Origin of the sequence: Cognatilysobacter terrigena (genome assembly GCF_004361065.1) — a bacterium.
GTDB lineage: Bacteria > Pseudomonadota > Gammaproteobacteria > Xanthomonadales > Xanthomonadaceae > Cognatilysobacter > Cognatilysobacter terrigena.
Genome location: NZ_SELT01000008.1, coordinates 1 through 55,615 on the forward strand (window position 1 = coordinate 1; position 55,615 = coordinate 55,615).

Consider the following 55,615-nt stretch of genomic DNA (forward strand, 5'->3'; position numbering starts at 1 on the left):
TTGTGGTGACGAGGTTCTCGCTGGGATCCAGCGACACCGTCACGTTGGTTTCCGACGAACCGATCAGGTCGATCGACAGGCCGTGCTTCTTGAAACGTTCGAACACGTCGGCGAGGAAGCCGACCTGCTGCCACATGCCGACCGACTCCATCGACACCAGCACGATGCCGTTGCGACGGCTGATCGCCTTGACGCCCGGCACCGTCGCGGCGGTCGCGTCGATACGCGTGCCCGGCAGGTCCGTGCGTTCGGTGTCGAGGATCGCCATCGGTACGTTGGCGTCGCGGCAGGGACCGATCGAACGCGGATGCAGCACTTTCGCGCCGGTGGTGGCGATTTCCTGCGCTTCGGCGTAGTCGAGGCGCGCGAGCAGGCGGGCGTCGGGCACCTCGCGCGGATTCGCGCTGAACATGCCGGGCACGTCGGTCCAGATCTCGACGCGCGCGGCGCCGAGCAGTGCACCGAAGTACGCGGCCGACGTGTCGGAACCGCCGCGACCGAGGATCGCGGTGCCGCCGTCGCCATGACGCGCGATGAAGCCCTGCGTCAGGACGATCGTCGTTGGTTGCGTGGTGAAGCGCTGCGCGAAGTCGCGATCGGTGCGGTGGTGGCAGTTGACCGACAGACGACCGGCCCAATCGCTCTGGTTCGGCAGCGCGACGGCGTTCAACCACTCGCGTGCATCGCACCAACCGATGTCGAGGCCCTGCGACTTCAGATACGCAACGCCGAGCGTCGACGACAGCAGTTCGCCCTGCCCCAGCACGTCGGCCTGCCAGTCGAGCGTGCGCTGAGTCGCGCGCGAATCGGTCGCGAGCGCCTGCAACGCGGCGAGGCGTTCGGCGAGCACGACGTCGGCATCCAGACCGAGTTCCGCCGCGAATTCGCGATGACGCGCCACGAGCGCGGCGACCTTCGCATCCGTCGCCTCGCCCGCGCCGCTGTTCGCGATCGCCTGAAGTTCGTTGGTCACGCCCGACAGCGCCGACACCACCACCAGCACGCGCGCGTTCTCGTCTTTCGCACGTTTGCCCGCGAGTCGTCCGATGGTGTCCCAACGGGTCCGGCGCGACACGGAAGTGCCACCGAACTTGAGTACGACCCAGCGCGTCGAAGCGGTCACGAGGTTTCCTGGAGGTGCGGCGGCTGCCGCGGGAGGCGAATCGGAGCACGCGACGCCGCCTCGGGCGAATGACGCATGCTCATGAGAGCGCGCGATTTTATTCGATGACGGGCCACGCGCGGCCGGCCACAATGCGCCTCCCCCGTCCGCGGTTGAAAACCATGACGCAGCGCCGCTTCCTCCAGCTCGACGTCTTCGCCGATCGCCCCGGCGCCGGCAACCCACTCGCCGTGGTGGTCGACGCCGAAGGGCTCGACACCGCCGCGATGCAGGCCTTCGCGAACTGGACGAACCTGTCCGAGACGATTTTCCTGCTCCCGCCCAGCGACGGCGCCGACTACCGCGTGCGCATCTTCACGCCGAGGCAGGAGCTGCCGTTCGCGGGGCATCCCCGCGTCGGCGCGGCGTGGGCGGCCATCGACACGGGGCTCGTCGCCACGAACGCCACGTCGCTCGTGCAGGACTGCGCGGCCGGCCAGTTGCCGGTCCAGGCGACCGCCGAGCGCGCGATCCGCGTGCGTGCGCCCAAGGCGCGCCGCGTGACCCCGCCGTCGGATTCCGAAGCGCGCCTGACGGCCGCGCTGGCGCATGTCGAACGCGGTGCGACGCCCGCGGCGCTATGGAACAACGGGCCGGCGTGCTGGGTGGTCGAGCTGGTCGATGAGCAGGCGGTGCGCGGGCTCGTGCCCGATCTCGCGGCGATCACCGCGCTCACCGCCGATGCCGCGGTCGGGCTTGCCGTGTTCGCGAAAGCGGACGGCGGCGCAGGGTACGACGTCGTCGTCCGCGCGTTCTGCCCCGCCGACGGCATTCCCGAAGACCCGGTAACGGGAAGCGCGAACGCCGCGATCGGCGAAGCGCTGCTCGAGGCGGGCCGCGTCGCGCGCGGCGGGCGCTACGTCGCGAGCCAGGGTCGCGAAGTCGGTCGGGACGGGCGCGTCGAGGTGCAGGTCGACACCGACGGCGAGGTGTGGATCGGGGGCAACGTGCAGGCCGTGGTGCGCGGCACCGTCACGTGGTGAGCGGTACTTCAACGCCATGAAAAAACATTACGTGCAGCTCGACGTGTTCGCCGACCGTCCCGGCGCCGGCAATCCACTCGCGGTGATCCCGGACGCCCACGGTCTCGACGACGACGCCATGCAGGCCATCGCGCGCTGGACGCGCCTGCCGGAAACCACGTTCGTGTTTCCGCCCACGTCGCCCGACGCGAGCTATCGCATCCGCATCTTCAGCCCACGCCGCGAAGTCCCGTTCGCCGGGCATCCGAGCGTGGGCACGGCGTCCGTCGTGCTCGATTCCGGCCTCGCGACGCCACGCGACGGCGTGCTGGTGCAGGAAGGCATCGCCGGGCTGCTGCCGTTGCGTGTTGACGGCGAAGGTGCGTTGCGCACGATCGCCGTGCGTACGCCCCGCGCACGACTGGTCGAGCAGGTCGCGCCGAACGACGCACGCATCGCCCGCGCGATCGCCGGCATGCGCCTTGGCGCGCTGCCGCCTGCGTTGATGGACGGCGGCCGCCGCTGGTGGCTGGTCGAACTCGAAAGCGAAGCCGCACTGCGTTCGCTCGAACCGGCATGGGGCGCAATCTCGCAACTCGCCACGCGTACGGAGAGCATGGGCGTGTGCGCGTTCGCGAAAGCCGATGCGACGGCCGACTACGACCTCGTCGTGCGTGCGTTCGTCGGCTCGACGTCGCAATTCGAAGATGCCGCCTCCGGCGCTGCCAACGCGACGCTCGCCGCGTGGCTCGCGCAGAACGATCGACTGCCGGGTCGCGGCTGGCGCTACGTCGTCAGCCAGGGTCGCGAAGTCGGTTTCGACGCGCGCCTGCAGCTGCATGTCGACGAGGCCGGCGACGTCTGGTCCGGCGGCCACGTGCGCACCGTGGTCACCGGCACGATCGACTGGTGACGCGACACTTCGCAGCGTCGGCGCGCATCAGGCGGGCTGCACCTCGAGCGTGATCGGCACCGCCGCCAGCACCTTGGAGATCGGGCAGTTCGCTTTCGCGTCCTCGGCGTAACGCGCGAAGTCCTCCTGCGACAGACCCGGCGCTTCGCCGCGCACGCTGAGCTTCACGCCGGTGATGTGCGGGCCGCCGTCCATCGACAGCTCGACGTTCGCGCGCGACTCGATGAAGGTCGGCGGATGGCCCACCTCGGTCAGCTTGGCCGAAAGCGCCATCGCAAAGCAGCCGGCATGCGCGGCCGCGATCAGCTCTTCCGGGTTCGCGCCCTTCTCGTCACCGAAGCGCGTGTTGAAGCCGTAACGGGTGTCGTTGAAGACGCCGCTCTGCGGGGTGTTCAAGCGGCCGATGCCGGATTTGAGGTCGCCTTCCCAGCGCGCGGTGGCATGACGGGTGATGGCCATCGGTCGATCTCCTGAACAGGGAGACCGCACCTTACGGCTCGGGTGCTAAACCGCCGTGAGCGCTCGTCGGCGGCGCTTGTGCAGCGCAACGCGACGACCCGGAACCCACGCGCTATGGTGGCCCCAGCCCCGCCATGACGGCCCGCCTCGCACCCGCGACGGCGTGCTCCGCGGACAGCCATGACGGCGCATCGCCGGACCGCCCCGCGGCCCGCGATGCGGCCGGACATGACGCCGACATCGACGCCCCGCCCGACGGCTGCTCCCCTTCCCCCACAGGAGCTTCCGGACATGGCTTACAGCACAGAACAGATCCGCAACGTGGCCTTGGCAGGCCACCCCGGCGCCGGCAAGACCACGCTTTTCGAAGCCCTGCTGCATGCCGGCGGCGCGATCCAGGCGGCAGGCAGCATCGAGCGCGGCACCACGGTGTCCGACTTCGACGCCGTCGAAAAACAGCGCGGCCATTCGCTCGATGTCGGCATCGCCAGCACCGACCACGACGGCATCCACGTCAACCTCATCGACACGCCCGGCTACCCGGATTTCCGCGGCCCTGCCCTGGCCTCGCTTGCGGCGGTGGAAACCGTCGCGATCGTCGTGGCATGCGATGCGGGCGTCGAATACGGCGCCCGCCGCATGATGGAGTACGCGAAAGGCCGCAAGCTCTGCCGCGCGATCGTCGTCAACAAGATCGACCACGGCGGTGACTGCGGCGCCTTGCTCGACGAACTGCGCGAGACGTTCGGCCCCGAATGCCTGCCGATCAACCTGCCCGCGAACGGCGGCACGTCGGTGATCGACTGCTTCGGATCGAACACCGGCGACAGCGATCTCGGCGCCGTTGCCGACTGGCACCAGAAGATCATCGACCAGGTCGTCGAGATCAACGAAACGGTGATGGAGCACTACCTTGATCTCGGCGAAGACGGGCTCTCCGGCGACGAACTGCACGACGCGTTCGAGCAGTGCCTGCGCGAAGGCCATCTCGTGCCGGTGCTGTTCTGCTCGGCGCGCAGCGGCGCGGGCGTGCGCGAACTGCTCGACGTCGCCGAACGCCTGTTCCCGCATCCCGGCGAGGCGAATCCGCCGGCGTTCATCAAAGGCAGTGGCGCCGACGCCCAGCCCATCGAAGCGAAGCCGGACCCCAACGCGCACGTCATCGCCGACGTCTTCAAGATCATCAACGACCCGTTCGTGGGCAAGCTCGGGGTGTTCCGCGTCTACCAGGGCACGGTGAAGAAGGACACGCAGCTGTTCGTCGACGATGGCAAGAAGCCTTTCCGCGTCGGCCACCTGTTCAAGCTGCGCGGCAAGGAGCATGTCGAGGTCGAGCAGGCGATCCCGGGCGATATCGCCGCGATCGCGAAAGTGGACGAACTGCATTTCGACGCCGTGCTGCACGACAGCCACGACGAGGACCAGATCCATCTCGCGCCGCTCGAATTTCCCAAGCCGATGTTCGGCCTCGCGGTCGACGCCGCGAGCAAGGGGCACGAGCAGAAGCTCGCCACGGCGCTGCACAAGCTGTCGGAAGAAGACCCGTGCTTCCAGGTCGAACACAGCACCGAGACGAACGAGACGATCGTGCGCGGCCTGTCGGACCTGCACCTTCGCATCAACCTCGACCGGTTGAAGGAGCGATACGGCGTCGAGGTGAAATCGCATCCGCCGCGCATCGCGTATCGCGAGACCGTGTCGGCACGCGCCGAAGGCCATCACCGGCACAAGAAGCAGACCGGCGGCGCGGGCCAGTTCGGTGAAGTCTTCCTGCGCATCGAACCGCTGGATCGCGGAACGGGCTTCGAATTCGCCGACGAAGTCAAAGGCGGCACGATCCCCGGGCAGTTCATCCCGGCGGTCGAGAAAGGCGTGCGCCAAGCGCTCGCGGCCGGCGCGCTCGCGGGTTATCCGCTGCAGGACGTGCGTGTCACCGTATACGACGGCAAACATCACCCGGTCGACAGCAAGGAAGTCGCGTTCGTCACCGCCGGCAAGCGTGCGTTCGTCGACGCCGTGCTCAAGGCGAAGCCGCAGGTGCTCGAGCCGATCGTCGACCTCGAAGTCGTCGCGCCCGAACCGAACATGGGCGACGTGAGCGGCAATCTCGCTGGCAAGCGCGCCCGCATCCTCGGCACCGACAGCGCGCGCGGCGAGGTGATCGTGAAGGCGCAGGTGCCGCTATCGGAGCTCGAAGGATTCGCGGCGGAGCTCAAGTCCATCACGGCCGGGCGCGGCCGCTATTCGATGGACTTCAGCCATTACGAACCCGTGCCATCCAACGTGCAGCAGAAGCTCGCGGAGAGCTTCAAGCCGAAGGTCGAGGAAGACTGATCCCGGCAGCGACCACGCAACGAAAAAGGGCCGGCGATTGCCGGCCCTTTCCGTTTCGTCGCACTTACTCCGGATGCACATCCACGCGGACGCGGATGCGGTTGCCGGGGTCGTAGCTCGTGCGCGTCGTGTACTGGCGGCCGCCGTACTCGTACGTCACGTCGTAGGCCTGCACGTTGCGACCGCTTTCGTACGCACTCGCCGGCATCGGATCGCAGGCGACGACGCGACCCACGCGCGGCGGCTGCTGCGGACGGTGCGCGTTGTCGTAGATCTGCTTGCCGACCTGGCTGCCGACCATCGTGCCGATCGCCGACGTCGCATAACGCGCGCTGCCGCCGCCGACCTGACTGCCGAGCACCGCACCGACGATGCCGCCGATGACGGTCGCCGCGGTGCTGCCGCCCTGCGTCGGCTGGCGGACCGGGTTGCCGTAGCGGTCGTAACCGTTGTTGGCGTACTGGTCGTCGCGATAACCGTCGCCGTTGCGATCGTAGGGGTCGTAGTACGGATCGTTGCCGTAACCGTTCGAGTACGTGCGGCTTTCGGTGCAGCGCGGGCCGCCGGTCGTCGCGGCGTAGCGACCGTTCGGGTCGTAGACCGGATTGACGCGGAGGACGCGCGCATAGTCGTAGTAGCCGCCCTGCGACGCATAGGCGCCCGACTGGGACGGATACGTGGAGTACTGCTGCGCCGACGCCGTGCCCGCGGTGGCGGTCAAGGCGAGCGCGAGAACAGTGGCGGTGATGTGCTTCATCAAGGAGCTCCCACGCCGGGATGGCGCAGGCGCATCCTCGGGGCGGGGCTCTCAATGCATCCTGAACCCGGTGGGTTTTCCGTTAATCGCTCAGCCCGCGTTTACGCGGCGTCGACGTCACGGGTTGCTGGTCGTCCCCAGCGTTCGCGGCTGGACGGCAAGCGATGCACGCATAAAGCCGTCGGGATGTTCGTTGGTGCGTAGCACCACATAGCCTTGGCCGTCGCGCACCTGTTGCGCGATCGCCGGTGTGAGCGACGCGGTGCCGCCGATGACACGCGCCGCATCGCCGTCCGCAACGACGTCCATCCGTGCGACCTGCCCCGAGCTTTCGCCACCCTGCGTGCCGGTATGCAACGTCACCGACGTCGGACGCTCGGTCAGCCCGGAAACGACGAGGTCGACGCGCACGTCGTTGTTGTCGTCGAGCGTTGCGCGGATCTCGCCAGTGGGGATGCGTACATCCGCTTCCGGGGCGCGCACGAGCGCGAACTTGCCCTGCAGATGCACGGGCTGCCCGAACGCGGCGATCGGCAGCGCGAGCAGGACGACGAGGAAGGCGGCGAACGGACGCATGGCGGAGCTCCGGATACGGACGGTTTCCGGATAGGACGGAGCGCGACACGGCCGCGTGAAAAACCGCATGATTCGACCACCCCTGGCCGGAGTCGTCCGATGAATCGTTGGTGGCTTGTACCCGTCGTCGTCCTGGTCGCGCTCGTTGGCGTCAAGGCGTGTGGTTCGGATTCGTCGAAGTCGCCCGTCGCGCCCGTTCCCGCTAACGCTGTGGCGTCCGATCCGTCGAGCGACACATCGAGTCCACCGCGGGCACCGGCCCCGGCAGCGGACATCGACGTGCGGCAATTGATGGCGGCATCGGACCTCGTCCACGGCTATCTGCAGACGCTCGCCCAAGGCCGCACGGACGCCGCCGATGCGATGTGGCGGAATGGTCATCGCCCGCCCGGGCTGAGCGAGGGAGGCCTGCGCGACATCCTTCCGGCGCGCGTGTCCAAGATCCGCACGCTCGAACCCGAGCCGCTCGACGGTGCGACATTGCGTCGCGTGCGTGTTCCCGTGGCGCTGCGGCTGACCGGACAAGACGGCCGCCTGCACGTCTTCGACGGTACTTACACCGTCGAGCATCCATCGGCAGACGCGCCGTGGAAGCTGAGCGCCGCCGAGGTGCACGCGCGCCTCGATTGACAGTGACCTCGCGTTCACCCGTCGCGGTCGAAGGTTCGGCGGTACTCATCGGAGTCCGCCCATGCGTCGCGCACTGCCTGCCCTCGCCTTCGCCGCGTCCGCCGCGCTGTTCCTGACGACGGCGTGTTCGACCGTCGGCGGACTGCTCGGCTCCGACACGGTCACTTTTTCGCAGCAGCAGATCCAGAGCAAACTCGTCCGCAAGTTCCCGCGCGACTATTCGAAGCTCGGCGGGCTGGTGACGCTGACGCTGATGAACCCGCGGCTTTCGATCCCGCCGGGAGATCGCCGCCTGCAGGTCGAGTTCGACGTCGCCGCGTCCGCGCTCGGCCAGCCGAGCCGCACGCCGAACGGCTCGTTCACGCTTTCGAGTTCGCTGCGCTACGATCCCGCCACGCGCGGCCTGCATCTGTTCGAGCCGCGCATCGAGGATGTCGAGGTCGGGTCGCTCGGCGGTCGCATGGGCGACACGCTGCGCAGCGCGCTCAACGACTGGCTGTCGGACTGGGCGCAGAAGGAGCCCGTGTACCAGTTCGACGATTCGCTGATCGGGCGCCTTGGCGCGCGCCGGGTCGAGGGGACGAAAATTCAGGATGGCCAGGTGGTGGTCCAGCTCGGCGAGTGATCGCCCCGTCGCGCGCATCGCGCTGGCGACATTCGTTCTTCTCTCGGTGACCGCATGCGGCCGCGACCGCGGACCGAGTGCGTCGGACGCTGCCGTGCCGCCCGTCGCCAGCGACGATGCACCCGCCGGCACGTTGCCGACGCCCGCTGCGACGCCCGGCACCGCGGTCACCGGCATGCCGACGCAGCCCCCGCCGCCGCCCGCGGCTGACGCGATCGCGGAGGCGATGGACGCCGCGCCACCCGTCGACGCAAGCGCCACTGCGCCGACCGATGCCGCCACCGACCCCAGTGCCCTGCCTGCGCCGGTGGATGAGACCGCGACCGCTGACGCCACGGCACCCAACGTGCCACCTTCCACCACGTCAGCTGCACCCGCGACGGCCGTCGTGACCACGGCCGATACGAACGCCGCTGCAGGCGTCATCAATCAGTACATGGCCGCGCTGACGGCCAACGCGCCTGCGCGCGCGCAAACCCTGTGGGCGACCACGCCGAACGATTCGACCGTGCTGCAGCTCGCGCGCGGCGGCGCCTTTAATGTGGATATCGGTGCGCCGTCGCCCGATGCCGCCGGGCATGTGACCGTGCCCGTGGACGTGCGAGGCAAGGCCGACGACGGCGGCGATCGCCAGGTGCAAGCCGTCTACACGCTGCAGCGCACGGCGACCGGCACCTGGCGCATCTACAACGCGACGACGCGCGACGCAGCGCCCTGATCGCGACGATGTCGTCCATTCCCACGTTCGTGCTCGACACGAACGCGTGGCTCGATCTGCTCGTCTTCGGTGATCCCGCGTTTGCGGGGTTCGTCGAACGGGTGCGCTCTAGACAGGCCCGCATCGCGATCGACGACCGCGCATTGGGCGAACTCGCACGCGTCCTCCGTTACGACGCGCTGCGGCTGGACAACGAGACGATCGCCCAGCGCCTGCAGACGGCTCGCGACCTGGCCACGCCGGTCCAGGTGCCTGCGATGCGCCTCCCGCGCTGCCGGGATCCCGACGACCAGATGTTCCTCGAGATCGCCGTCGCCGCGCATGCGAACGCATTGCTGACGCGCGACGCCGAACTGCTGCGCATGGCGCGCCGTATGCAGCGCGACTATGGCTTCGCGATCGTCGCGCCCACGGCGTGGCGCGACGTCGTCGGTCAGATGTCGAAGCGGTAGGCGAGCTTGACCAGCAGCTGCTCGCTGTCGCGCAGGTCGAAGGCATCACGCAGGCGGCCCGCGGCGTCGACGTCGCCCAATGCGGGTTCTTCGAACAGGCCGCCGCCGCGCACGTAGGCGATGTACAGGTTCGACAGCGGCGCGAGCTCGTAGCGGTAGCGCACCTGGAAGCCCATGTTGCTGAGCCCGAAGGGCTGGTGGCGCGACGCGACCGGAATCGGCGTGCCGTCCGCCGCGAGGTCGTACGACTGCGGGGCGCGCGCGTCCAGGCCGATCGCCTCGAGCCGCACACGCAATTCCTGCTTGTTGTCGATCAGCCACGTCACGCCCGCCGCGAGGAACACCTGGTTAACGCGATACGTCGCAAGCGACGAAACACCATCGACGCCGGGGTGCCAGAGCAGCAGACCCGGATCGTGCTTGACCTCGACCGCGAGACCAACATTCGCGTTGTCGCTGATGTAGTACGTGGGTTCGACATCGAGCGAAATCGAGCCGTGGTTCCAGCCGCCGAGGCTTTCGGCCGCATAGCGCGAATTCCAGTAGAAGCCCCACGGACCGCGACGCGGAATGCCGCGCTCGTAGAACAGATAAAGCTTCGACGGCATGCGGACGATGCCGTGGCCGCGCGTCACGAGGTCGTCGTGGCCGGGCGTGAAACTCGCGACCTCGAAGAACTCGTTGCCGCCGTCGCGCATGTCGCTGGTGCGATTGACCGACCATGCGTCCGCGATCTTGACGCCGTCGTCGTTCGCGCGGTGCGACACGGCGGCGCGCCACTGGTGGCTCGCGTACGACGACTCCTTCGGCAGGTCGGTGAACCGCCGCGAGATCTCGTAGCGCCCGTAGTTGAAGTTGTTGCGCTCGAGATAGCCAAAGTCGTTGAGCTGAAGGTGGTCGCCGAGATGCAGCAGGTAGAGCTGCTGACGCCAGCCCTTGCCGAGGTCCTGGTCGAACTTGATCTGCGCGCCGCTGTCGCGAATGGAACGCCCCGCCTGGTCGACGTCCGATCCGACCACCGTCGTGCGCACCGAGAGCGCGCCCGTCGGCGTCCAGCGATGGTCGAACTCCGCGACGTTCGCGACACGGTCGAGGAACGGTCGGTCGACGCGCGTCACCATCGCGCCGAAGCCCTGCGTCTGGAGATCCTTGGTTGCACGCACGGCGTAGAAGTCGCGTCCGACGTCATCGGCTTCCGTCGCCGCGAACACGCCGTAATTGATGCCGGCTGCGCTGCCGTTGAGTTTCACCGCCGCGGTCACGTCGCCCGCGCCGAGACCGTCGTCGCGCGTGCCGCCGACGCGTCGCGTGTACAGCAGCCGGTTCGCATTGTTGAGCGAGCCGAACGCGACATCGAAAAAGCTCTGGTTCTCGGTGAAGAACGGGCGCTTGTCGCTGAAGAAAGTTTCGATCGCGCTGAAGTTCACGACCAGCTGGTCGCTTTCGACCTGCCCGAAGTCCGGATTCAGCGTTGCCGACAGCTGGAACTTGCCGCTGGGCTTCCAGAAGATGTCGGCACCGGTGTCGAAATTCGCCTTGTGCGCGACGTTGTCGTACACGCCGACGACGTACGGCGTGATCGCCAGCAGCGACTGGCTGTACTTCGGCACGTCGACCTTCTCGAACACCGAAAGGAAACGCGGTTCGCTGAAGCTCACCGCCGGCCAGGTCGCGCGCTCGCCGGTCGAGCCGATCACGCGATCGAGCACGATGCCGATGCGGCGCGTGGTCCCCGGCGCATCGCGCATCGTCGCCGTGTACCACGGGATCAGCATCTCCGCCGACCAGCCTTCCGCATCCTCGCTGACGGCGTGGCGCCAGTTGCCGTCCCAGTCGGTGCTGAACTGGTTCTCGTTGGTGATGACGGCATCGATGATGCTGTCGGACAGCAGGATCGTGAAGTTGTAGCCGGTGCGGCCGTCGCCATCGAAATCGACGTAGAGGTTCACGCGATCGAACGGCCCGCCCTGGTCGCGTTGCGCGCGATCGCGACGACGCGGCACGCCAGCCGGCTGCGAGTTGTGGAACGCGATCGCGAGACCGTCGGGCGTCGCCTTGAACCAGGCTTCGGTCGGCAGCGGCGCCGGCGCGCGCGACAGCGGCTGCGTCAGTCGGAAGTCCGTGACGTGCTGCGCGTCGGCCCATTCGGTCGGGTCGATGTGGCCATCGACCTTGACCTCGGTCGCGGCTAACGCCAGCGACGGCAGCGTGCAGAAGACGACGAGCGCCAGCGCGGCGCGGAATACGGCGGACATGCGGGGCATCCGGTGCGGCGCGCGATGGCCGAGAGGAGTCCGAAGACTAGTCGGCCGCCCGGAGGCGGCCGACTGTCATTGGTCATGGCGTCGCCATGACCGGATGGAGTGTCGCGACGCGTTACGCGCGCTTGCGGGCGCCCGTGCCGCGGCCGCGGCCGGTCGTCGCGCGTGTGCCCTGCTTCGAAGCGGCCTTCGACCTGCTCTTCGGCGCGGCCTTGGGCTTCGGCTTCGGCTTCGGCGCCGGCTTGCGCTTGGGCTGCAGCATCGTACCGGTGCAGTTCTTCGACCCGCACAGGCAGGCCCAGATCTTCTTCATGCGCGCCGTGTGGGGCTCGCCGAGGGTGATGCCGTAGTTGTACGTCAGCTCCTCGCCCGCCTTGATCGCCTTCTTCGCTTCGATGAAGACGCGATCCTTCGTGCGGTCGCCGCCGTCCGCTTCCTCGATGATCGAGTCGCAGTTCGGCGAGCAGCTGTGGTTGATCCAGCGCGCGACGTTGCCCTTGCGGTTGCCGTCGATCACGTACTCGTCGTTGAGCGTGAACAGGAAGGTGTGACCGGAGTCGGCCGAGCCCTCGTCACCGTTGTCGACGTCGTCGTGGGTGCGGCGCTGGCCCCGGTACTCGATGATGCGCTCGCCCTTGGCGATCGGCGCGGTTGCGAACACACCGGTTCCATGGATGGCGGAGCGGCGGGCGACGATCTTGCTGGGCATGCGGTGAGCCGACTGGAGGGGAGCCGCATTCTGCCGTGCCCGTCGCCTTTGGTCATCACGCACGGCATGCGCTGAACCGCGGGAGCCAGGTCGTGGCACGGCCGGGCGTTAAATCGTACAATTCCGGTACCGATTCGATACCGCCTGGACGAAGCCCCACGCATGCTCCGGGTCACCAAGCTCACCGACTACGCGACCGTCGTGCTGACGGTTCTCGCCGCATCCCGTGGCGACGTGCTCAGCGCGACGGAAATCGCCGAGCGGGCTGGACTGGAAGCCACCACCGTCAGCAAGGTGCTGAAACCGCTCGCACAGGCCGCGCTGGTCGAAGGTTTCCGCGGCGCGCATGGCGGCTACCGCCTCGCCCGCCCGGCGCGCGACGTCTCGCTCATCGAGGTGATCGAGGCGATGGAGGGCCCGCTCGCGGTAACCGAGTGCAGCGTGCACGAAGGCCAGTGCGGCATCGAATCGTCCTGTGGGTTGCGACGCAACTGGCGGCGCATCAACGACGTGATCGCGCAATCGCTGCGCGGCATCACCCTGCAGGACATGCTCGAGCCGGAAGAAGACGCGGGCGCTTCGCGCCGTCGCATCGACCTCCGTCTCGCGAACGCCTGAGGACCGCATGACCGAAACCATCGCCAACGCCGAGATCCACCAGCAGCTCGGGCGACGCTACGAAGCCGGCTTCGTCACCGACATCGAGTCGGAGTCGCTGCCGCCGGGGCTCAACGAGGACATCATCCGCGCCATCTCGGCCAAGAAGGACGAGCCGGAGTGGATGACCGACTGGCGCCTGGCCGCCTATCGCCACTGGCTGACGATGACCGAGCCGCACTGGGCGAAGCTCGACATCGCGCCGATCGATTTCCAGGCGCTCAGCTACTACTCCGCGCCTAAGGGCCCGAAGTACAAGTCGCTCGACGAAGTACCGAAGGAACTGCTCGACACCTACGACAAGCTCGGCGTGCCGCTGCATGAGCGGGCCAAGCTCGCGGGCGTGGCCGTCGATGCGGTGTTCGATTCCGTCTCGGTCGGCACGACCTTCCGGAAAGAACTCGCCGACAAGGGCGTCATATTCTGCTCGATGTCGGAAGCGATCCGCGAATACCCGGAGCTCGTGCGCCAGTACCTCGGCAGCGTGGTGCCGGTCGGCGACAACTACTTCGCCGCGCTGAACTCGGCGGTGTTCTCCGACGGCAGCTTCGTCTTCATTCCGAAGGGTGTGCGCTGCCCGATGGAGCTGTCGACCTACTTCCGCATCAACGCGAGCGAGACCGGCCAGTTCGAGCGCACGCTGATCGTCTGCGAGGACAACGCCTACGTCAGCTACCTCGAAGGTTGCACCGCGCCGATGCGCGACGAGAACCAGCTGCATGCGGCGGTGGTCGAACTCGTCGCGCTCGAAGGTGCGGAGATCAAGTACAGCACCGTGCAGAACTGGTACCCGGGCGACGAGAACGGCGTCGGCGGCATCTACAACTTCGTGACCAAGCGCGGCGAATGCCGCGGGGCGAAGTCGAAGATCAGCTGGACTCAGGTCGAGACCGGCTCGGCGATCACGTGGAAGTACCCCAGCTGCGTACTGCTCGGCGACGACTCGGTCGGCGAGTTCTATTCGGTGGCGCTGACGCACCACCGCCAGCAGGCCGACACCGGCACCAAGATGATCCACGTCGGCAAGCGCACGAAGAGCAAGATCGTGAGCAAGGGCATCAGCGCCGGCCGCGGTCAGAACACCTACCGCGGCCTCGTGCGCGTCGAGCGGACTGCCGAGGACGCGCGCAACTACACGCAGTGCGACTCGCTGCTGATCGGCAAGAAGTGCGGCGCGCACACCTTCCCGTACATCGAGGTGCGCCACCCGGGCGCGAAGGTCGAGCACGAGGCAACGACGTCGAAGATCAGCGAGGACCAGATGTTCTATTGCCGCTCGCGCGGCATCTCGCAGGAAGACGCGGTGTCGATGATCGTCGACGGTTTCTGCAAGAGCGTGTTCAAGGAACTGCCGATGGAGTTCGCCGTCGAAGCGAAGAAGCTGCTCGAGGTGAGCCTCGAGGGTTCGGTCGGGTAAGAGAGCGCGCCTGGCGAATGCCAACAGGGCATTCGCTGCGGTCGCGAACGCCCGGGCAGGACGCCCGGGCCGGGGCAACCCGAAGCGACGAACGTCGCGCCATGGACGGCCACGAAGATCATTGGGAAGCGAATCGAACAATGCTGAAGATCGACAACCTCCACGTCCGCGTCGCCGGCAAGGACATCCTCAAGGGCCTGACGCTCGAGGTCGTGCCCGGCCAAGTGCACGCGATCATGGGCCCGAACGGCGCCGGCAAGTCCACGCTCGGCAACGTGCTCGCGGGCCGCGAAGGCTACGAGGTGATCGACGGCTCGGTCGAATTCGAAGGCCGCAACCTCCTTGCGATGGAGCCGGAAGAGCGCGCTGCCGCGGGCGTCTTTCTTGCGTTCCAATATCCGGTCGAAATCCCGGGCGTGAACAACACCTACTTCCTGCGTGCCGCGCTCAACGCGCAGCGCAAGGCGCGCGGTGAAGAAGAACTGGATTCGATGCAGTTCCTGAAAAAGGTTCGCGAGAAGCTCGCCGTCCTGCACCTGAAGGACGAGCTGCTGCATCGCGGCGTCAACGAAGGGTTCTCGGGCGGCGAGAAGAAGCGCAACGAGATCTTCCAGCTCGCGCTGCTGGAACCGAAGCTTGCGATCCTCGACGAGACCGACTCCGGCCTCGACATCGACGCACTCAAGGCCGTCGCCGACGGCGTCAACGCGCAGCGCTCGCCCGATCGCGCCTTCCTCGTGATCACGCACTACCAGCGCCTGCTCGACTACATCCGTCCGGACGTCGTCCATGTGCTCGCCGACGGCCGGATCGTGGAAACCGGCGGCCCGGAGCTCGCGCTCGAGCTCGAGCAACACGGTTACGCGTGGGTCAAGGACCGCATTTCGCCCGAGGCCGCCGCCTGACATGAGCGCCCTGCTCGACTCCCTCACCGCCGCGTTCGACACGCTGCCGCTGCGCGAAGCCGGCGGGCTCGGCCCGGCGCGCCGCGAAGCGCTCGATGCACTGCGTCGCGACGGCCTGCCCGGCCCGCGTGTCGAAGCCTGGAAGTACACCAGCCTGCGACCGCTCGAACGCCGCACGTTCGCGGCGGCCAACGAAGGGCTGGCGTTCGATGCCGCATGGGTCGCGTCGATCCCGTCGCCGCGCATCGCGTTCGTCAACGGTCGATTCGCGGCGGAGCTCAGCGATCTGTCGACGCTCGGCGCCGGCGTCACGGTCGAGCCACTTTCCGCCGTGCTTGCACGCGGTGACTCGCGCGAATGCAACATCCTCGCGCGCCGCTTCGATCGCGCGGACGAGCCGTTCGCGCGCCTCAACGCTGCGCTCGCCGTCGATGGCGCGGCCGTGCATGTCGATGCCGGGGTCCACGCGACGCGCGCGCTGCACGTCGTCGCCATCGGCGCGCCGATGGGGAGTGACGTCGCCTCGCACCTGCGTCACCTCTTCGACCTGCGCGAAGGTGCGCGTCTCGAGGTCGTCGAGCACGTGATCGCCTCGGCGCCGCACGCGAACCTCACGACTTCGGTCGCCCACGCGCACCTGAAGCCCGATGCGCACCTCGTGCATGCACGGCTGCAGGACGATGCCGAAGGCGCGCAGTTGTTCGCGCGGACGGATGCCGTGCTCGCGCGCGACGCCATCTATCGCCGCCTCGACCTCGAGCTCGGTGCCGGTCTGTCGCGCCATGAACTCAACGTCGCGCTGCATGGCGACCGCGCCTGCGCGAACGCGAACGGCGTGCTGCTCGGCAGCGGGCGACGCCACCTGGACACGCGCCTTGGTCTCGACCACGTCGGCCGCGACGGTCGCTGCGACCTCGTCTGGCGCGGCCTCGCGTCGGGCCGCGCGCGGGTGGCGTTCCACGGCGGCATCGAGATCCGCGAAGGCGCAGACGGCACGCAGGCCGCGCTATCGAACAAGAACCTGCTGCTGTCCGACGCCGCGGAAATCGATTCGCAGCCCGTGCTCGTCATCCATGCGGACGAAGTGCAGGCCGCGCACGGCGCCACCGTCGGCCAGCTCGACCCGACGTCGCTCTTCTACCTACGTTCGCGCGGCATCCCGGCGAACGAGGCACGCGCGATGCTGACGGCCGCGTTCTGCCGCGAAACGCTCGCGGTGCTCGACGACGGTGCGACCCGCGACCTGCTCGCCGCGCGTCTCGATGCGGCGCTCGCCCGCATGGAGACGCCATGAACGCTTCGGTGGCGCCGATGACGATCGACTGGGCGCAGGTCCGCGCGGACTTCCCGCTGCTCACGCGCGACGTGCATGGCAAGCCGCTGGTGTATCTCGACTCCGCGAACACCTCGCAGAAGCCCGTGCAGGTGATCGACGCGGTCGATACGTTCTACCGTCGCCACAACGCCAACGTCAGTCGCGCCGTGCACGCGCTCGGCTCGGAAGCGACCGAGGCCTACGAAGGCGCACGGCGCAAGCTCGCGACCTTCCTCAACGTCCGCGCCGACGAACTCGTGCTGTGTAGTGGCACCACGTTCGCGATCAACCTCGTCGCCTACAGCTGGGCGCTGCCGCGACTGAAGGCCGGGGACGCCATCGTGCTCACGCGCATGGAGCACCACGCCAACATCGTGCCGTGGCAGATCGTCGCCCAGCGCACCGGCGCGGTGATCAAGGTCGCCGAGATCGACGAGCGCGGCCAGCTGGACCTCGACGCGCTGTATACGCTGCTCACACCCGAAGTGAAGCTGCTCGGCCTGACGCATGTCTCCAACGTGCTCGGCACCGTGAATCCTGTTCGCGAGATCTGCCGCGAGGCGCACCGCCGCGGCATCGTCACCGTCGTCGACGGCTCGCAGGCCGCACCGCACCGCGCGCTCGACATCGCGTCGATCGGTTGCGATTTCTACGCCATCACCGGCCATAAGATGGTCGGCCCGACCGGCACCGGCGCACTGTGGGGCAAGCGCGAGCACCTACCCGCGATGCCGCCCTTCCTCGGCGGCGGCGAGATGATCCGCGAGGTGCGCTTCGAAGGCACCGTCTACAACGACGCGCCGCATCGTTTCGAGGCGGGCACGCCGAACATTGCCGGCTTCGTCGGGCTGGGCGCGGCGGTCGATTACCTGTCGACGATCGGAATGGCCGCGATCGAGGCGCGCGAGAAGGAATTGCTCGCCCATGCGACCGAAGCGTTGTCGCAGGTCGACGGTCTGCGCATCTTCGGGCAGGCGCGCGAGAAGGCCGCGGTGATCAGCTTTCTCGTCGAAGGCGCCCATGCGCACGACCTCGCGACGCTACTCGACCTCGAAGGCGTCGCCGTCCGGTCGGGCCACCACTGCGCGCATCCGCTGATGCACCATTTCGGCGTACCGGCGACCTGCCGCGCGTCGTTCGCGTTCTACAACACGCACGACGAGATCGACGCCTTCGTCGCCGCCCTCCAGAAAGTCCGCCGCCTTCTTGCCTGATCCGATGACCGAACTGCGCTTTCGAAATGCCACGCCCCGCGACGCCGATGCGATCGCCGCGCTCGTCGAGTCGGCCTACCGCGGCGACGCCAGCCGTGCCGGCTGGACGACCGAAGCGGATCTCCTCGACGGTCGCCGAACCGACGCGAACGACGTCCGCGAGTGCATCGCGCGTCCCGACAGCGTGATCCTGCTCGCCATCGATCCCGCCACTCGCGAAGCCGTCGCCTGCGCCCACGTCGCAAAGGAAGACGGCAACGGTTATTTCGGCATGTTTTCGGTGCGGCCCACGCTTCAGGGCGGCGGCGTCGGCAAGCAATTGCTTGCGCGCGCGGAACGCCTGGCCTTCAATCACTGGGGCCTGCCGGCGATGCGCATGACGGTGATCGACGTGCGCGACGAACTCATCGCGTTCTACGAGCGCCGCGGCTACGTGCGCACGGGCATCAAGAAGCCCTTCCCCTACGGCGACGAACGCTTCGGGCTGCCGCGGCGTGACGACCTTCGCTTCGAGGTCCTCGAAAAGCGCGCGCCGGCTCGCGCCGCATCCCGCCGCTGATCATGGACGGCTGGGCACGCGTCGGAACCACGTCCGAGATCCTACCCGGCGAGCACCGTGTCGTCTGGGACGGCGACACGCCCATCCTGGTCGTCAATCTCGAAGGCGACTACTACGCTCTGCTCGACCAGTGCACGCACGAGGACTACGAACTGTCCGCGGGCCCGGTCGACGCCGATGAGGGCGTCGTCGAATGCGTGCTCCACGGTGCGCGTTTCGACCTGCGCAGCGGCCGAGCCCTTTGCGGGCCGGCGTATCTGCCAGTTCCGAAGTTCCCCGTCGAGGTCGTCGACGGCGCGATTTGGACGCGCGACGACCGCTGAGCCCGGTCCCTGCCTGACGCCAACCAGCGCACCGTGCATCGGTCGACCGCGATTCGCAATTGCGAATCATTCTTAATTGCGTTTCAATATGCCCACGGCCGGTCGCTCCCGCGCCACGGCTGCCCTCCTCTGCGCATATCGGAACCATGGCCCACATCACGAGTCGCAAGCACGCGCCGCGCCCGGACGCGCCCTTCAGCCGCACCCTCGGCGCCTCGCTGCTCGCAGGCCTCGCGCTCGGCGCGACGTTCACCGCCGTCGCGGCAAGCCCGGCCGACGACGACAAGGAAACCCTCGACCGCGTGAAGGTCTACGGCGCACGCACCAAGCGCTACAACGGCGAATCCAGCTCGGCCAAGTACACGCAGACGCTGGTCGACACGACCCAGACGATCAACGTGATCGGCAACGACCTGTTCAATGAACAAGGCGCGACGTCGCTCACCGAAGCGCTGCGCAACAGCCCGGGCGTCGGCACGTTCTACGCGGGCGAGAACGGCAACACAAGCACGGGCGACGCGATCTACATGCGTGGCTTCGATACGTCCGGCAGCATCTTCGTCGACGGCATCCGCGACCTCGGCGCGGTCAGCCGCGACGTGTTCAACGTCGACCAGATCGAGGTCACAAAGGGCCCGGCGGGCACCGACACGGGCCGCAGCGCGCCGACCGGCGCGATCAACCTCGTCACCAAGCGCGCGAACCTGCGCGACGCGAACAGTGCGTCGCTGTCCATCGGCAGCGACGATCAGCTGCGCGGCGTCGCGGACTTCAATCATCACCTCGGCGACAGCACCGCCCTGCGCGTGAACGTAATGGCGCAGGACAGCGACGTTCCCGGCCGCGACCGCGTCAACAACAGCCGATGGGGCCTCGCCGCATCGCTGGGCTTCGGCCTCGACGGCCCGACGCGCACGCACCTCGACGTTCTGCACGTAAGGCAGGACAACATTCCGGACGGCTGGGTGCCGACGGTCGGCTTGCCGGGTTACTCCTCGCCTGACCCAACGCGTCCCTATATCTCGAACGCCGCACCGGTCGATCCGAGCAACTTCTACGGCACGACGTCGGACTTCGATCACGTCGATGCGGACATGGCAACGCTGCGCGTCGAGCACATGACCGACAGCGGCGCGCAGCTGCGCAACATCACGCGCTGGGGCCGGACGTCGCAGGAGTACATGCTGACGTCGTTCATCGCGAACAAGGACAACCTCCAGACGCCGAATCCGGCGGATCCCTCCACCTGGACGCTCGCGCGCAGCAACCCGACGTTCAAAGACCAGGTCAATTCGATCGTCACCAACCAGACGAGCCTGGTCATGCATTTTGGCGAGGGCGCGGTGCGCCACGACCTGAGCACCGGAGTCGAGTTCGTGCACGAAGTGCTCGACCAGCGCGGTGTGGCGCCTCGCGCTGGCACGGCCTGGCCGGCGGCGAACCTCTACAACCCGGACCCCAACGTCACGGGCCTCGTCCGCATCCACAACGGTGCAGACAGCCACGGCCGCGCGGACACGATTTCGGCGTATGCGTTCGACACCATCAGCTTCGGCGAGCGCTGGCAGATCAACGGCGGCCTGCGTTTCGACCGCTATGAGAGCGAGTACCGCAACGCGCGTGCCTGCATCGCCACATCGACGCAGACGTCGACGGCCCCGCTGTGCAACGGCGCCGCACTGGGTACCGTGCTGCCATACCTCGATACGGCCGATTCCGACACGCTGGTGAACTGGAAGGTCGGGGCGCTCTACAAGCCGACGGCGACCTCCAGCATCTACGCGAACTACGCACTGTCGTATCAACCGCCAGGCGGCGCGACGCTTGAGCTCAGCGGCGCAGCCAACAGCCCCAACAAGCCGGGCTACGAGCCGCAGCGCGCGCGCACCGGCGAAGTCGGCGCCAAGTGGAGCGTGGCCGACGACGCACTGCTGCTGACCGGAGCGCTGTACGACACCCGCATCGACAACGAAGTGGCATTCGACGCGTCGACCAACAGCTACTCGCAAGCCGGTGGCAAGCGTGTGCGTGGCATCGAACTCAGCGCCGTCGGCCAGCTGACGAAGAACTGGTGGGTGTCGGCGGGCTATACGACGATGGACGCCGAGGTCACCACCGGGCCGAACGTTGCAAATGATGGCTCGCGCCAGCTCGCCTACACCCCGGAAAGCGCCTTCACCGCGTGGACCACCTATCGCTTCGCCAATGGCCTCACGCTCGGCGGCGGCGCACGTTATTCGGGCGAGATGAAGCGCGGCACGGATGGCGCGATCGGCACGCCTGCGTTCACCGAGGCGTACTGGGTGTTCGATGCGGTCGCGAGCTACGCGTTCAACGATGCGTTCGACGTGCGCCTCAACCTCTACAACTTGGCCGATCGCGAATACGTTGCGGCCATCAACAAGAGCGGCTATCGCTATACGCCCGGCCAGCCGCGATCGGCGCTGCTGACCTTCAACGCGAGGTTCTGACCGCATGCTCCTGCACGTCCCCGGCATCCTCGATGCGGACGCTCTCGCGAGCGTGCGTCGCGCACTCTTGGATGCGGAGTGGACCGACGGTCGCGCGACCGTGGGTCTTCAGGGCGCGCAGGTCAAGCGCAACGAACAGTTGCCCGATGCATCGCCGGTGCGACAACGCCTCGCTGCACTCGTGCTCGAAGCGGTCTCGCGCCATCCGATGGTCCATGCCGCCGCGTTGCCGGCGCGCATCTTCCCGCCGCGCTTCAACCGCTATCGCGGCGGTGGCGAATACGGCTTCCACGTCGACGGCGCGGTCATGACGGTGGATGCGTCGCACGACATGCCCGCGCATCGGATCCGCAGCGACATCTCGTGCACGCTGTTCCTCAACCAGCCGGACGACTACGACGGTGGCGAGCTGATCGTCAGCGACACCTACGGCGAGCACGAGGTGAAACTGCCCGCGGGCGATGCGATCGTGTATCCGTCGAGCAGCCTGCATCGGGTGACGCCGGTGACGCGCGGCGAGAGGCTGGCGTCGTTCTTCTGGGTGCAGAGCCTGGTGCGGGACGACAGCCAGCGACGCACGCTGTTCGAACTCGACGCGTCGATCCAGACGCTGACCGCAACCGGCGCCGACCGGGAGTCGCTGGTGCGGCTCACGGGCATCTATCACAACCTCCTGCGGCGCTGGGCCGAGACCTGAGCCCGCGCTTCTTCTAATTCATCACTTCGATCCCATGACGCCGACTGCCACTGCGAACAAGTCCCGCCCTGCCACGCGCAAAGTCGCCTATCGCTGGGTGCGCCAGATCCATCTGTGGGTGGGCGCCTGGGGCGCGCTCGCTGCGGTGCTGTTCGGCCTGACGGGCCTGTTCCTCGCCAACCGCATGGGCGACCACGCGTGGCCGCAGGGCGACTCGCGCGAAACCGGCACGTTGACGCTCGAGGTGCCTACGGATGCACAGACGAATCCGAAGGCGCTCGCGGCGTGGCTGCGCAGTGCGTACCAGCTCGATGCGACGAACGTGCGCGGCGGTCGCCCGGAAGGCGGTCGCGTCGAAGGACGTGACGTGCGTCAGCCGGCGAAGTGGTCGGCGTCGGGCGGCAGCGCGCGCAAGTCGTGGACGCTCGAATACGTGCCGGGCAACGCGACCGCCGAACTCAAGCGCAACGAGCAGTCGCCGCTGGCCGCACTTCTTCGCCTGCACAAGGGCGTCGGCGGCGGCCTGTTCTGGCGCGTGTTGCAGACCAGCTTCGCGATCGGCATGGTGCTGCTCGGCCTGTCGGGCATCTGGCTGTGGGCGCGCGGCCGCACGCCGAAGGACATGGTGTTCAGCGTGATGGGTCTAGCCACGCTGGTGTTTTTCGCAGCGTTGGGTCTCGCGCTGGCGTAAGCCACTCGAGACCGACGAGGTTTTTTAGTCGTCGCTCAACGACAGCCCGCCGTCGCCACCGCGATCGGTCGGCGTCAGGCGGATCAGCAGCGCCTCGCCTGCGCCGTCGAGCACGTGGCGCAGGCGCTCGTCGCCGGCCTGCAGGATGGCGGTGTCGCCCATCGCGAGATCCGGCAGTGCGCTCCCGTCGGCGAAGCGCGCGTGGCCCGCGAGCTGGTGGACGATCCACGTCGACCGCGGCTCGGCGAAGACGACCATCGCGCCCACCAGCGGACGACGCCAGAGTTCGGCGTCGTAGAGGTCGCGTCGCCACATCAGGTTGAAGTCGTGCGTCGGGCCGTCGACCAGTTCACCGTGGATGGCGAGTTCGCCGGCGAAGCGGTGTCGGCCGTATGGCGGCAGGACATCGGCGACGGTTCCATCGTCGAAGCGCAGGCGCACGCCTTCGCCGGCCAGTAGCACCAGTTCCCGATCGACACCCGGAAACGCCGAGAACGGACCGTCCGCGGTGATCTCCGCGATCGACAGCCGCCACTCCCAGTCGTTGCCGTCGGCCGGTGCTTCGGCGTGGATCTCGCGCGTCCAGCCGGCGCCGTTGCGCCAACGGGTGCGGCGGTACTCGTACGAGGGAATGACACGGGATCGGGCGGGCATGGGGCGTCCGTGCGGGCGGCCCCGCCAGTATGCCGACGGGGCGCGCACGCACGAAGCCGCCGACGGGCTTCCCGGCCCGCCGGCGGCGTACGTCCATGTCGGGGTCCGTCCCCGGATTCCAGGCGTCCCTGCCTGCCGGCCGTCGTCCCTGCGGCCGGTGCGGTGCTTCAGCGCTGCAGGTTGGCGACGCGCGGCATCGGGCGGCCGGTGGTGGCCGGGCGCGCCGGCACGGCGCCGAGCACGATGCGGTCGCGGTTCTTCTCGATGGTCTTGAGGCCGATGCCCTTCACCAGGGCGAGCTGGTCGATGGTGCGGAACGGGCCATTCGTCTTGCGGTAGCTGACGATTTCCTGCGCCTTCGCCGGGCCGACGTTGACCAGCACGCGGTCGAGCGTGGCCGCGTCGGCCGTGTTGATGTTCACGCGCTCGACGGCCGGGGCCGGCATCGCACGGGCGGGCGTCGCGGGGGTCGCCGCGGCCGCGGTGCTGGCCAGGGCGAGCGAGAGGGCGAGGGTCTGGAGGATGTGGGCGAGCTTCATGACGAGGTCCTTGTCGGTGGGTGGCCGTGTCGGCCGGTGAGGACAGTCTCTCGATCCGCGCCCCCGCCTCCGATCGGTCGTCGACCCGTCGCGGCGCGGGAAACTCCGTGTCGTCGGGTAGGAAAAGTCCGAAACACCCGCGGGGCTAGAATGGTCGACCGCGTTTTCCTCCCCCCCCCCCCCGAGGCCCCCATGGACGCCCGCCGCGTCGAAGCATTCGTGTCGAAGAAGTGGGACGACGAGATCGTCCCGCAGCTGGTCGACTACATCCGTATCCCCTGCAAGTCGCCCATGTTCGACGCCGACTGGGTCGCCCACGGCTACATCGACCAGGCCGTCGCGCTGATGGAGCGCTGGGCCCGCGCGCAGGGCATCGAGGGCATGACCCTCGAGGTCGTGCGCCTGGAAGGCCGCACGCCGCTGATCTACGTCGAGGTGCCGGCCGCGAATGGCGGCAGCAACGACGACTGCGTGCTGCTCTACGGCCACATGGACAAGCAGCCCGAGATGACGGGCTGGGACGACGACCTCGGCCCGTGGAACCCCGTCATCAAGGGCGACCGTCTCTACGGCCGCGGCGGCGCGGACGACGGCTACGCGATCTTCGGTTCGCTCACCGCGATCATGGCGCTGCGCGAACAGGGCCTGCCGCATTCGCGCTGCGTGATTCTGATCGAAGGCTGCGAGGAATCCGGCAGCTACGACCTGCCCGCCTACGTCGACCACCTCGCGCCGCGCATCGGCAAGCCGTCGCTCGTCGTCTGCCTCGACTCGGGTTGCGGCAACTACGACCAGCTCTGGTGCACGACGTCGCTGCGGGGCCTCGCCGGCGGCAACCTCACCGTGCGCGTGCTGAGCGAAGGCGTGCATTCGGGCGACGCCTCGGGCGTCGTGCCGTCGAGCTTCCGCATCCTGCGCGACCTGCTGTCGCGCATCGAGGACGAGGACACCGGCCGCATCCTGATCGAAGGCATGCACGTCGAGGTGCCGGCCGAGCGCCTTGCGCAGGCGAAGGAAGCGGCGCGCGTCCTCGATACCGCGGTGTTCGACAAGTTCCCGTTCCTCGACGGCATGACGCCGATGGCGGACGACCTCACGGAACTCGTGCTCAATCGCACCTGGCGCCCGGCGCTGTCGGTGACGGGCGTCGACGGCATGCCGCCGCTGTCGTCGGCCGGCAACGTGCTGCGTCCGTTCACTGCAGTGAAACTGTCGCTGCGTCTGCCGCCGACGCTCGACGGCAAGCGCGCGGGCGAACTGCTCGAAAAGGCGCTGACCGACAACCCGCCGTACGGCGCACACGTCACGCTCGAACTTGAGAAGGCGAGCACGGGCTGGAACGCACCGGCGATGTCGCCGTGGCTGTCGCAGGCGATCGACGAGTCGAGCCGTGCCTACTTCAACCAGCCCGCGATGTTCATGGGCGAAGGCGGCAGCATCCCGTTCATGGGCATGCTGGGCGAGAAGTTCCCCGGCGCGCAGTTCATGATCACCGGCGTGCTCGGCCCGCACAGCAACGCGCATGGTCCGAACGAGTTCCTGCACATTCCGATGGGCAAGCGCGTCACGGCCTGCGTGTCGCACGTGATCCACCAGCATCACCTCGCATCGCAGCGCGGCGAAACGGCGGGCGTTGCGGCGGTCGCGGGCGGCGAGGAACGCGGCAACCACGGCTGCTGCTGAGTCCCGGCGCGTCACGTCACTGAACGGCGGGTACCTTCCGGGCCCGCCGTTTTTCTTTTTCGACGGCGCCACAACACGGCCGGCCGGACGATCGTCGGCATTCCTGCGGAGACGACGTCATGTTCCATGGCTTTTTCGGCTACCTGATCGGCGGCGCGATCATCGGCGTGCTCGCGCGCTTCCTGAAGCCGGGCCCCGATCCGATGGGCCTGATCATGACGATCCTTGTCGGTGCGGGCGGCGCCGCGATCGGCGGCATGGTGGCGGGCCGCGGCGCGATCGCGTGGATCGTCGCCATCGTCAGCGCGATGATCCTGATCGCGATCTACCAGCGACTGACACGACGCGCACCGCGGGATCGCACGGCGCGTTGACCACTGCCTTCGACGCCTTGCGATCGCTGAAGCGCCGAACCCGGTCGATCAACGCAGCAGTGCGTCGACCACGCGCGCCGCGAGCGCTTCCGCCGACTCGCCGACGGTGTCGAGGACGAGTTCCGCGTTCTCCGGCACTTCGTACGGCGAATCGATGCCGGTGAAGTTCGGAATCTTGCCGGCGCGCGCCTTTGCGTAGAGGCCCTTCACGTCGCGCGATTCGGCGACGTCGAGCGGCGTGTCGACGAACACCTCGATGAACTCGCCGTCGTCGAACAGTTCACGAGCAAGGCGACGCTCGGAGCGGAACGGCGAGATGAAGCTCACCAGCACGATGAGGCCGGCGTCGGTCATGAGCTTCGCGACTTCGGCGACGCGACGGATGTTTTCGACGCGGTCCTCGGCGGTGAAGCCGAGATCCTTGTTGAGGCCGTGGCGCACGTTGTCGCCGTCGAGGATGTAGGTGTGCAGCCCCATCGCAGCGAGCCGCTTCTCGACCAGGTTCGCGATCGTCGACTTGCCCGAACCCGACAGGCCGGTGAACCACACGCAGCGCGGCGTCTGGCCCTTGAGCCGAGCCCTCGCCTGCTTGTCGACGTCGACGTGCTGCCAGGGGATGTTCGCGGCGCGGCGCAGGGCGAAGTCGATCGTGCCCGCGGCCACGGTCGCATTGGTCTGGCGATCGATGAGGATGAACGCGCCGAGCTCGCGACTGTCGCGATACGCCTCGAAGGGCACCGGCGTGTCGAGATAGAGGTTGCAGTAGCCGACCTCGTTCATCTCGAGGTGCTTGGCCGCGAGTGCTTCCTGCGTGTTGACGTCGACCTTGTGCTTGATCTCGGTAACGCTCGCGCCGACTTCGCGCGAACCGATCTTCAGCCAGTACGGGCGCCCCGGCAGCAGCGGATGCGCATCGAGCCAGAGCACGTGCGCAGCGAACTGGTCGCTGACTTCGGCGGGATCGTGCGCGTCGGCGATGACGTCGCCGCGGCTGATGTCGAGTTCGTCGGCCAGCGTGAGCGTGACGGCCTGCCCGCGCGTCGCGACGTCGAGATCGCCCTCGGCAGTGACGATACGCGCGACTTTCGAGCGACGACCCGACGGCAACGCGACGACTTCGTCGCCCGGCTTGATCGCGCCCGCAGTGACGGTGCCTGCGAAGCCGCGGAAATCCTGGTTCGGGCGATTGACCCACTGCACGGGAAGGCGGAAACCGAGATCGCTCGCCGGCGCGTCGACCGGCACGGTCTCGAGGAACTCGAGCAGCGTCGCACCGCCGTACCACGGCGTGTTCGGCGAGCGCTCGATCAGGTTGTCGCCTTCCAACGCGGACAGCGGCACCGCGGTGACGTTGTCGATGCCGAGCGACGTCGCCAGCTCGCGGTAGTCCCTCGCGATCGCGTCGAACGTCGCCTGGTCGTAGCCGACCAGGTCCATCTTGTTGACGGCCAGCAATACGTGCCTGATGCCGAGCAGCGAGCAGATGTAGCTGTGCCGGCGCGTCTGGGTCAGCAGGCCTTTGCGTGCGTCGACGAGCACGACGGCGGCGTCGGCGGTCGATGCGCCCGTCGCCATGTTGCGCGTGTACTGCTCGTGGCCCGGGCAGTCGGCGACGATGAACTTGCGCTTCGCCGTGCTGAAGAAGCGGTAGGCGACGTCGATCGTGATGCCCTGCTCGCGCTCGGCCTCGAGGCCGTCGAGCAGCAGCGCGTAGTCGATGCGCTCACCCTGCGTGCCGTGGCGGCGGCTGTCCTTCTCGAGCGCGCTCAGCTGGTCTTCGAACAGCCCGCGCGTGTCGTGCAGCAGGCGACCGATCAGCGTGCTCTTGCCGTCGTCCACGCTGCCGCAGGTGATGAAGCGCAGCAGGCCGCGGGATTCGTGATCAGCGAGATAGGCAGCCACCGTCGCGGCCGCGTCGTCGAAGCGCGTCATCAGAAATAGCCCTCGCGCTTCTTCTTCTCCATCGATGCCGATGGATCGTGGTCGATCACGCGCCCCTGTCGTTCGGACGTGGTCGCGACGAGCATCTCGGCGATGATCTTTTCGAGCGTGTCCGCTTCCGAATCGATCGCGCCGGTGAGCGGATAGCAGCCCAGCGTGCGGAAGCGGACGCGACGGTTCTGGACCATTTCGCCGTCGCGCAAAGGCAGGCGCTCGTCGTCGACCATCAGCAGCGCGCCGTCGCGTTCGACGATCGGGCGCTCGGCGGCGAAATACAGCGACGGCACGGGGATCTTCTCGCGATAGATGTAGAGCCAGATGTCGAGCTCGGTCCAGTTCGACAGCGGGAACACACGCACGGATTCGCCCGACTGGATGCGCGTGTTGTAGAGATTCCACAGCTCGGGACGCTGGTTCTTCGGGTCCCACGCGTGCTGGCGATTGCGGAAGGAGAACACGCGTTCCTTCGCGCGCGACTTCTCCTCGTCGCGCCGCGCACCGCCGATCGCGGCGTCGAAGCGGTACTTGTCCAAGGCCTGCTTCAGCGCCTGAGTCTTCATGACGTCGGTGTGCACGGTCGCGCCGTGCGTGATCGGGCCGATGCCCTGCGCGAGGCCGTCGGGATTGGTGTGCACCCGCAACTCGACGCCCGTCTCCGCAGCGCGACGATCGCGGAACTCGATCATCTCGCGGAACTTCCACGTCGTATCGACGTGCAGCAGCGGGATGGGCGGACGCGCGGGGTGGAAGGCCTTGAGCAGCAGGTGCAGCAGCACCGAGCTGTCCTTGCCGACCGAATAGAGCATCACCGGATTGCGGAAGCCGGCCGCCACCTCGCGCAGGATGTGGAGGCTCTCGGCCTCCAGGCGATCGAGGTGGCTCAGGGTGGGCAGCGGCATCGGCGGCACGACGGGAATGCGGACCCGCCGATTATGGCGGTGCGGGACGGCGTCGAAGCCGAATGCAGGATTCAGGAGCGTCACGGCGGTGCGGGCGATCTCGGGGCGCCAGTGTCCGCGCAGGCGCGACGTGGGCGAAGTGCGCGTGCGGCATGAGGACATGAGCGCGCGTCCTTTCCGCACAAGAAGAGGCAGCGCGACCCTGTGCCTCCCGACGCCACCCGCCGCGCCATGTCCGCCGTCCCCCTCCCCGCCCCGCTGCCCGACGGACGCGTCGACCTGCTCGACCGCCTGACGGACGGGCTCGGACGCGACGCGCTGTGGTGGCTGTCGGGGTACGCCGCGGCGCTGGCGCGTGCGCAGGACGGCGGCGCGCCTCGCCCGCCGCACCCGGTGGCGGCGTCCGCGCCGCGGCTTACCGTCGTCTACGGCAGCCAGACCGGCAATGCGCGGCGCACAGCCGAGCGCGTGGTCGTGCGGCTGACTGACGCGGGTCTCGACGTCCGCCTGCTCAACGCCGCCGGCTACCCGCTGCGCGAGTTGAAGTCGGAAACGCTGCTGATCGTCGTGATCAGCACGCAGGGCGATGGCGACCCGCCCGACGATTCCCGTGCGTTCGTCGAGCATGTCCTTGGCCCGCGTGCACCCCGCCTCGACAACCTCCGGTTCGGCGTGCTCGGCCTCGGCGATTCCAGCTATCCGCAGTTCTGCGCGATCGGCCGCCGCCTCGACGAGCGCTTCGAAGCGCTCGGCGCACAGCGCTGGCTCGCGCGCGGCGATGCGGACCTCGATATCGACGAGATCGCCGCCCCGTGGCTCGACGCTGCGCACGCGGCCGCCCGTGAACTCGTCCCTGCGCCGACGCTGGCAAGCGTCACCCCGATCCGCGCGAACGCACCGCCGACCGTGCATCGCGACGCCCCGTTCGCCGCACCGGTGCTCGCCGTCCAGCGCATCACGGCACGCGGTGCAGTGCGCGACGTGCGGCATGTCGAACTCTCGCTCGAAGGCTCGGGCCTGACGTACGAGCCCGGCGACGCGCTGGGCGTGTGGCCGGCGAACCCGCCGGCGCTGGTCGACGAAATCCTCGACACGCTTGGGCTCGACGGCGACGCCGCAGTCGAATCGAAGGGTCGCACCCTACCGCTGCGCGACTGGTTGCTGCGTGAGCGCGAAGTGACGCGCCTGTCGCGCCCTGTGGTCGCGCGCCATGCCGAGCGCACGGGCTTGGCGGATCTCGACGCGATGCTCGCCGACGGCCGCGAGCGCGACCTCGCTCGCCTGCTCGACTCCACGCAGCTGGTCGACCTGCTGCGGACTTATCGCGGCGAATGGTCGGCGACCGACCTCGTCGCCGCGCTGCGACCGCTGACGCCACGCCTCTACTCCATCGCGTCGTCGCAGCTCGAAGTCTGTGACGAAGCCCACCTCACCGTCGCGCACGTCGAGTACGACGCCGACGGCCGCACCCGTTGGGGCACCGCATCGCACCTGCTCGCCGGGCTCGACGCGGGCGATACAGCACGCGTCTTCGTCGAACGCAACGAACGCTTCCGCTTGCCGAAGGACGCCTCGCGCGACGTGCTGATGATCGGCCCGGGCACCGGCGTCGCGCCGTTCCGCGGCTTCGTGCAGCACCGCGCGCAGACCGGGGCGACCGGCCGCAACTGGCTGCTGTTCGGCGCGCCGCACGCACGCACTGATTTCCTCTACCAGCTCGAGTGGCAGCAGGCCTTCAAGCGCGGCGCGCTGCACCGGCTGGACGTCGCCTTCTCGCGCGACCAGGCCGACAAGATCTACGTGCAGCACCGCCTTCGCGAACACGGTAGCGAGATCTACGCCTGGCTCGAGGGCGGCGCGCATCTCTATGTCTGCGGGGCGGTCGCGATGTCGAAGGACGTGCACGCCGCGCTGGTCGAGATCGCCGTCACCCACGGTGGCCGAAGCGCGGAGGACGCCTCCGCCTGGCTCGACGCGCTGCTCACCGAAGGCCGCTACGCGCGGGACGTCTACTGATGCTCGCCTTCCCGTCCATCCGAATGCGCTGTCGACGCTGACGCCCCCGCGCCGCCTCGACACCGCCTACGGAGTTGCACCATGACCGCCCATTCGGTCGAAGACATCAAGAAGAACAGCCGCGCACTGCGCGGCACGTTGCTGGACAGCCTCGCCGACCCGATCACCGGCGCGATCGCCGACGACGACCAGACGCTGATCAAGTACCACGGCAGCTACCAGCAGGACGACCGCGACCTGCGCGAGGAGCGCCGCCAGCAGAAGCTGGAGCCTGCGTACCAGTTCATGATCCGGACGCGCACGCCCGGTGGCGTAATCACGCCCTCGCAGTGGCTGAAGCTCGACGCGATCGCGTCGACCTATGCCGAGCGCGGCCTGCGCATCACCACGCGACAGGCGATCCAGTTCCACGGCATCGTCAAGCGCGAGCTCAAGGCGACGATGCAGGCGATCAACGCCGCACTGATCGATACCTTGGCGGCCTGCGGAGACGTCAACCGCAATGTCGCGATCGCCGCGAATCCGCTGCAGTCGGACGTGCACGCCGGCGTCTACGCGACGGCGGCCGCGCTGTCCGAGCACCTGCTGCCCAATACGCGCGCCTATCACGAGATCTGGCTCGACGAAGAACGCATCGCGGGCACGCCGGAGCAGGACCCGATCTATGGCGAGGCCTACCTGCCCCGCAAGTTCAAGATCGGTTTCGCGGTGCCGCCGACCAACGACGTCGACGTGTTCGCGCAGGATCTGGGCTTCATCGCGATCATCGAGAACGGTCGCGTCGCCGGCTACAACGTCACCGTCGGCGGTGGCATGGGTGCGACGCACGGCGATGCGGAGACGTATCCGCGCCTCGGCGACGTCATCGGCTTCGTCGAACCGCAGGATGTGATCGCGCTGGCCGTCGCGGTGGTCACGACGCAACGCGAGTGGGGCAACCGCGCGGTGCGCAAGCGTGCACGCCTGAAGTACACGATCGACGATCGCGGGCTTGCGGCCTTCGTCGCCGAGGTCGAGCGCCGCGCGGGGTTCGAGCTGGACCAGGCGCGACCGTTCCACTTCGACCACAACGGCGATCGCTTCGGTTGGGTGGACGGGCACAGGGGACGCGCCCATCTGACGCTTCGCGTGCTCTCCGGTCGGCTCCTGGACGGGTCGCACGGCCCGCTGCAGACCGGCGTGCGCGAGATCGCGAAGCTGCTGCAGGACGTCGACGGCGCGCAGTTCCGTCTCACGCCGAACCAGAACCTGGTGATCGCGAATGTCGATGCCGCGCATCGCGAACGGGTGGATGCGCTCGTCGCCGCGCATGGGCTCGATACGCACGTCCACGCGACGCCGTCGCGGCGTGCGGCGGTCGCCTGCGTCGCGCTGCCGACCTGCGGCCTCGCGATGGCGGAAGCCGAGCGTTACCTGCCGTCGTTCCTCGACGCGCTCGACGCGCTACTCGATCGGCACGGCCTGCGCGACACGCCGATCCACGTACGCATCAGCGGCTGCCCGAACGGCTGCTCGCGCCCGTACCTCGCGGAAGTCGCGCTGGTCGGCAAGGCGCCGGGTCGTTATGCGCTGCGTCTCGGCGGCGATCATCGCGGCCAGCGCCTCAACACGACCTATCGCGAGAACGTGGATGAAGCCGGCATCGTCGAAGCGCTCGATCCGCTGCTCGCGCGCTATGCCCGCGAGCGCCTCGACGATGAACGCTTCGGCGACTTCCTCGTGCGTGCCGGCGTGATCGGCACGCCGCGGCCGATCGCGATCGCATTGCAGGAGGTGGCGGCGTGAGCGCGCCGGATCCGATCACCGCAGCGGAGTCGCCACGCGCGCTCGTCGAACTCAACGCGTGGCTGGCTGCGCAGACGGCTGAAGAGCGTGTGGCGTGGGCACTCGAGAACCTCTCGGGTAACCACGCGCTGTCGTCGAGCTTCGGCGCGCAGGCCGCGGTGAGCCTGCACCTCGCGACGCGACAGCGCGCCGACCTGCCGGTGATCCTCATCGACACGGGCTACCTGTTTCCCGAGACGTACCGCTTCGTCGACGAACTCGTCGAGCGGCTGTCGCTCAAGCTGCACGTCGTCCGGCCGCAGATCGGCATTGCGTGGATGGAGGCGCGATTCGGGCGTCTGTGGGAACAGGGCCTGGACGGGCTCGAACGCTACAACCGGCTGCGCAAGGTCGAACCGATGCAGCGCGCGCTGCTCGAACTCGACGTGCGCTGTTGGATCGCGGGCCTGCGTCGCAGCCAGTCGCGTTCGCGTGCGGAGGTCGACTTCCTGGAGCTGCGCGACGGACGCTGGAAACTGCATCCGATCGCCGACTGGACCGATCGCGACGTCTACGACTACCTGCGCAAGCACGATCTGCCCTACCACCCGCTGTGGCACGAGGGCTACGTCTCGATCGGCGACGTACACACCACGCGTCCGCTCGGCGACGGCATGAGCGAAGAGGACACGCGCTTCTTCGGGCTCAAGCGCGAATGCGGCCTGCACGAATCGTGGAGCACGGAAGACCGCGCGGCCTGATGCGCGTCAGTGCGGAGACGTGTCGAGCAGTGGGCGGATTTCGATGGCGCCGCCCGCCCGCGCGCACGGCGTGTCGGCGACGAGGCGCACGACGTCGTCGATGTCGTCCGCTTCGATGATCGAGAACCCCGCGAGCGGCACGCGTGACGTCGCGAACGGGTGCTCGTCCGTCTTCGGTGTGCCGTCCCGCGCAGTGACGGTCGTTGCGTGGTTCTCGACGGCGGACATGAATGCACGGCGGTCGCGGATGCGCTGGTCGGCGGCCAGCAGCGTGTTCTGCTCGGCCGGGGTGAGCTTCTTCCAGTCGGCTTCGCTGCCGTAGGCCAGGCACAGGAATTTCATGCGGGCGTCTCCTCGGGATGACGCCCCGCAGAGTGCGCCCGCTGACGTTCGCCTCGTGTCGCTATACGACGATGGCGCCGCGCAGCGCGGCCCACGCCGGTGGCGTCGGCCATTTGGGGTCGTCCGTGCCCGCGACGGCGCGGCGCAGATCCGTGCGATCCAGCTGCGGTGCGACGGCCGTCAGCAGCGACAGCGTGTAGTCGCGCAGCACCCGCTCGCGCGGCAGCACGGCCCAGGCCACGCACTCGGGCACTTCGTTCGGTGCCGGCAGCGCGGCAAGCGTTTCGAGGTCGCTGTTGCCCACCGCCATTTCGGCGAGCAGGCCGACGCCGAGCCCGGCGCGCACGGAGGTCTTGATGAGATCGGCGTCGCGCGCCGTCATCGAGATGCGCGGTTCGAGTCCACGCTGCGCGAACGCGCGACGCAGCGAAGAGTCCGCGCGCACCGAGGATTCATAGCTCACGAGCGGGAATGCGGACAGCGCTTCGAGCGTCGGTGCTTCGGTCGACGCCGCGAGCGCGTGGTCGCGCGGCGCCAGCACCACGCGCTTCCAGCGGAACAGCGGCACCGCGATGCCGCCGGCCGGGACTTCGCCCGACGTGCTGATCACCGCGACATCCGCCTCGCCGCGCGCGAGGAGATCGAGCACTTCGCCCTCGCCGCTGGGCTGCAGGTGCACGCTCATCTGCGGATACGCCTTGCGCACGTCGGCGATCGCGCCCGGCAGCACGTGGCGCGCCTGCGTGTGGGTCGTAGCGATGACGAGGCGGCCCTGCGCGTCGCCTCGCACGTTGGCGGCGTAGGCGCGGATGTTGGCGGCTTCGGCGAGCAGTCGGCGCGCGTGCGCCAGCACCTGCTGGCCGGCGGGCGTGATCGAGTCGAGCGAGCGGCCCTTGCGCGAGAACAGCAGGAAGCCGAGTTCGTCTTCGAGTTGCTTCAGCTGCTTGGAAAGCCCCGGCTGCGTGGCGTGCACGCGCTCGGCGGCGACGGTGATGTTGAGGCCGGAATCGGCGATGGCGACGAAATAGCGGAGCTGGGCGAGGGTCATGGCGGCGGCGCAGGCAGGCGGGATCGGAGGGCGGCGGACGGCAGTTGTGCAAGGCGACACATGCGGCAGCGGTGGCGCTTCTTGACCATATCCATCTCTCGATCCGTATAGAACGATGTCTACCCTACTGACCCACCGGGCCCGTGTCCAGCGGCTCATGCCCGGCAGGCATGAGGGCGTGGCAAGGGATCATTTCGCCCGGCGAAGCCCTCGCCCTACGGTGCGGTCATTCGCTCCCCGGAACACCACCGTGTCCGCAACGCCCGGTTCCACGCCGCTGTTTCCCCTCTTCCTCCACCTGCGCGGCCGCCGCGTGCTGGTCGTGGGCGGGGGGCTGGTGGCGCGGCGGAAGATCGCGGCGCTGCTCGACGCCGGCGCGAACGTGCGGGTCGGCGCACCCGAGCTCATCGATGCAGTGCAGACCCTCGTCGATGCCGGCCGCGTCGAACACGTGCGCGGCACCTTTGACACCGCGTGGCTCGACGACGCCTGGCTCGTCGTCGCGGCGACCGATGATGCGTCGGTCAATCGCGCCGTCGCCGACGCCGCCGAGGCGCGCCGCATCTGGGCGAACGTCGTCGACGATGCGGAGCTGTCCAGCGTGCAGGTGCCCGCGCGCGTCGAACGCGGCCCGCTGCAGGTGGCGATCTCCAGCGGTGGCGGTGCGCCGATGCTCGCGCGCCACCTGCGCGAAACGCTGGAGGCTCAGCTCGACGAAAGCTGGTCATCGCTGGCGACGCTGCTCACGCGCTACCGCCGCGTCATCCGCGCGCGGTTCGCCGATGTCGGCGCACGCCGCGCGTTCTTCGAACGCGTGATCGCCAGCGACATCGGCGATCTGCTGCGTGCAGGCCGCGACCGTGATGCGCGCGACCGACTTCGCGCGCTGCTCGCGGATACCGCGACGCAACGCCGCGGCCGCGTGATCCTCGTCGGCGCAGGTCCCGGCGACGCCGGCCTCCTCACGCTTCGCGCGCTGCGCGTACTGTCTCAGGCGGACGTCGTGCTGCACGACCACCTCGTCGGCGACGACGTGCTGTCCCGCGTGCGTCGCGATGCGGAACTCATCGATGTCGGCAAGCACGCGGGCGCTGCGAATGCGTCGATGGCGCATCACGACACGCAGGCCCGCATCCATGCCCTGATGCTCGAACACGCGAAGGCCGGACGAACCGTGGTGCGCCTCAAGGGCGGCGATCCGTTCGTATTCGGCCGCGGCGGCGAGGAACTCGAAGTGCTCGCGTCGCACGGCATCGATTTCGAGGTCGTCCCTGGCATCACCGCCGCACTCGCCTGCGCCGCATACGCCGGCATTCCGCTCACGCACCGCGAGCATGCGCAGTCGCTGCACGTCGTCACCGCGCATGCGAAGGACGACGGCAACGAGCCCGATTGGGCCGCGCTCGCGAAGCCGCGCCAGACGCTCGCGATCTACATGGGCGTCGCCGCCGCATCGCGCATCTCGGCGCGGCTCATCGCGCACGGCCTGACTGTATCGACGCCGGTCGCCATCGTCGAGAACGGCAGCCGACCCACGCAACGCGTCGTCACCGGCACGCTGGACTCGCTGGGCTCGCTCGTCGACACGCACGCGGTGCAGTCGCCCGCACTGCTGATCGTCGGCGAGGTCGCCGCACTGGCCACCACGCTGCACTGGTTCGGCGCGCCGCCGCTGCCACGCGAACACGCGCTCCAGGCGGCCGCATGAGGCGATGTCGCCCGGGGCATCGCTGAGACACGCCTTTCGACCAGCGGCACGCCGCATTACGGCGGCCGACGGCACGCTACCCCTTCCCCACACGCACCCGACCCCATGGCCCTCTACGACAGCATCCTCGACACCGTCGGCGGCACGCCGATCGTCCGCCTGCACCGCATCGCGCCGAAGAACGTCACGCTCTACGCGAAGGTGGAATCGTTCAACCCCGGCGGCTCGGTGAAGGACCGCCTCGCGCTCGCCATCGTGCTCGACGCCGAACAGCGCGGCCTGCTCAAGCCCGGCGACACGATCGTCGAAGCGACGTCCGGCAATACCGGCATCGCGCTCGCGATGGTGGCCGCTGCGCGTGGCTACAAATTCGTCGCGGTGATGTCCGATTCGTTCTCGATCGAGCGCCGCAAGCTCATGCGCGTCTACGGCGCGAAGGTGATACTGACGCCCGCGGCCGAACGCGGCACCGGCATGGTGCGCAAGGCGAAGGAACTCGCCGAGAAGCACGGCTGGTTCCTCGCCCGCCAGTTCGAAAACGAAGCGAATCCCGCCTACCACCGCAACACGACGGGCCCGGAAATCCTGCGCGACTTCGCTGGCCAGCGGCTCGACTACTTCGTCACCGGCTGGGGCACCGGCGGCACGATGACCGGGGCCGGCCAGGTGCTTAAGCTCGCGCGTCCGGGCATCAAGGTCATCGCCGCCGAACCCGCCGGCGCCGCCCTGCTGTCGGGCGATCAATGGCAGCCGCACAAGATCCAGGGCTGGACGCCCGACTTCGTGCCCGAGGTGCTCGACCGCTCGATCGCCGACGACATCCTCAAGATCGACGACGTGCTCGCCCGCGACACGGCGCGCCGCCTCGCCGCGGAGGAAGGCATCTTCGTCGGCATCTCCGCGGGCGCGACCGCCGCCGCGGCGCTGCGCGTCGCCGAGTCGGCGCCCGAAGGTTCGGTGCTGCTGACGATGCTGCCCGACACCGGCGAGCGCTATCTCTCGACCATCCTCTTTGAAGGCATCGCGGAAGGCTCGGACGACGAGTGGCTGCAGGGTCTGGGCGACACGAGCCTGCCCTGACCGCCCGCTTCGTTCCCCCGACGGCCGCCGCGACGAAGTCCGGCGGCCGTCGCGTTTCACGGCGCGGCCATTCAATGCGCCGCCCGCGCCCGCTACCCTGTCGGGCCGCGGCCGTCGCCGCGCGGAGATCGAATGACGTCCAGCACCACCTCGGCCCGCGAGCAGGCGCGCCTCGACTGGGCCCGGTCCGCGACCGGCCATGACCACATCGACCTCGTCGCCGCCTCGGCCGACGCCGGCTTTCGCAGCTACTGGCGCACCGTCGGCGAATCGCCGACGCGCATCGTCATGGATTCGCCGCCGGACAAGGAGGACGTGCGCCCCTGGCTGGCGCTGCGCGACGTGCTCGAGGCCGGCCGCGTGCGCGTGCCACGCGTGCTCGCGCGCGACGTCGACCACGGCTTCCTGCTCCTCGAGGATCTCGGCGCGCAGACCTACCTGCACGTCATCGTCGACACCAATGCTGACGAGCTCTTCGACGACGCGGTGACGCAGCTGCTCAAGCTGCAGGCGATCACGCCACCCGCTGACCTGCCGCATTACGACGAAGCGCTGCTCACGCGCGAACTGCGCCTGTTCGACGAGTGGTTCCTCGGTCGTCACCTCGGCCACGAACTCGACTGCGACGACCTCGAAAACCTCGACGCCGCCTATCGCGTGCTGATCGACGCCGCGCTCGCGCAGCCGAAGGTACTGGTGCACCGCGATTTCATGCCGCGCAACCTGATGCCGACGGACGATCGCGACGGCCCCGCCGTGCTCGACTTCCAGGACGCCGTCGTCGGCCCCATCGCGTACGACGCGCTCAGCCTGTTCAAGGATGCGTTCCTGAGCTGGCCCGAAGCGCGCGTCGATGCGTGGCTGGTCGACTATCACCGTCGCGCGAGCGAAGCCGGCCTTCCGGTGCCTGCATTCGACCACTTCCGTCGCGACGCCGACCTGATCGGCGTGCAGCGTCATCTCAAGGTGCTCGGCATCTTCGCGCGCCTCAACCATCGCGATCACAAGCCGAAGTACCTCGAAGACGCGCCGCGTTTCGTCGCGTATCTCGACGGCGTGCTGCCGCGCTACCCGGAACTCGCGCCGCTCGCGCGCGTGATCGAGCGCCGCGTGCGCCCGCACTTCGCATGAAGGGGCTCGTCCTCGCAGCCGGGCTCGGCGAGCGCATGCGCCCGCTGACGCTCACCACGCCGAAGCCGCTGCTCGAAGCCGGCGGCAAGCCGCTGATCGCGTGGCATCTGGAAAAGCTGGCGGCGATGGGCGTCGACGAAGTCATCGTCAACACGAGCTGGCTCGCGCCGAAATTCGAGGAAACGCTCGGTGACGGCCGTCGCTTCGGCGTGCGCCTCCGCTACGTCTACGAAGGCCCGACGCCGCTCGAAACCGGCGGCGGCATATGGAACGCACTTGCGGACCTCACGCCCGACGGCGCGCCCTTCGTCGCAGTGAACGGCGACATCTGGACGGACTACGACTTCGCGAAACTCCCGCGCGATCCCGACGGCCTCGCGCACCTCGTGCTCGTCGACAATCCCTCGCACAACGAAGACGGCGACTTCGCGCTCGACGGCCCGGTGGTGCGAAGCGAAGGCGTGCCGCGCTACACGGTCTCCGGCATCGGCGTGTACCGCCGCGAGCTCTTCGACGACTGGCGCGGGATCATCGGCGATGCGCCGGGCGCGGACGAAACACCGCCGCGCTTCAAGCTCGCGCCCTTGCTGCGTTCCGCAATGCGCGAGGAAGACGTCACCGGCGAGCACCATCACGGCGCATGGACCGATGTCGGCACGCCGGAACGTCTGCAGATGCTCGACGCCGCGTTGCGCGGCGGTTGAGTTTCAGCTCGCGAGCAGCGCGCTCAGCGACGCATGCAGCGTCGTGGCTTCGGGATTCAGGAACGTGTCGACCGCCCGCGCGATCGCCGGCCATTCGCGTCCGTCGAACAGGCGCACGAAGAGGAACAGCGTGTCCAGGTTGCCGTGCTGCGCCTCCGGCGGCGCGATCCAGCGGCCCGGTTCCTGCTCGCGCAACACCTCGCCCGCGTAGCTGCCGAACGCGTACAGCGACTTGTTGACCGCTTCCAGCGGTGCGCCGCCGTCACGCCACTCGGCAAGCACGCGATCGACGTGCTGCAGCGAATCGACCGAATAATCGAGCCGCACGCCATAGACCTTGAGCATGTTGCGCACCGCGTCCTCGGCGTAGTCACGGGCGGTTTCCGCGGCAGGTGCAATGTCGAGGCGCAGGGTCATGACGGTCTCGTGGTCAGGGGTCGGGACGCGCGTCCGGCTCGCGACCGAGCGTTTCGCGCAGGAACGGCACTGTGAGGCGGCGCTGCGCGGCAAGCGCGGCGCGGTCGAGCTGGTCGAACAACTGCGTGAGACTGCCGAGGTCGCGTCCCACGCGGCGCATCAGCCAGTCGAGCGCAGCGTCGTCGACGGCCAGCCCCCGGCGCTGTGCGCGCTGTCGCAACACGTCGCGCCGTCCGTCGTCATCCAGCGGCGTCAGCGGGATGCCGATGCACTGCCCGAGCCGCGAACGCAGGTCCGGCAGCACGAGCTGCAGCGCGTCGGGCCGGGCGGTCGCCGCGTAGACGACATTGGCGCCTTGCGCGCGCGCGCGGTTGTGGAAGTCGAACAGCGCGACCTCGTCGTCGCGGTCGCCGGCGATCGCGTCGAGATCGTCGAGCGCGACGAGATCCATGCCTTCGAACGCATGCAGCGCGTCGCGCAGTCGGCCGGCGGCGCTGACGAGCGAGAGGTAGGCGGGGCGTCGTGCGCTCGCCAACGCCTGCGCACACGCGCCGAGCAGCAGATGCGTCTTGCCGGAGCCATTCGGACCGCTGACGAAAACCCAGTCGTTCGTTGTGCCCTGCGCACAGGCGTCGAGCAACGCGATCGCGCCGTCGGGCGCACCGACGAACGTATCCAGCCGCTGGTCGGGCGGCGACCGCAGCGCCAGCGGCAGCTGCGGAACCTGACGCGACGTCGCCATCAGATCGTTCCGGCGTCCCCGCCCGGCCGCTCGATGATCACGACCGGCGATGCGTCGCCCGCGTACAGGCGGCTCGCGCGGTAGCGTTCCTGCGCATAGCGCAGCAGCACGTTGGCGACCGCCGCGACCGGCAAGGCGAGCAACATGCCGAGGACGCCGAACAGCTGGCCGCCCGCAAGCACCGCGAAGATCACCGCCATCGGATGCAGGCCGATGCGGTTGCCGACGAACTTCGGAGTCAGCCAGTAGCTTTCGAACAGCTGGCCGACCACGAACACGACCAGCACGCCGCCGAAGTGCTGCCAGTCACCGAACTGCACCAGCGACGCGATGCCGCCGAAGATCAGCAGGGTCGCCGGGCCGACATAAGGCACGAACGTCAGCATGCCGGCGATCATGCCGATCAGGATGCCGAGATCGAGGCCGATGATCTGCAGGCCCACGGCGTACATCACGCCGAGGATCAGCATCACCATGAACTGCCCGCGCAGGAAGCCGCCGAGCACCGCATCGGACTCACGCGCCAGGCGCGTCACGATCGGCAGATGGCGCGGCGGGATCAGCGACGCGAAGCGCTCGATCAGCGCATCCCAGTCGCGCAGGAAGAAGAACGCGAGCACCGGCACCAGCACGGCGTTGACGATGATGCCGAGCAGCATCGAACCCGAACGCGTGACGTAACCGAACACCGTCTTGGCGATGCCGCCCGCGCTTTCCCAATGCTCGCGCACCAGGTTCGTGAGGTAGCCGACGTCGAGATAGCGGTCGACGTCGATGCGCGTGCGCGCTTCGATCCACGGCACCAGCGTGTCGCCGATCCAGGCGCTGTAGCGCGGCAGCGACTCGACGAGCGTCAGCACCTGTCGCTGCACCATCGGCAGCAGCAGGAGCAGCACGAGCACGAAGATCACCGTCATCACGCTGAAGACGATGCCGACCGCCGCGCCGCGCGACATGCCGCGCGCTTCGAGACGATCGACGATCGGATCGCCCAGCCAGCCGAGCAGCGCCGCGATCACGAACGGCGTCAGCACTGAGGCGAGGATGCCGAGCAGCCACAGCGCGGCGACGACGACGAACGCCCACTGCACGCGCCGCAGGAAGCGTGCGATCTCCTCCAGCGGCGTGGCGTGCTCCATCAGCGCAGGTGGAATGTGGTGGTGGAGTCGTCGCCGTCACCCACGGCTTCGACCACGCCGTCGCGCGTCGCGATGCGCGAGAAGCCGGCGACGCCGCTGACGAGTTCGAGTTCGTAGGTGAGGCCCTCGGGCGTCGCGCGGACCGGCGTCGCACGTTTCACCACCGCGACCTTCTCGAGGTAGGCGGCGAGGCGGATGAAGTCGTCGGTGCTGTTCACGCCAGTGAACGTGATCGTGTACGTGCCGGCCGGGCCGAGCGCCTTGCCGGGCTTGGCGTACTTGCGGATGAGCGCGTCGGCGGCGATGTCGGCGCCGCCGGACATCGCGCGGCGTGCGTCGCGGTCGTAGGTCGACGACTTGGCGAGCTGCTTGCCGTTGTCGAGGAAGGTCCACTCGACCTGCCAGCCGCCGGCGATCGCGCGATACATCTTGCCGATCAGTTGCATGGGCGGTGCGTACTTGGCGGATGCGCGCGAGATCGCCGCGGCATCGCCCCGCCAGATCGAGCCGACCAGCGCCTGCTCCGCCGCGTTGCCCGCGGGCAGGCCGAGCGCGTAACCGCGCTGCTTGGCGCGATCGAGCACCGGGCGCGCGGCGTTGGCCTTGTCGAGCCCGACGAGGCGCGGACCCGAGCCATCGTCGATCGCGAGCCAGAGCACCGGCTTGGGCCGCGGCTGCGGCCACATCGGCAGGCCGAGCGTCGCGATCATCTCGTCGACCTTCTTCGCGTCGTACTGCACGACGAGGGTCGTGTTGAACGACGGCGCGCCGGTCGCGCTGACGCCTTCGTCCTGTCGGTAGTCGTAGTGATCGACGTAGGCCTTGGCGTTGCGCAGCTCATCACCGACGCCGGGGCGCTGGTTGATCGCCCGATCGCCGGTCATGCGCTGCAGGACCTGCAAGAGGCCGCGGGCGAAACCCGTGTTGCGCTGCGCATCGCTCTGGTTGGTGACGACGACTTCCGTCGCATACGCACCCGACGCGCGGGCGCGGTCGCCTTCGACGCGTTGCGCGAAGACCGCCGTGCTGAATGCGGCGAGGAACAGGAAAACGGTGAGAAGTCGATACGTGCGCGCCATCGCCGGGGGAGCTCGTGGACTGGCCGGACATGGTGCCGGACTGCCGGCGGGCCGTCCACGGCGGCCGGTGCGGCCGGGCGCGGCTGGTAGAATCGCGGGCTTCCCCGACGCCTTCGAGACCGCCGTGTCCCAGTCGAACGCCCCCGACCGTGCCCCGCTCACCTATCGCGAGGCGGGCGTCGACATCGACGCGGGCAACGAGGTGGTCGAGCGCATCAAGCCGCTGGTCAAGCGCAGCTTCCGTCCGGAAGTGATGGGCGGCCTCGGCGGCTTCGGCGCGCTGTTCGACCTCTCCGGCAAGTACAAGGAGCCGGTGCTGGTGTCCGGCACAGACGGCGTCGGTACGAAGCTCAAGCTCGCGCAGCAGCTGAACCGCCACGACACCATCGGCATCGACCTGGTCGCCATGTGCGTCAACGACGTGCTGGTGCAGGGCGCCGAGCCGCTGTTCTTCCTCGACTACTTCGCGACGGGCAAGCTCGACGTGGAGACGGCCGTCGCCGTGGTCGGCGGCATCGCCAAGGGCTGCGAACTCTCCGGCTGCGCGCTGATCGGTGGCGAGACGGCCGAAATGCCGGACATGTACGCGCCGGGCGACTACGACCTCGCCGGCTTCTGCGTCGCGGCGGTCGAGAAGTCGAAGCTGCTCGACGGCTCGAAGGTACGCGAAGGCGACGTGCTCATCGGCATCGCCTCCAGCGGTCCGCATTCGAACGGCTATTCGCTGGTGCGTCGCATCTACGACCGCGCGGGCCGACCGGCCGACCTCGACGTCGGCGGCGTGAAGCTCGTCGACGCGCTGATGGCACCGACCCAGCTCTACGTGAAGCCGATCCTCGAACTGCTCGGCAAGCACGACCTGCACGCGATGGCGCACATCACCGGCGGTGGCCTCACCGAGAACATCATCCGCGTGATCCCGGACGGCCTCGGCCTCGACATCGACGCCAGCGCGATCGTGCTGCCGCCGGTGTTCGACTGGCTCAAGTGCGAAGGCGCGGTCGCCGACGACGAGATGTGGCGCACCTTCAACTGCGGCGTCGGCTTCGTGCTGGTCGTCGCGCCGGGGGACGTCGCCGCGGTGTCGGGCGACCTGCAACGCCTCGGCCTCGCGCATCGTGAAATCGGCAAGGTGACGCGGGCGAGCGGTGAGCGCGTACGGATCGGGTGACGTGGCAACGGCACCCGTCTATGACGAGGAACTCCGTCAGCTGCATCTGCTCGGCCTGTTTCATTTCATCGCCGCCGGACTGATCGGACTGTTCTCGCTGTTTCCGCTGATCCATGTCGCGATCGGTATCGCGGCAATCAACGGCAGCCTCGATGCGACTAATCCGCCGCCCCCGTTGTTCGGCTGGATGTTTCTTCTGATCGGCAGTTTCCTCGTGCTGTGCGGACTCGTCACCGCCGGCCTCGTCGCTTACGCGGGGCGCTGCCTGCGCGCGCGTCGACGCCACACGCTCTGCCTTGTGATCGCCGGCGTGGAATGCATGTTCATGCCGTTCGGCACAGTGCTCGGCGTCTTTACGCTCATCCTGCTCACGCGCCCGTCCGTTCGCGGCGCGTTCGCCTGACGCCATGCGTATCGCCGTCCTCGCCTCCGGCCGCGGCAGCAACCTCCAGGCGATCCTCGACGCAATCCGCGACGGCGCGCTCGACGCGTCCGTCGTCGGCGTGTTTTCCGATCGTCGCAAGGCCCTCGCGCTGCAGCGCGCGCGCGATGCCGGGATCCCGGCTGTCGCCGTGTCGCCGTCTTCGTTCGAAACACGTGAGGCGTTCGACGCCGCGCTGTTCGCTGAGGTCGCGGCCGTTCAGCCCGACCTCATCGTCTGCGCCGGATACATGCGGCTGCTCGGCGCCGCCGAGGTCGAGGCGTGGCACGGCCGCATGATCAACATCCATCCGTCGCTCCTGCCGCTGCACAAGGGCCTGCGTACGCATGCTCAAGCCCTAGCCGATGGCGTGACCGAACACGGCTGCAGCGTCCATTTCGTGACGGCCGAACTCGATGGCGGGCCGGTGATCGCACAGGCGACGGTGCCCGTACTTGCGGGCGATGACGAAGACGCGCTCGCGGCGCGCGTGCTCGATCGCGAACACCCGCTTCTGATCGCGACGCTGCAGCTGTTCACCTCGCGTCGGCTTTCCCTCGACGGCGCGTCCGTACAGTTCGACGGTCGCCCGCTGCGCGCGCCGTTGCGCCTGGCCGGCATGGACCTTCGGGAGATGGACACGTGACCCGCATCGCGATGCTCGCTTTCGGCTTCGCCCTGCTCGCCCTCAGCGGGACGGCGCTGGCCGTGCAGCCGTTCCACGCGACCTACGACGTCTACCGCGGCGGCCACAACCTCGGCGTCGCGACGCTCGAAGTGGTGCCCGACGGCGCGCGCTGGCGTGTCGACCTGATCATGGACGGCAAGGGGCTGATCGGCCTCGCCGGCTTGAACGCGCAGCAGAGCACCGTCTTCGACGAGGTGAACGGCGGCTATCGCCCGCTGGCGCAGAGCACGCTCCGGAAGATGCTGTTCACGCGGAAGCAGACGACCGGTGTCTACGATTGGTCCTCGCAACGCGCGACCTGGACCGGGGATGTGAAGAAGACCCGACAGGCGCCGGTGCCACTGCAGCCCGGGGACATGAGCGGCCTTCTGATCAACCTCGCGGTGATCCGTGACGCCCAGCCCGGGCAGACGCTGCAGTACCGGTACGTCGACAGCGGTCGTGCGCGCGTGCAGCGCTACACGGTGGCGACCGACCCGGAAACGATGAGCGTCGGCGAACTGCAGTACAGCGCCCTGCGCGTCGACCGTGTGCAATCGGGCGACGAGCAGACATCCATCTGGGTCGCGGAAGGCGTTCCGACGCCGATCCGCATCCTGCAGCGTGAAAACGGCGAAGACACGTACGACCTTCGCCTCATCGAATACAAGGGAGCCTGATCCAACATGACGAAGACGTTCCTCCGCGGCGCCATGCTGGCCGCCTCGCTCGCCCTCGCCGCGTTGCCCGCGTTCGCTGCGCAGCCGTTCAGCGCGCCGTACCAGGCGGACTACATGGGCATGAAGGCGACCGGTCGCATGGCGATCGAATCCGCCGGCAACGGCCAGTGGCGTTACACCCTCGAGATCCGCAACCAGCTCGCCGACCTCGTGCAGACCACGGTGTTCGACGAGGACGGCGGCGTGCTGCGTCCTCTCTCGGGCAGCGACAGCAACAAGCTGCTGATCAAGAAGTCGAACCGGAAGGCGACGTACGACTGGTCGAAGGGCGTCGCGACGTGGTCGGGCGACGTGAAGCCGGACCGCGCGGGTCCGATCAAGCTGCAGAAGGGCGATCTCGACGCGCTGCTGGTGAACCTTGCGATCGCGCGTGACGCCGTCGCCGGCAAGCCGCTGCGCTACCGCCTGGTCGACAACGGCAAGGCGCGCGACCTGACGTATTCGGTCGCGGGCAAGGAAAACGTCACTGTCGGCGGCAAGTCGCAGCAGGCGACGAAGGTCGTCAGCACGTCGGGCGACAAGAAGGTGACGCTGTGGGTGGTGCCGGGCGTGCCCGTGCCGGTGCGCATCATGCAGGTCAACGGCGGCGACACGATCGACCTGCGCATCGCGCAGTAATCGCGTCGAACGCGTAAAAAGAAAAAGCCCCGCTTCGGCGGGGCTTTTTTCGTATCCGGATGTCGATCAGCGAATGCGCGAGATCTTCGCACCCAGACCCGACAGCTTCTGCTCGATGTTCTCGTAGCCGCGGTCGAGATGGTAGATGCGATCGATCGTCGTCGAGCCGTCGGCCACCAGACCGGCGAGGATCAGCGACGCCGACGCACGCAGGTCCGTCGCCATCACCGGCGCACCGCTCAGGCGCGCAACGCCGCGCACCACCGCCGTATGCCCATCGACGTGGATGTCCGCACCGAGGCGCAGCAGTTCGTTGACGTGCATGAAGCGGTTTTCGAAGATCGTTTCGTTGATCACCGCAACACCGTCGGCCACGCAGTTGAGCGCCATGAATTGCGCCTGCATGTCGGTCGGGAAACCCGGGTGCGGCGCCGTCGTGATGTTGACGGGCTTGGGGCGACGACCCTTCATGTCGATCATGATGCGGTCACCGTCGCAGTCGAGTTCCGCGCCGGCTTCCTTGAGCTTGTCCAGCACGGCGTCCATCGTGTCCGGACGTGCGTGCGTAAGCGTGACACGGCCACCCGTCATCGCCGCAGCCACGAGGAACGTGCCCGCTTCGATGCGATCGGCGACGACCGTGTGCTCGGCGGCGTGCAGGCGCTCGACGCCTTCGACGACGATGCGCCCCGTGCCCGCACCGGTGATGTTGGCACCCATCGCGACGAGGCAATCCGCGAGATCGACGATCTCCGGCTCCATCGCCGCGTTCTCGAGCACCGTGCGGCCTTCGGCGATCACCGCCGCCATCAGCACGTTCTCGGTCGCGCCGACGCTGACGATGTCGAATACGTGGCGTGCGCCGACGAGTTTGTCGGCCCGCGCCTTGATGAAGCCGTTCTCGACGCTGATCTGCGCGCCCAACGCCTGCAGGCCCTTGATGTGCAGGTCGACCGGTCGCGAACCGATGGCGCAGCCGCCGGGGAGCGAGACCTCGGCATGTCCGTACTTCGCCAGCAGCGGGCCGAGCACGAGCACCGACGCGCGCATCGTCTTGACCAGTTCGTACGGCGCGACCTGGCTGTGCACCGTGGTCGGATCGACGGTGACGACGCCCGGGCCGGCATCGCCGACGCGAGCGCCGAGTTCCGCGAGCAGCCGCGTCGTCGTGTGCACGTCGTGCAGGTGCGGCACGTTGCGCAGCGTGACCGGGCCGTCGGCGAGCAGCGTCGCGCAGAGGATCGGGAGGACGGCGTTCTTGGCGCCGGAAATACGGACTTCGCCGTTCAGCGGCGTACCGCCTTCGACAACGATCTTCTGCATGGAGAGGGTCTGGAAGAGGTGGGAGGCTCAGCCGGCGGCGCCGGCTTCCTCGGGGGTCACGGTCTTGAGCTGCAGCGCGTGGATCTCGCCGCCCATGCGGTCGCCGAGCGTCGCGTAGACCATGCGATGCCGGGCCAGCGGCAGCTTGCCGCGGAATGCGTCGCTCACGACGGTGGCTTCGAAATGGACGCCGTCGTCGCCCCGCACGTCGGCGCGTGCGCCGGGCAGGCCCTGCTCGATGAGGTGGCGGATGGTTTCGGGGTTCACGGAATGCCTTGGAAACGGCGGGGAGACGGTGCCACGGGCGTGGACCGGCCGGACCGCTTAAACTGGGCGACTTAGCCTAGCGGAAAGCCCCCCTGTCCGAAATGGCGGATCCCATCGCGCCGGCGCACGGCGACATCGATTTCCCGGCCAGCGGCCGCCGCGTCTTCACGGTCGAAGCCGAGGCGCTCGCGGCCGTTTCCGCACGCCTGGACGGCGGCTTCGCCGACGCCTGCCGGCTGGTGCTGCAGGCCCGCGGCCGCGTCGTCTGCATCGGCATGGGCAAGTCGGGCCATATCGCCCGCAAGATCGCCGCGACGCTGGCCTCGACCGGCACTCCGGCATTCTTCGTGCACCCGGGTGAAGCCGCGCATGGCGACCTCGGCATGATCACCGACGCCGACGTCGTGCTCGCCCTCTCCTACTCCGGCGAGAGCGACGAGATCCTCACCCTGATGCCGGTGCTCAAGCGCCAGGGCAATCGCGTGATCGCGATGACGGGCCGGCCCGCGTCGACGATGGCGCGCGAGGCCGACGTGCACCTCGACGTGTCCGTCCCTGCCGAGGCCTGCCCGTTGCATCTCGCGCCGACGTCCAGCACCACCGCCTCGCTCGCGATGGGCGATGCGCTCGCCGTCGCGCTGCTCGAAGCGCGCGGGTTCACTGCCGACGACTTCGCCCGTTCGCATCCGGCGGGTGCGCTCGGCCGCCGCCTGCTCCTGCACATCTCCGACGTGATGCATGCGGGCGACGATCTCCCCGTCGTGCGTCCGACCGCTTCGGTGAGCGAAGCGCTGGTCGAGATGAGCCGCAAACGCCTGGGCCTCACCGCGGTGGCCGACGACACCGGTCGCCTGCTCGGCGTGTTCACCGACGGCGACCTGCGCCGCACGCTCGACGACGCGAAGCTCGACCTGCGTAGCGCGACGATCGAACAGGTGATGACGCACCGGCCGCGCACGATCGGCGCGGATGTTCTCGCCGTCGAAGCCGCGCACGTGATGGAACAGCACAAGATCAACGGCCTGCTCGTCGTCGATGGTGAGGGCCGCGTCGTTGGCGCCCTCAACATTCACGACCTGTTGCGAGCCCGGGTGGTTTAAGGGCCGATACGCATGACGACCGACCCCTCCGCCCTCGCCGATCTGCGCGACCGCGCCCGACGCGTGCGCCTCGCGTGCTTCGACGTCGACGGCACGCTCACCGATGGCCGCCTCGTTTACGACAGCAATGGCGGCGAAGCGAAAGCCTTCCACGTCCACGACGGCCAGGGCGTGGTACTGCTGCGACGTGCGGGCATCGAAGTCGCACTGGTGACGGCGCGCACGAGCCCCGTCGTGGAGCGTCGCGCCGCGGAACTCGGTGTGCGCGCCTGCTCCGGCGTCGGCGACAAGCTGGCGTGCGTGGAAGGCATCGCGAAGTCTCTCGGCATCACGCTCGACGACGTCGCCTTCATGGGGGACGACCTTCCGGATTTGAAGGTGATGCGTCGTGTAGGCCTGTCCGCGTGCCCGGCCGACGCGCACACCTGGGTTGCGCGAGACGCCGCATTCCGCACGCACCGCGTCGGCGGCGAAGGCGCGGCCCGCGAGTTCTGCGATTTCCTGCTCGACGCCCAGGATCGCGCGCAATCCATCATCGATGCGCTGCTGGCGGACGCACCGGTCGCACTCGGAGCGCAGGCATGAACTGGCGCCTCGTTCTCGGCATCGTGCTCACCGCGGCCGCAATCGCGATCGGCGCATCGCTGTGGCGACAGAACGCGATGGATCTCCCGCTCGAAGCCGGCCGCTCGGACTACACGCTGCACGACTTCGAGCTCGTCTCGCTCGACGCGCAGGGCAACGAGTCGTTCACGCTCCGCGCGCCCAAGCTCACGCGCGATCCCGACGTGCGCACGCTGTCGGTGACCACGCCCGTCTTCATCATCCCGCCGCGCGCCGGCAGCGCCGACACGCCGTGGACCGTCGATTCCAAGACGGCGTGGGTGTCGGCCAAGGGCGACGAGATCCGCCTGCGCGGCGACGTGCACGCCCTCAGCACCAAGTCCGGCGGCCAGCCCGTGCGCATGGACACGCAGGAACTCGACGTCTTCCCGAATGCGAACCGTGCGACCTCCAAGGTCGCGGTGAGCGTGAAACAGCCGGGACTTATACTCAACGGCCACGGCATGGACGCGAAGCTCGACGACCGTGTGGTGCAGCTCAGGAACTTCAAGGCCCGCTATGAAAAGTCGCCCTAGCCTCGCGCCCGTCGTCGCGCTCGCCCTGCTTGCGTTCGCGTGCAACGCGTTCGCGCGTTCGAGCGATCGTCGCCAGCCCATCGATATCGAAGGCGGCTCCGCCATCTATTCCACCGACGACAGCAAACCGACGGTGCTCGGCGGCGGCGTCACGATCACGCAGGGCACGCTGCGCATCACATCGGCGAACGCCGAGATCACGATGCGCAACGGCGAAGCGGTGCGCGCGGTCCTCCGCGGGGGTCCGGTGAAGATGAGCCAGCAGCTCGACGACGGCACGCCGATGAGCTCGACCTCCGCCACAGCGGATTACGACATGAAGGCCGACGTCGTAGTGCTCAGCGGCAGCGTCAACGTGACGCAGACGCGCGGCACGCTGAGCGGCGATCGCGTGAACTACAACATGCGCACCGGGCAGGTCGCGAGCGGCGCCGCCGCGGGCGGCGGTCGCGTGAAGATGCGCATCCTGCCGAAGAACGCGGGCACACCCTGATGCTGCGTGCCGAAGGTCTGCGCAAGAAGTACAAGTCGCGCGAGGTCGTGCGCGATTTCGGCCTGACGCTCGAAGCGGGCGAAGTCGTCGGCCTGCTCGGCCCGAACGGCGCCGGCAAGACGACCTGCTTCTACATGATCGTCGGGCTGGTGCCGGCGGATGCGGGTCAGATCCTGCTCGACGGGCAGGACATCACCGCGCAGCCGATGTACGCACGCGCCAAGCACGGCGTCGGCTACCTGCCGCAGGAACCGTCCGTGTTCCGCAAGCTCAGCGTCGCGGACAACATCCGCCTGGTGCTGGAGCTGCGCAACGACCTGGATCGCAAGGGCCGGGAGCGCGAACTCGCCACGCTGCTCGACGAACTGCAGGTCACGCACGTCGCCGACCAGATCGGCGCCAGCCTGTCGGGCGGCGAACGTCGTCGCGTCGAGATCGCGCGCGCGCTCGCCGCGCGTCCGCGCATGATGCTGCTCGACGAACCGTTCGCAGGTGTCGACCCGATTTCGGTCGGCGAAATCCAGCGCATCGTTCGCCATCTGACCGAGCGCGGCATCGGCGTGCTGATCACCGATCACAACGTGCGCGAAACGCTGGGCATCTGCGATCGCGCGTACATCCTGAACGAAGGTGTCGTGCTCGCGCAGGGTTCGCCGGAATCCATCCTCGCGAATCCGGATGTGCGTCGCGTGTACCTGGGTGAGACATTCCGACTGTAACGCTTCGGCGCCCGACCGGCGGCGGCCTGCACGGCTGACGTACGACAGGAACGCCGTGTACCTTGCATGTCGATGAAACCGCGCCTCCAGGCCACTCTTGGCCAACAGCTGGTGATGACGCCTCAACTGCGGCAGGCGATCCGCCTGCTGCAGCTGTCGTCGATCGAGCTAGACGCGGAACTGAGCGAAGCGGTGGAGAGCAATCCGCTGCTCGAGTGGGACGAAGGCGGCGACGTCATCGCGACGCCCGATGTCGCCAACACCGACGGTGATCGCGACGGTGCGGAGAGCGAGATCGACGCATCGCCCGTCGAAACGTGGAGCGACGCGGAGCTCGACAGCTGGACCGACGGCGGTGGCGGCCACGGTAGCGACGGCGATTCCGGCTCACTCGCCGAACAGGTCGCCGACCGCGAAACGCTGCACGATCACCTGCTGTGGCAGCTGCACCTGAGCAGCCAGTCGCCACGCGATCGGCAGATCGGTGCCGCGATCATCGATGCGATTTCCGACGACGGCTACCTGCGCGAGCCGCTCGACACCATCGCGGCCGCGATCGAACCGCCGGTACCTGTCGAGGACGTGCTCACGGTGCTGCATGTCGTGCAGCATTTCGACCCGATCGGCGTCGGCGCGCGCTCGGTGTCGGAAGCCCTGTGCGTGCAGCTCGCGGCGCTCGACGCCGACACGCCCGGCCGCGCGATCGCGATGCGCATCGCCGACGGTTTTCTTGAGCGCTTGCCGCGCCTCGGCGTCGACGGCATCGCACAGGAACTCGGCGAAGCGGTCGACGACGTCAGTTGCGCGGTCGCGCTGCTGCTGTCGATGGACCCGCGACCCGGCGCACAGCTGGGCGAAGTCGCGCCGGAAAGCTACGTCACGCCGGACGTCGTCATCTGGCGCCAGCATGGCGCATGGCGCGTCGCGCTCGCCGAACACAATCGCCCGCGCCTCCGCATCAATCGAAGCTACGAGGCGCTGATCACGCGCACGTCGTCGAGCGACGCCGCGTATCTGCGCGGGCAGTTGCAGGAAGCGCGCTGGCTGCTGCGCAATGTGGAAGCGCGCGGCGAAACACTGCTACGCGTCGCGCGCTGCCTCGTGCAGCGCCAGACCGCCTTCATCGAAGCGGGCGACGAAGCGCTGCGTCCGCTCACGTTGCGCGAAGTCGCGGCGGAGCTCGGCCTGCACGAGTCCACCGTCTCCCGCGCGATCGCGCGCAAGTACGCACGAACGCCGCGCGGCACGGTGCCGCTGCGCGCGTTCTTCGCGTCGAGCGTGGGCAACGGCACGGCGGAAGAGACATCGAGCGCAGCCGTGCAGGCGATGATCCGGCAGCTCATCTCGGCCGAGAACCCGCGCAAGCCGTTGTCCGATGCGCGGCTGGCGGAGTCGCTGCAGAGCGCCGGCGTGCCGGTCGCCCGTCGCACGGTGGCCAAGTACCGTGAAGCCATGAGTATCCCGTCGTCTCAGGACCGCGTGCGCATCTCCTGAGCGACGCAGTATTTGACGAACGTCATAACGCCGGGCTGGGAAAGTGACATGCTGGGGCTGCGGCCATGGGGCCGCCTCTGCCGACAGTCTGGAGATGCCCATGCGTATCGAAGTCCACGGTCAGCACATCGACGTCACCCCCGCCCTGCGCGAGTACGTCGCCACCCGCTTCAATCGGCTCGGCCGACATTTCGACCAGCCGTTCGACGTGCGGACCGTGCTGTCGGTCGAGAAGAACCGGCAGTGCGCCGAAGCGACCGTCACCATGGCCGGCAGGAGCTTCCATGCGGTGGCCGAGGGCGTCGACATGTACGCGGCGATCGATAATCTCGCCGACAAGCTCGACCGTGGCCTGCTCAAGCACAAGGAACGGCGGAGCGACCACCACCGCGGCGAGCGCCTCGCGCGCAGCGCCGAGTACGCCTGAGACTCCATGCCCTTTGCCGACCTGCTCAGCCGCGAACGTATCGAACGAATCGACGCCCCCCTCGACCTCGATGGCGTGATCGAGCACGTGGCGACGCTGCTGGCCCGGCCGGTCGAAGGGCACGGCCTTCCCGCCGGTGAGGTGGCCGAGCGCCTGCGCGAGCGCGAGAAGCTCGCCAGCACCGCGCTCGGGCACGGGGTCGCCATCCCGCATGCCCGGATGGCGAGCCTCGACACCGCCCGCGGCGCCTTCATCCGCCTGATGGAACCGGTGCCGTTCGCGGCGCCGGACGCGCGCCCGGTCGACCTGCTGTTCGCCATGGTGGTGCCGGAGGACGACGTCGCCGGCCACCTCGCCCAGCTCGGTGAGATCGCCCAGCGCTTCGCCGACGCCGACTTCCGTGACGCCCTGCGCGCCGCCGACGACAATGGCGGCCTCGTCCGCCACCTGCTCGGAACCGACGCGTGAACGCCCGCATCAGTGCCCTCGAGCTGTACGACCAGCAGCTCGAACGCCTCGGCTTGCGCTGGCTCGCCGGCCGCCGCGGCGCGGACCGCGTGCTGGAGTCGGTCGACACGGTCGCGCGGCGTCCCTCGCTCGCGGGCTACCTCAACATCATCTATCCCAACCGCGTGCAGATTCTCGGTACCGAGGAGCTTGCATGGCTCGACGCGCTCGACTCGCGTGCCCGCTGGGAAACGATCCAGAAGATCATCGACTTCCGCCCGCTGGCGCTTGTCATCAGCAAGGGCCAGGCCTGCCCGGAAGACCTGCGCATCGCGGCGGAGGAAAGCGACACGCCGCTGTGGGTCTCGCCGCGCCGCGGGCATGAGCTGCTGAACCACCTGCAGTACCACCTCGCACGGAAGCTCGCGCCGCGGGTGACGCTGCATGGCGTCTTCATGGAGATCTATTCGATCGGCGTGCTGATTACCGGCGAATCGGGCGCGGGCAAGAGCGAACTCGCGCTGGAGCTCGTCACGCGCGGGCATCGCCTCGTCGCGGACGACGCGCCCGAGTTCACGCAGATCGCGCCCGACGTGCTCGACGGCACCTGCCCCGAACTGCTGCAGGACATGCTCGAAGTGCGCGGCCTCGGCGTGCTCAACATCCGCCAGATGTTCGGCGACACCGCCGTCAAGCGGAACAAGTACCTTCGGCTGATCGTGCACCTCACGCAGCCGTCGCTGCATCCCGAGCCGGGCGGGCTGGAACGCATCACCGGCGACCTCGGCGCGCGCCGCGTACTGGACCTGGACGTCCCCATGATCACCCTGCCCGTCATGCCCGGCCGCAATCTCGCCGTGCTGACCGAAGCCGCCACACGCACGCACATCCTGCGGGCGAAGGGCGTCGATCCCGCCGCCGCGTTCATGGCGCGGCACAGCCACTTCCTCGAGCGGGGCGAATCGTGAGCGCACCGTCGTTGGCCACGCTGGTGCTCGTCAGCGGCATGTCGGGCTCCGGCAAGTCGGTGGCGCTCAACACGTTCGAAGATCTCGGCTTCTACTGCGTCGACAACCTGCCGGCGATGCTGTTGCCGCAGCTCGTCGCCGACCTCACCGGTGGCGAAGACGGCGGTCCCGCCAAGCTCGCGGTCGGCATCGACGTTCGTAACCGCCACGACGAACTGGACAAGGTGCCGGAAGCGCTTGCGGCAGTGGGCGGGCTCGGTTTCGATCCGCGCCTCGTCTTTTTCGACGCCGTCGATCCCGTGCTTCTCAAGCGCTATGCCGACACGCGACGCCGCCATCCGCTGAGCCGCCTCGGCCTGTCGCTGCCCGACGCGATCGCGCTCGAGCGCCAGGTCCTGCGTCCGCTGCGGCAGCTGGCCGACGCGATCGTCGACACCAGCGAAATGAACGTGCATCAGCTGCGTCGGCACGTCACCACCGAGTTCGGCCTCGGCGCCGAAGCCGGTATGTCGCTGCTGTTCGAATCATTCGCCTATCGTCGCGGCGTACCCACCGACGCCGACTTCGTCTTCGATGCCCGCGCGTTGCCGAACCCGCACTGGATTCCATCGCTGCGCCCGCTGTCCGGCCGCGATCCCGACGTTCGCAAGTACCTGCTCGAGCAACCCGACGTCGAAGCGTTCTTCTCGCAGATCAGCGGCTTCCTCGATACCTGGCTGCCACGCCTGCAGGCGGACAGCACGCGCAGCTATGCGACGGTCGCGTTCGGATGCTCCGGCGGCCGCCACCGCTC

The 55,615-nt window shown here is 68.4% G+C and carries 58 protein-coding genes and 1 pseudogene (1 of these 59 cut by a window edge); 41 read left to right on the top strand and 18 right to left on the bottom strand.

Features of this window, described 5'->3' with window-relative positions:
• On the bottom strand, positions 1-1,123 hold a 1,123-nt coding region (locus EVS83_RS06560), incomplete at its 3' end, for an aspartate kinase (RefSeq protein WP_133500240.1).
• Positions 1,124-1,284: 161 nt separating this feature from the next.
• Here EVS83_RS06560 and EVS83_RS06565 point away from each other — a divergent pair.
• Positions 1,285-2,145, top strand: coding sequence for a PhzF family phenazine biosynthesis protein (locus tag EVS83_RS06565; RefSeq protein ID WP_133500241.1), 861 nt, complete (start codon positions 1,285-1,287; stop codon positions 2,143-2,145).
• Between the two features lie 16 nt (positions 2,146-2,161).
• The gene (locus EVS83_RS06570) at positions 2,162-3,037 is read left to right on the top strand and encodes a PhzF family phenazine biosynthesis protein (RefSeq protein ID WP_133500242.1); all 876 of its coding nucleotides are present in this window, start codon (positions 2,162-2,164) and stop codon (positions 3,035-3,037) included.
• Positions 3,038-3,064: 27 nt separating this feature from the next.
• Here the strand turns inward: EVS83_RS06570 and EVS83_RS06575 are convergent, their stop codons facing one another.
• A complete protein-coding gene (locus tag EVS83_RS06575) occupies positions 3,065-3,496 on the bottom strand; it encodes an OsmC family protein (RefSeq protein ID WP_133500243.1) in 432 nt (143 codons plus the stop codon).
• A 291-nt stretch (positions 3,497-3,787) separates the two neighbouring features.
• Between EVS83_RS06575 and fusA the strand changes: the two genes are divergently transcribed.
• Complete coding sequence (gene fusA / locus EVS83_RS06580) at positions 3,788-5,830, top strand: elongation factor G (RefSeq protein WP_133500244.1); 2,043 nt, start codon at positions 3,788-3,790, stop codon at positions 5,828-5,830.
• A gap of 64 nt (positions 5,831-5,894) precedes the next feature.
• Here fusA and EVS83_RS06585 read toward each other — a convergent pair whose 3' ends face one another.
• Positions 5,895-6,587, bottom strand: a complete 693-nt coding sequence (locus EVS83_RS06585; RefSeq protein ID WP_133500245.1) for a glycine zipper 2TM domain-containing protein — start codon at positions 6,585-6,587, stop codon at positions 5,895-5,897.
• A gap of 117 nt (positions 6,588-6,704) precedes the next feature.
• The gene (locus EVS83_RS06590; protein WP_133500246.1) at positions 6,705-7,163 is read right to left on the bottom strand and encodes a CHRD domain-containing protein; all 459 of its coding nucleotides are present in this window, start codon (positions 7,161-7,163) and stop codon (positions 6,705-6,707) included.
• A gap of 279 nt (positions 7,164-7,442) precedes the next feature.
• Between EVS83_RS06590 and EVS83_RS06595 the strand changes: the two genes are divergently transcribed.
• The 4 genes from EVS83_RS06595 to EVS83_RS06610 all read left to right on the top strand — a co-directional run bounded on the left by EVS83_RS06595 (position 7,443) and on the right by EVS83_RS06610 (position 9,588).
• Positions 7,443-7,793 carry a hypothetical protein gene (locus EVS83_RS06595; RefSeq protein WP_133500247.1) on the top strand — a complete coding sequence of 117 codons (351 nt, stop codon included), beginning with the start codon at positions 7,443-7,445 and terminating at the stop codon, positions 7,791-7,793.
• 61 nt (positions 7,794-7,854) lie between these two features.
• A complete protein-coding gene (locus EVS83_RS06600) occupies positions 7,855-8,418 on the top strand; it encodes a DUF1439 domain-containing protein (protein ID WP_133500248.1) in 564 nt (187 codons plus the stop codon).
• A 94-nt stretch (positions 8,419-8,512) separates the two neighbouring features.
• Positions 8,513-9,136 (top strand): hypothetical protein, encoded by a 624-nt coding sequence (locus EVS83_RS06605; RefSeq protein WP_133500249.1) that lies wholly within the window; start codon positions 8,513-8,515, stop codon positions 9,134-9,136.
• An 8-nt stretch (positions 9,137-9,144) separates the two neighbouring features.
• The gene (locus EVS83_RS06610) at positions 9,145-9,588 is read left to right on the top strand and encodes a putative toxin-antitoxin system toxin component, PIN family (RefSeq protein ID WP_133500250.1); all 444 of its coding nucleotides are present in this window, start codon (positions 9,145-9,147) and stop codon (positions 9,586-9,588) included.
• Here EVS83_RS06610 and EVS83_RS06615 read toward each other — a convergent pair.
• A complete protein-coding gene (locus tag EVS83_RS06615; protein WP_133500251.1) occupies positions 9,570-11,843 on the bottom strand; it encodes a DUF5916 domain-containing protein in 2,274 nt (757 codons plus the stop codon). The genes EVS83_RS06610 and EVS83_RS06615 overlap by 19 nt on opposite strands.
• Before the next feature lie 250 nt (positions 11,844-12,093).
• Positions 12,094-12,558: pseudogene (locus tag EVS83_RS06620) on the bottom strand (SET domain-containing protein); the annotation flags it as partial.
• A 162-nt stretch (positions 12,559-12,720) separates the two neighbouring features.
• Here EVS83_RS06620 and EVS83_RS06625 point away from each other — a divergent pair.
• The 10 genes from EVS83_RS06625 (at position 12,721) to EVS83_RS06670 (ending at position 22,807) form a co-directional block, all read left to right on the top strand.
• A complete protein-coding gene (locus EVS83_RS06625; RefSeq protein ID WP_133500253.1) occupies positions 12,721-13,176 on the top strand; it encodes an SUF system Fe-S cluster assembly regulator in 456 nt (151 codons plus the stop codon).
• Positions 13,177-13,183: 7 nt separating this feature from the next.
• Positions 13,184-14,632: a Fe-S cluster assembly protein SufB gene (sufB, locus tag EVS83_RS06630; protein WP_133500254.1), complete on the top strand. Its 1,449-nt coding sequence runs from the start codon at positions 13,184-13,186 to the stop codon at positions 14,630-14,632.
• A 140-nt stretch (positions 14,633-14,772) separates the two neighbouring features.
• Positions 14,773-15,537, top strand: coding sequence for a Fe-S cluster assembly ATPase SufC (sufC, locus tag EVS83_RS06635; RefSeq protein WP_133500345.1), 765 nt, complete (start codon positions 14,773-14,775; stop codon positions 15,535-15,537).
• Between the two features lies 1 nt (position 15,538).
• Positions 15,539-16,831 carry a Fe-S cluster assembly protein SufD gene (gene sufD / locus EVS83_RS06640; RefSeq protein ID WP_133500255.1) on the top strand — a complete coding sequence of 431 codons (1,293 nt, stop codon included), beginning with the start codon at positions 15,539-15,541 and terminating at the stop codon, positions 16,829-16,831.
• The gene (locus EVS83_RS06645) at positions 16,828-18,066 is read left to right on the top strand and encodes a cysteine desulfurase (RefSeq protein WP_133500256.1); all 1,239 of its coding nucleotides are present in this window, start codon (positions 16,828-16,830) and stop codon (positions 18,064-18,066) included. The genes sufD and EVS83_RS06645 overlap by 4 nt, the downstream gene beginning before the upstream one ends.
• Positions 18,067-18,070: 4 nt before the next feature.
• Positions 18,071-18,625, top strand: coding sequence for a GNAT family N-acetyltransferase (locus tag EVS83_RS06650; protein ID WP_133500257.1), 555 nt, complete (start codon positions 18,071-18,073; stop codon positions 18,623-18,625).
• A 2-nt stretch (positions 18,626-18,627) separates the two neighbouring features.
• A complete protein-coding gene (locus EVS83_RS06655; RefSeq protein ID WP_133500258.1) occupies positions 18,628-18,948 on the top strand; it encodes a non-heme iron oxygenase ferredoxin subunit in 321 nt (106 codons plus the stop codon).
• Between the two features lie 146 nt (positions 18,949-19,094).
• Positions 19,095-21,419 carry a catecholate siderophore receptor Fiu gene (locus EVS83_RS06660; RefSeq protein ID WP_133500259.1) on the top strand — a complete coding sequence of 775 codons (2,325 nt, stop codon included), beginning with the start codon at positions 19,095-19,097 and terminating at the stop codon, positions 21,417-21,419.
• A 4-nt stretch (positions 21,420-21,423) separates the two neighbouring features.
• A complete protein-coding gene (locus EVS83_RS06665) occupies positions 21,424-22,116 on the top strand; it encodes a Fe2+-dependent dioxygenase (RefSeq protein WP_133500260.1) in 693 nt (230 codons plus the stop codon).
• A 34-nt stretch (positions 22,117-22,150) separates the two neighbouring features.
• On the top strand, positions 22,151-22,807 hold the full coding sequence (locus EVS83_RS06670) for a PepSY-associated TM helix domain-containing protein (RefSeq protein ID WP_133500261.1): 657 nt from the start codon (positions 22,151-22,153) through the stop codon (positions 22,805-22,807).
• A gap of 24 nt (positions 22,808-22,831) precedes the next feature.
• Here the strand turns inward: EVS83_RS06670 and EVS83_RS06675 are convergent, their stop codons facing one another.
• Both EVS83_RS06675 and EVS83_RS06680 read right to left on the bottom strand, forming a co-directional pair.
• A complete protein-coding gene (locus tag EVS83_RS06675; protein ID WP_133500262.1) occupies positions 22,832-23,461 on the bottom strand; it encodes a HutD/Ves family protein in 630 nt (209 codons plus the stop codon).
• A 167-nt stretch (positions 23,462-23,628) separates the two neighbouring features.
• Entirely contained in the window at positions 23,629-24,000 is a 372-nt protein-coding gene (locus tag EVS83_RS06680) for a ComEA family DNA-binding protein (protein WP_133500263.1), read from the bottom strand.
• A 192-nt stretch (positions 24,001-24,192) separates the two neighbouring features.
• Between EVS83_RS06680 and EVS83_RS06685 the strand changes: the two genes are divergently transcribed.
• Positions 24,193-25,683, top strand: a complete 1,491-nt coding sequence (locus EVS83_RS06685; protein ID WP_133500264.1) for a M20 family metallopeptidase — start codon at positions 24,193-24,195, stop codon at positions 25,681-25,683.
• A 119-nt stretch (positions 25,684-25,802) separates the two neighbouring features.
• Positions 25,803-26,057 (top strand): GlsB/YeaQ/YmgE family stress response membrane protein, encoded by a 255-nt coding sequence (locus tag EVS83_RS06690; protein ID WP_133500265.1) that lies wholly within the window; start codon positions 25,803-25,805, stop codon positions 26,055-26,057.
• A gap of 48 nt (positions 26,058-26,105) precedes the next feature.
• On the opposite strand, the gene cysN is transcribed toward EVS83_RS06690, so the two are convergent.
• Complete coding sequence (gene cysN / locus EVS83_RS06695; protein WP_133500266.1) at positions 26,106-27,989, bottom strand: sulfate adenylyltransferase subunit CysN; 1,884 nt, start codon at positions 27,987-27,989, stop codon at positions 26,106-26,108.
• Positions 27,989-28,897: a sulfate adenylyltransferase subunit CysD gene (gene cysD / locus EVS83_RS06700; RefSeq protein WP_133500267.1), complete on the bottom strand. Its 909-nt coding sequence runs from the start codon at positions 28,895-28,897 to the stop codon at positions 27,989-27,991. Before cysD ends, cysN begins: the two co-directional genes overlap by 1 nt.
• A gap of 231 nt (positions 28,898-29,128) precedes the next feature.
• Between cysD and EVS83_RS06705 the strand changes: the two genes are divergently transcribed.
• The 3 genes from EVS83_RS06705 to EVS83_RS06715 all read left to right on the top strand — a co-directional run bounded on the left by EVS83_RS06705 (position 29,129) and on the right by EVS83_RS06715 (position 33,438).
• Positions 29,129-30,913 carry an assimilatory sulfite reductase (NADPH) flavoprotein subunit gene (locus EVS83_RS06705; protein ID WP_133500268.1) on the top strand — a complete coding sequence of 595 codons (1,785 nt, stop codon included), beginning with the start codon at positions 29,129-29,131 and terminating at the stop codon, positions 30,911-30,913.
• A gap of 81 nt (positions 30,914-30,994) precedes the next feature.
• The gene (gene cysI / locus EVS83_RS06710; protein WP_133500269.1) at positions 30,995-32,698 is read left to right on the top strand and encodes an assimilatory sulfite reductase (NADPH) hemoprotein subunit; all 1,704 of its coding nucleotides are present in this window, start codon (positions 30,995-30,997) and stop codon (positions 32,696-32,698) included.
• Positions 32,695-33,438, top strand: a complete 744-nt coding sequence (locus EVS83_RS06715) for a phosphoadenylyl-sulfate reductase (protein ID WP_133500270.1) — start codon at positions 32,695-32,697, stop codon at positions 33,436-33,438. Before cysI ends, EVS83_RS06715 begins: the two co-directional genes overlap by 4 nt.
• 6 nt (positions 33,439-33,444) lie before the next feature.
• On the opposite strand, the gene EVS83_RS06720 is transcribed toward EVS83_RS06715, so the two are convergent.
• Complete coding sequence (locus EVS83_RS06720) at positions 33,445-33,780, bottom strand: YciI family protein (protein ID WP_133500271.1); 336 nt, start codon at positions 33,778-33,780, stop codon at positions 33,445-33,447.
• A gap of 61 nt (positions 33,781-33,841) precedes the next feature.
• Complete coding sequence (locus EVS83_RS06725) at positions 33,842-34,828, bottom strand: LysR family transcriptional regulator (RefSeq protein WP_133500272.1); 987 nt, start codon at positions 34,826-34,828, stop codon at positions 33,842-33,844.
• A gap of 250 nt (positions 34,829-35,078) precedes the next feature.
• Between EVS83_RS06725 and cysG the strand changes: the two genes are divergently transcribed.
• The 4 genes from cysG (at position 35,079) to murU (ending at position 39,451) form a co-directional block, all read left to right on the top strand.
• Positions 35,079-36,536: a siroheme synthase CysG gene (gene cysG, locus EVS83_RS06730; protein WP_246022803.1), complete on the top strand. Its 1,458-nt coding sequence runs from the start codon at positions 35,079-35,081 to the stop codon at positions 36,534-36,536.
• Positions 36,537-36,641: 105 nt separating this feature from the next.
• Positions 36,642-37,616, top strand: a complete 975-nt coding sequence (gene cysK, locus EVS83_RS06735; protein ID WP_133500274.1) for a cysteine synthase A — start codon at positions 36,642-36,644, stop codon at positions 37,614-37,616.
• 132 nt (positions 37,617-37,748) lie between these two features.
• The gene (locus EVS83_RS06740) at positions 37,749-38,747 is read left to right on the top strand and encodes an aminoglycoside phosphotransferase family protein (protein WP_133500275.1); all 999 of its coding nucleotides are present in this window, start codon (positions 37,749-37,751) and stop codon (positions 38,745-38,747) included.
• Positions 38,744-39,451, top strand: a complete 708-nt coding sequence (gene murU, locus EVS83_RS06745) for an N-acetylmuramate alpha-1-phosphate uridylyltransferase MurU (RefSeq protein WP_133500276.1) — start codon at positions 38,744-38,746, stop codon at positions 39,449-39,451. Before EVS83_RS06740 ends, murU begins: the two co-directional genes overlap by 4 nt.
• Positions 39,452-39,454: 3 nt before the next feature.
• Here the strand turns inward: murU and EVS83_RS06750 are convergent, their stop codons facing one another.
• From EVS83_RS06750 to EVS83_RS06765, 4 genes are read right to left on the bottom strand one after another with little or no spacing between them, the layout of a single operon-like run.
• Positions 39,455-39,868, bottom strand: coding sequence for a hypothetical protein (locus tag EVS83_RS06750; protein WP_133500277.1), 414 nt, complete (start codon positions 39,866-39,868; stop codon positions 39,455-39,457).
• 13 nt (positions 39,869-39,881) lie between these two features.
• Positions 39,882-40,610, bottom strand: a complete 729-nt coding sequence (gene hda, locus EVS83_RS06755; RefSeq protein ID WP_133500278.1) for a DnaA regulatory inactivator Hda — start codon at positions 40,608-40,610, stop codon at positions 39,882-39,884.
• Complete coding sequence (locus EVS83_RS06760; protein WP_133500279.1) at positions 40,610-41,749, bottom strand: AI-2E family transporter; 1,140 nt, start codon at positions 41,747-41,749, stop codon at positions 40,610-40,612. The genes hda and EVS83_RS06760 overlap by 1 nt, the downstream gene beginning before the upstream one ends.
• Positions 41,749-42,828, bottom strand: coding sequence for a DUF2066 domain-containing protein (locus tag EVS83_RS06765; RefSeq protein ID WP_133500280.1), 1,080 nt, complete (start codon positions 42,826-42,828; stop codon positions 41,749-41,751). Before EVS83_RS06765 ends, EVS83_RS06760 begins: the two co-directional genes overlap by 1 nt.
• A 124-nt stretch (positions 42,829-42,952) precedes the next feature.
• Here EVS83_RS06765 and purM point away from each other — a divergent pair, with 124 nt between their 5' ends.
• The 5 genes from purM to EVS83_RS06790 are packed head-to-tail and all read left to right on the top strand — an operon-like array spanning position 42,953 to position 46,445.
• Positions 42,953-43,999 carry a phosphoribosylformylglycinamidine cyclo-ligase gene (purM, locus tag EVS83_RS06770; protein ID WP_133500281.1) on the top strand — a complete coding sequence of 349 codons (1,047 nt, stop codon included), beginning with the start codon at positions 42,953-42,955 and terminating at the stop codon, positions 43,997-43,999.
• A gap of 1 nt (position 44,000) precedes the next feature.
• Complete coding sequence (locus EVS83_RS06775) at positions 44,001-44,402, top strand: hypothetical protein (RefSeq protein ID WP_133500282.1); 402 nt, start codon at positions 44,001-44,003, stop codon at positions 44,400-44,402.
• 4 nt (positions 44,403-44,406) lie between these two features.
• Positions 44,407-45,066, top strand: coding sequence for a phosphoribosylglycinamide formyltransferase (gene purN / locus EVS83_RS06780; protein WP_133500283.1), 660 nt, complete (start codon positions 44,407-44,409; stop codon positions 45,064-45,066).
• A complete protein-coding gene (locus EVS83_RS06785) occupies positions 45,063-45,767 on the top strand; it encodes a DUF3108 domain-containing protein (protein ID WP_133500284.1) in 705 nt (234 codons plus the stop codon). Before purN ends, EVS83_RS06785 begins: the two co-directional genes overlap by 4 nt.
• A 6-nt stretch (positions 45,768-45,773) precedes the next feature.
• On the top strand, positions 45,774-46,445 hold the full coding sequence (locus EVS83_RS06790; RefSeq protein ID WP_133500285.1) for a DUF3108 domain-containing protein: 672 nt from the start codon (positions 45,774-45,776) through the stop codon (positions 46,443-46,445).
• 66 nt (positions 46,446-46,511) lie between these two features.
• Here EVS83_RS06790 and murA read toward each other — a convergent pair whose 3' ends face one another.
• Both murA and EVS83_RS06800 read right to left on the bottom strand, forming a co-directional pair.
• Positions 46,512-47,768, bottom strand: a complete 1,257-nt coding sequence (gene murA / locus EVS83_RS06795) for a UDP-N-acetylglucosamine 1-carboxyvinyltransferase (RefSeq protein ID WP_133500286.1) — start codon at positions 47,766-47,768, stop codon at positions 46,512-46,514.
• Positions 47,769-47,795: 27 nt separating this feature from the next.
• Complete coding sequence (locus tag EVS83_RS06800) at positions 47,796-48,035, bottom strand: BolA family protein (protein WP_133500287.1); 240 nt, start codon at positions 48,033-48,035, stop codon at positions 47,796-47,798.
• A 101-nt stretch (positions 48,036-48,136) separates the two neighbouring features.
• Here EVS83_RS06800 and EVS83_RS06805 point away from each other — a divergent pair, with 101 nt between their 5' ends.
• From EVS83_RS06805 to rapZ, 10 genes are all read left to right on the top strand, one after another.
• On the top strand, positions 48,137-49,135 hold the full coding sequence (locus EVS83_RS06805; protein ID WP_133500288.1) for a KpsF/GutQ family sugar-phosphate isomerase: 999 nt from the start codon (positions 48,137-48,139) through the stop codon (positions 49,133-49,135).
• A gap of 12 nt (positions 49,136-49,147) precedes the next feature.
• Positions 49,148-49,720, top strand: coding sequence for a KdsC family phosphatase (locus tag EVS83_RS06810; protein WP_133500289.1), 573 nt, complete (start codon positions 49,148-49,150; stop codon positions 49,718-49,720).
• Positions 49,717-50,274, top strand: a complete 558-nt coding sequence (gene lptC / locus EVS83_RS06815; protein ID WP_133500290.1) for an LPS export ABC transporter periplasmic protein LptC — start codon at positions 49,717-49,719, stop codon at positions 50,272-50,274. The genes EVS83_RS06810 and lptC overlap by 4 nt, the downstream gene beginning before the upstream one ends.
• Positions 50,258-50,767, top strand: a complete 510-nt coding sequence (lptA, locus tag EVS83_RS06820; protein WP_133500291.1) for a lipopolysaccharide transport periplasmic protein LptA — start codon at positions 50,258-50,260, stop codon at positions 50,765-50,767. Before lptC ends, lptA begins: the two co-directional genes overlap by 17 nt.
• A complete protein-coding gene (lptB, locus tag EVS83_RS06825) occupies positions 50,767-51,486 on the top strand; it encodes an LPS export ABC transporter ATP-binding protein (RefSeq protein WP_133500292.1) in 720 nt (239 codons plus the stop codon). The genes lptA and lptB overlap by 1 nt, the downstream gene beginning before the upstream one ends.
• Before the next feature lie 72 nt (positions 51,487-51,558).
• Positions 51,559-52,980: an RNA polymerase factor sigma-54 gene (locus EVS83_RS06830; RefSeq protein WP_133500293.1), complete on the top strand. Its 1,422-nt coding sequence runs from the start codon at positions 51,559-51,561 to the stop codon at positions 52,978-52,980.
• A 100-nt stretch (positions 52,981-53,080) separates the two neighbouring features.
• Positions 53,081-53,407, top strand: a complete 327-nt coding sequence (hpf, locus tag EVS83_RS06835) for a ribosome hibernation-promoting factor, HPF/YfiA family (RefSeq protein ID WP_133500294.1) — start codon at positions 53,081-53,083, stop codon at positions 53,405-53,407.
• A gap of 6 nt (positions 53,408-53,413) precedes the next feature.
• Positions 53,414-53,875 (top strand): PTS sugar transporter subunit IIA, encoded by a 462-nt coding sequence (locus tag EVS83_RS06840; protein WP_133500295.1) that lies wholly within the window; start codon positions 53,414-53,416, stop codon positions 53,873-53,875.
• Complete coding sequence (hprK, locus tag EVS83_RS06845; RefSeq protein WP_133500296.1) at positions 53,872-54,822, top strand: HPr(Ser) kinase/phosphatase; 951 nt, start codon at positions 53,872-53,874, stop codon at positions 54,820-54,822. Before EVS83_RS06840 ends, hprK begins: the two co-directional genes overlap by 4 nt.
• On the top strand, positions 54,816-55,615 hold the 5' portion of the coding sequence (rapZ, locus tag EVS83_RS06850; protein ID WP_133500297.1) for an RNase adapter RapZ. Its footprint extends 85 nt past the window's final position; 800 of the gene's 885 nt are visible here — the first part of the coding sequence; its start codon is at positions 54,816-54,818; its stop codon lies off the right edge, out of view. Before hprK ends, rapZ begins: the two co-directional genes overlap by 7 nt.

Bases quoted from the DNA above. Each gene is read 5' to 3' on its own strand.
- EVS83_RS06565 (WP_133500241.1), top strand. From the start codon at position 1,285: ATGACGCAGCGCCGCTTCCTCCAGCTCGACGTCTTCGCCGATCGCCCC.
- EVS83_RS06570 (WP_133500242.1), top strand. From the start codon at position 2,162: ATGAAAAAACATTACGTGCAGCTCGACGTGTTCGCCGACCGTCCCGGC.
- EVS83_RS06575 (WP_133500243.1), bottom strand. From the start codon at position 3,496: ATGGCCATCACCCGTCATGCCACCGCGCGCTGGGAAGGCGACCTCAAA.
- fusA (WP_133500244.1), top strand. From the start codon at position 3,788: ATGGCTTACAGCACAGAACAGATCCGCAACGTGGCCTTGGCAGGCCAC.
- EVS83_RS06585 (WP_133500245.1), bottom strand. From the start codon at position 6,587: ATGAAGCACATCACCGCCACTGTTCTCGCGCTCGCCTTGACCGCCACC.
- EVS83_RS06590 (WP_133500246.1), bottom strand. From the start codon at position 7,163: ATGCGTCCGTTCGCCGCCTTCCTCGTCGTCCTGCTCGCGCTGCCGATC.
- EVS83_RS06600 (WP_133500248.1), top strand. From the start codon at position 7,855: ATGCGTCGCGCACTGCCTGCCCTCGCCTTCGCCGCGTCCGCCGCGCTG.
- EVS83_RS06610 (WP_133500250.1), top strand. From the start codon at position 9,145: ATGTCGTCCATTCCCACGTTCGTGCTCGACACGAACGCGTGGCTCGAT.
- EVS83_RS06615 (WP_133500251.1), bottom strand. From the start codon at position 11,843: ATGTCCGCCGTATTCCGCGCCGCGCTGGCGCTCGTCGTCTTCTGCACG.
- EVS83_RS06625 (WP_133500253.1), top strand. From the start codon at position 12,721: ATGCTCCGGGTCACCAAGCTCACCGACTACGCGACCGTCGTGCTGACG.
- sufB (WP_133500254.1), top strand. From the start codon at position 13,184: ATGACCGAAACCATCGCCAACGCCGAGATCCACCAGCAGCTCGGGCGA.
- sufC (WP_133500345.1), top strand. From the start codon at position 14,773: ATGCTGAAGATCGACAACCTCCACGTCCGCGTCGCCGGCAAGGACATC.
- sufD (WP_133500255.1), top strand. From the start codon at position 15,539: ATGAGCGCCCTGCTCGACTCCCTCACCGCCGCGTTCGACACGCTGCCG.
- EVS83_RS06645 (WP_133500256.1), top strand. From the start codon at position 16,828: ATGAACGCTTCGGTGGCGCCGATGACGATCGACTGGGCGCAGGTCCGC.
- EVS83_RS06650 (WP_133500257.1), top strand. From the start codon at position 18,071: ATGACCGAACTGCGCTTTCGAAATGCCACGCCCCGCGACGCCGATGCG.
- EVS83_RS06655 (WP_133500258.1), top strand. From the start codon at position 18,628: ATGGACGGCTGGGCACGCGTCGGAACCACGTCCGAGATCCTACCCGGC.
- EVS83_RS06660 (WP_133500259.1), top strand. From the start codon at position 19,095: ATGGCCCACATCACGAGTCGCAAGCACGCGCCGCGCCCGGACGCGCCC.
- EVS83_RS06665 (WP_133500260.1), top strand. From the start codon at position 21,424: ATGCTCCTGCACGTCCCCGGCATCCTCGATGCGGACGCTCTCGCGAGC.
- EVS83_RS06670 (WP_133500261.1), top strand. From the start codon at position 22,151: ATGACGCCGACTGCCACTGCGAACAAGTCCCGCCCTGCCACGCGCAAA.
- EVS83_RS06675 (WP_133500262.1), bottom strand. From the start codon at position 23,461: ATGCCCGCCCGATCCCGTGTCATTCCCTCGTACGAGTACCGCCGCACC.
- EVS83_RS06680 (WP_133500263.1), bottom strand. From the start codon at position 24,000: ATGAAGCTCGCCCACATCCTCCAGACCCTCGCCCTCTCGCTCGCCCTG.
- EVS83_RS06685 (WP_133500264.1), top strand. From the start codon at position 24,193: ATGGACGCCCGCCGCGTCGAAGCATTCGTGTCGAAGAAGTGGGACGAC.
- EVS83_RS06690 (WP_133500265.1), top strand. From the start codon at position 25,803: ATGTTCCATGGCTTTTTCGGCTACCTGATCGGCGGCGCGATCATCGGC.
- cysN (WP_133500266.1), bottom strand. From the start codon at position 27,989: ATGACGCGCTTCGACGACGCGGCCGCGACGGTGGCTGCCTATCTCGCT.
- cysD (WP_133500267.1), bottom strand. From the start codon at position 28,897: ATGCCGCTGCCCACCCTGAGCCACCTCGATCGCCTGGAGGCCGAGAGC.
- EVS83_RS06705 (WP_133500268.1), top strand. From the start codon at position 29,129: ATGTCCGCCGTCCCCCTCCCCGCCCCGCTGCCCGACGGACGCGTCGAC.
- cysI (WP_133500269.1), top strand. From the start codon at position 30,995: ATGACCGCCCATTCGGTCGAAGACATCAAGAAGAACAGCCGCGCACTG.
- EVS83_RS06720 (WP_133500271.1), bottom strand. From the start codon at position 33,780: ATGAAATTCCTGTGCCTGGCCTACGGCAGCGAAGCCGACTGGAAGAAG.
- EVS83_RS06725 (WP_133500272.1), bottom strand. From the start codon at position 34,828: ATGACCCTCGCCCAGCTCCGCTATTTCGTCGCCATCGCCGATTCCGGC.
- cysK (WP_133500274.1), top strand. From the start codon at position 36,642: ATGGCCCTCTACGACAGCATCCTCGACACCGTCGGCGGCACGCCGATC.
- EVS83_RS06740 (WP_133500275.1), top strand. From the start codon at position 37,749: ATGACGTCCAGCACCACCTCGGCCCGCGAGCAGGCGCGCCTCGACTGG.
- murU (WP_133500276.1), top strand. From the start codon at position 38,744: ATGAAGGGGCTCGTCCTCGCAGCCGGGCTCGGCGAGCGCATGCGCCCG.
- EVS83_RS06750 (WP_133500277.1), bottom strand. From the start codon at position 39,868: ATGACCCTGCGCCTCGACATTGCACCTGCCGCGGAAACCGCCCGTGAC.
- hda (WP_133500278.1), bottom strand. From the start codon at position 40,610: ATGGCGACGTCGCGTCAGGTTCCGCAGCTGCCGCTGGCGCTGCGGTCG.
- EVS83_RS06760 (WP_133500279.1), bottom strand. From the start codon at position 41,749: ATGGAGCACGCCACGCCGCTGGAGGAGATCGCACGCTTCCTGCGGCGC.
- EVS83_RS06765 (WP_133500280.1), bottom strand. From the start codon at position 42,828: ATGGCGCGCACGTATCGACTTCTCACCGTTTTCCTGTTCCTCGCCGCA.
- purN (WP_133500283.1), top strand. From the start codon at position 44,407: ATGCGTATCGCCGTCCTCGCCTCCGGCCGCGGCAGCAACCTCCAGGCG.
- EVS83_RS06790 (WP_133500285.1), top strand. From the start codon at position 45,774: ATGACGAAGACGTTCCTCCGCGGCGCCATGCTGGCCGCCTCGCTCGCC.
- murA (WP_133500286.1), bottom strand. From the start codon at position 47,768: ATGCAGAAGATCGTTGTCGAAGGCGGTACGCCGCTGAACGGCGAAGTC.
- EVS83_RS06805 (WP_133500288.1), top strand. From the start codon at position 48,137: ATGGCGGATCCCATCGCGCCGGCGCACGGCGACATCGATTTCCCGGCC.
- EVS83_RS06810 (WP_133500289.1), top strand. From the start codon at position 49,148: ATGACGACCGACCCCTCCGCCCTCGCCGATCTGCGCGACCGCGCCCGA.
- lptC (WP_133500290.1), top strand. From the start codon at position 49,717: ATGAACTGGCGCCTCGTTCTCGGCATCGTGCTCACCGCGGCCGCAATC.
- lptA (WP_133500291.1), top strand. From the start codon at position 50,258: ATGAAAAGTCGCCCTAGCCTCGCGCCCGTCGTCGCGCTCGCCCTGCTT.
- lptB (WP_133500292.1), top strand. From the start codon at position 50,767: ATGCTGCGTGCCGAAGGTCTGCGCAAGAAGTACAAGTCGCGCGAGGTC.
- EVS83_RS06830 (WP_133500293.1), top strand. From the start codon at position 51,559: ATGAAACCGCGCCTCCAGGCCACTCTTGGCCAACAGCTGGTGATGACG.
- hpf (WP_133500294.1), top strand. From the start codon at position 53,081: ATGCGTATCGAAGTCCACGGTCAGCACATCGACGTCACCCCCGCCCTG.
- EVS83_RS06840 (WP_133500295.1), top strand. From the start codon at position 53,414: ATGCCCTTTGCCGACCTGCTCAGCCGCGAACGTATCGAACGAATCGAC.